54 protein-coding genes and 3 tRNA genes (1 of these 57 only partly in view) are annotated in these 57,153 nt (G+C 60.8%); 21 read left to right on the top strand and 36 right to left on the bottom strand.

The genetic code is table 11. The features are described 5' to 3' along the window. Positions 1–271: the 5' end (the start) of a TRAP transporter substrate-binding protein gene (locus UB90_RS19935; RefSeq protein ID WP_009179192.1), read on the bottom strand. It extends 815 nt beyond the left edge of the window; 271 of the gene's 1,086 nt are visible here — the first part of the coding sequence; its start codon is at positions 269–271; its stop codon lies off the left edge, out of view. A gap of 297 nt (positions 272–568) precedes the next feature. Between UB90_RS19935 and UB90_RS19930 the strand changes: the two genes are divergently transcribed. From UB90_RS19930 to ilvN, 4 genes are all read left to right on the top strand, one after another. After that, entirely contained in the window at positions 569–1,993 is a 1,425-nt protein-coding gene (locus tag UB90_RS19930; RefSeq protein WP_065326574.1) for a cache domain-containing protein, read from the top strand. 62 nt (positions 1,994–2,055) lie between these two features. Further along, on the top strand, positions 2,056–2,700 hold the full coding sequence (locus UB90_RS19925; RefSeq protein ID WP_065326573.1) for a response regulator transcription factor: 645 nt from the start codon (positions 2,056–2,058) through the stop codon (positions 2,698–2,700). A gap of 580 nt (positions 2,701–3,280) precedes the next feature. After that, entirely contained in the window at positions 3,281–5,032 is a 1,752-nt protein-coding gene (locus tag UB90_RS19920) for an acetolactate synthase 3 large subunit (RefSeq protein WP_065323150.1), read from the top strand. 65 nt (positions 5,033–5,097) lie between these two features. After that, the gene (gene ilvN / locus UB90_RS19915) at positions 5,098–5,658 is read left to right on the top strand and encodes an acetolactate synthase small subunit (RefSeq protein WP_005610137.1); all 561 of its coding nucleotides are present in this window, start codon (positions 5,098–5,100) and stop codon (positions 5,656–5,658) included. A 99-nt stretch (positions 5,659–5,757) separates the two neighbouring features. Here ilvN and UB90_RS19910 read toward each other — a convergent pair whose 3' ends face one another. Further along, positions 5,758–6,171 (bottom strand): hypothetical protein, encoded by a 414-nt coding sequence (locus UB90_RS19910; protein WP_005610133.1) that lies wholly within the window; start codon positions 6,169–6,171, stop codon positions 5,758–5,760. Between the two features lie 231 nt (positions 6,172–6,402). Here UB90_RS19910 and UB90_RS19905 point away from each other — a divergent pair, with 231 nt between their 5' ends. Next, on the top strand, positions 6,403–7,164 hold the full coding sequence (locus UB90_RS19905; RefSeq protein WP_005610130.1) for a helix-turn-helix domain-containing protein: 762 nt from the start codon (positions 6,403–6,405) through the stop codon (positions 7,162–7,164). Here the strand turns inward: UB90_RS19905 and UB90_RS19900 are convergent. The 7 genes from UB90_RS19900 to UB90_RS19870 all read right to left on the bottom strand — a co-directional run bounded on the left by UB90_RS19900 (position 7,157) and on the right by UB90_RS19870 (position 16,860). After that, complete coding sequence (locus tag UB90_RS19900; RefSeq protein WP_065326572.1) at positions 7,157–7,963, bottom strand: DUF2189 domain-containing protein; 807 nt, start codon at positions 7,961–7,963, stop codon at positions 7,157–7,159. The genes UB90_RS19905 and UB90_RS19900 overlap by 8 nt on opposite strands. Before the next feature lie 48 nt (positions 7,964–8,011). After that, a complete protein-coding gene (locus UB90_RS19895; RefSeq protein ID WP_065326571.1) occupies positions 8,012–9,391 on the bottom strand; it encodes an amidase in 1,380 nt (459 codons plus the stop codon). 223 nt (positions 9,392–9,614) lie between these two features. Continuing rightward, positions 9,615–10,244, bottom strand: coding sequence for a LysE family translocator (locus UB90_RS19890; RefSeq protein WP_065326570.1), 630 nt, complete (start codon positions 10,242–10,244; stop codon positions 9,615–9,617). 239 nt (positions 10,245–10,483) lie between these two features. Beyond that, positions 10,484–11,608: a peptide chain release factor 2 gene (prfB, locus tag UB90_RS19885; protein ID WP_005610118.1), complete on the bottom strand. Its 1,125-nt coding sequence runs from the start codon at positions 11,606–11,608 to the stop codon at positions 10,484–10,486. Positions 11,609–11,723: 115 nt separating this feature from the next. Beyond that, entirely contained in the window at positions 11,724–14,231 is a 2,508-nt protein-coding gene (locus UB90_RS19880) for a penicillin-binding protein 1A (protein WP_065326569.1), read from the bottom strand. A 245-nt stretch (positions 14,232–14,476) separates the two neighbouring features. Continuing rightward, positions 14,477–15,715 (bottom strand): N-acetylmuramoyl-L-alanine amidase, encoded by a 1,239-nt coding sequence (locus UB90_RS19875; protein ID WP_065326568.1) that lies wholly within the window; start codon positions 15,713–15,715, stop codon positions 14,477–14,479. Beyond that, a complete protein-coding gene (locus UB90_RS19870; protein ID WP_065326634.1) occupies positions 15,715–16,860 on the bottom strand; it encodes a pyridoxal phosphate-dependent aminotransferase in 1,146 nt (381 codons plus the stop codon). Before UB90_RS19870 ends, UB90_RS19875 begins: the two co-directional genes overlap by 1 nt. Between UB90_RS19870 and UB90_RS19865 the strand changes: the two genes are divergently transcribed. Together UB90_RS19865 and UB90_RS19860 are read left to right on the top strand one after the other, a co-directional pair. Beyond that, positions 16,859–18,304: a M48 family metalloprotease gene (locus UB90_RS19865; protein WP_074712624.1), complete on the top strand. Its 1,446-nt coding sequence runs from the start codon at positions 16,859–16,861 to the stop codon at positions 18,302–18,304. The two genes, UB90_RS19870 and UB90_RS19865, sit on opposite strands and share 2 nt — an antisense overlap. Continuing rightward, on the top strand, positions 18,301–19,065 hold the full coding sequence (locus UB90_RS19860) for a DsbA family protein (RefSeq protein WP_065326566.1): 765 nt from the start codon (positions 18,301–18,303) through the stop codon (positions 19,063–19,065). The genes UB90_RS19865 and UB90_RS19860 overlap by 4 nt, the downstream gene beginning before the upstream one ends. Before the next feature lie 63 nt (positions 19,066–19,128). Here UB90_RS19860 and ispG read toward each other — a convergent pair whose 3' ends face one another. The 3 genes from ispG to hemA all read right to left on the bottom strand — a co-directional run bounded on the left by ispG (position 19,129) and on the right by hemA (position 22,953). Further along, entirely contained in the window at positions 19,129–20,262 is a 1,134-nt protein-coding gene (gene ispG, locus UB90_RS19855; RefSeq protein ID WP_005622848.1) for a flavodoxin-dependent (E)-4-hydroxy-3-methylbut-2-enyl-diphosphate synthase, read from the bottom strand. A gap of 121 nt (positions 20,263–20,383) precedes the next feature. Next, complete coding sequence (locus UB90_RS19850) at positions 20,384–21,601, bottom strand: helix-turn-helix domain-containing protein (protein ID WP_065326565.1); 1,218 nt, start codon at positions 21,599–21,601, stop codon at positions 20,384–20,386. A 128-nt stretch (positions 21,602–21,729) separates the two neighbouring features. Then, entirely contained in the window at positions 21,730–22,953 is a 1,224-nt protein-coding gene (gene hemA, locus UB90_RS19845; protein WP_065326633.1) for a 5-aminolevulinate synthase, read from the bottom strand. Between the two features lie 495 nt (positions 22,954–23,448). Between hemA and UB90_RS19840 the strand changes: the two genes are divergently transcribed. Next, entirely contained in the window at positions 23,449–24,840 is a 1,392-nt protein-coding gene (locus tag UB90_RS19840; protein ID WP_065326564.1) for a dipeptidase, read from the top strand. 116 nt (positions 24,841–24,956) lie between these two features. Here UB90_RS19840 and UB90_RS19835 read toward each other — a convergent pair whose 3' ends face one another. From UB90_RS19835 to UB90_RS19815, 5 genes are all read right to left on the bottom strand, one after another. Then, positions 24,957–25,352 carry an acyl-CoA thioesterase gene (locus tag UB90_RS19835; protein ID WP_005622856.1) on the bottom strand — a complete coding sequence of 132 codons (396 nt, stop codon included), beginning with the start codon at positions 25,350–25,352 and terminating at the stop codon, positions 24,957–24,959. Between the two features lie 146 nt (positions 25,353–25,498). Next, a tRNA-Asp gene (locus UB90_RS19830) sits at positions 25,499–25,575 on the bottom strand. An 85-nt stretch (positions 25,576–25,660) separates the two neighbouring features. Continuing rightward, positions 25,661–25,737: transfer RNA gene (locus UB90_RS19825), tRNA-Asp, on the bottom strand. Positions 25,738–25,819: 82 nt separating this feature from the next. Further along, positions 25,820–25,896 (bottom strand) — tRNA-Asp (locus UB90_RS19820). A gap of 155 nt (positions 25,897–26,051) precedes the next feature. Further along, entirely contained in the window at positions 26,052–26,705 is a 654-nt protein-coding gene (locus UB90_RS19815) for a winged helix-turn-helix transcriptional regulator (RefSeq protein WP_065324921.1), read from the bottom strand. 97 nt (positions 26,706–26,802) lie between these two features. On the opposite strand from UB90_RS19815, the gene UB90_RS19810 reads away from it, so the two are divergent. After that, positions 26,803–27,528, top strand: a complete 726-nt coding sequence (locus tag UB90_RS19810) for a DUF1428 domain-containing protein (protein WP_065324922.1) — start codon at positions 26,803–26,805, stop codon at positions 27,526–27,528. Positions 27,529–27,668: 140 nt separating this feature from the next. Here the strand turns inward: UB90_RS19810 and queF are convergent, their stop codons facing one another. The 4 genes from queF to queC are packed head-to-tail and all read right to left on the bottom strand — an operon-like array spanning position 27,669 to position 29,908. Beyond that, the gene (gene queF / locus UB90_RS19805; RefSeq protein ID WP_009179268.1) at positions 27,669–28,133 is read right to left on the bottom strand and encodes a preQ(1) synthase; all 465 of its coding nucleotides are present in this window, start codon (positions 28,131–28,133) and stop codon (positions 27,669–27,671) included. A 16-nt stretch (positions 28,134–28,149) separates the two neighbouring features. Further along, positions 28,150–28,857: a 7-carboxy-7-deazaguanine synthase QueE gene (gene queE / locus UB90_RS19800; RefSeq protein WP_065324923.1), complete on the bottom strand. Its 708-nt coding sequence runs from the start codon at positions 28,855–28,857 to the stop codon at positions 28,150–28,152. Then, positions 28,854–29,207 (bottom strand): 6-carboxytetrahydropterin synthase QueD, encoded by a 354-nt coding sequence (gene queD / locus UB90_RS19795; RefSeq protein ID WP_065324924.1) that lies wholly within the window; start codon positions 29,205–29,207, stop codon positions 28,854–28,856. Before queD ends, queE begins: the two co-directional genes overlap by 4 nt. Beyond that, positions 29,207–29,908, bottom strand: coding sequence for a 7-cyano-7-deazaguanine synthase QueC (gene queC / locus UB90_RS19790; protein WP_065332069.1), 702 nt, complete (start codon positions 29,906–29,908; stop codon positions 29,207–29,209). Before queC ends, queD begins: the two co-directional genes overlap by 1 nt. 278 nt (positions 29,909–30,186) lie before the next feature. On the opposite strand from queC, the gene nirK reads away from it, so the two are divergent. Continuing rightward, the gene (gene nirK, locus UB90_RS19785; RefSeq protein ID WP_065324926.1) at positions 30,187–31,335 is read left to right on the top strand and encodes a copper-containing nitrite reductase; all 1,149 of its coding nucleotides are present in this window, start codon (positions 30,187–30,189) and stop codon (positions 31,333–31,335) included. A gap of 72 nt (positions 31,336–31,407) precedes the next feature. Beyond that, complete coding sequence (locus UB90_RS19780) at positions 31,408–32,274, top strand: formylglycine-generating enzyme family protein (protein WP_065324927.1); 867 nt, start codon at positions 31,408–31,410, stop codon at positions 32,272–32,274. Here the strand turns inward: UB90_RS19780 and hemN are convergent. Beyond that, complete coding sequence (gene hemN, locus UB90_RS19775) at positions 32,262–33,617, bottom strand: oxygen-independent coproporphyrinogen III oxidase (RefSeq protein WP_065324928.1); 1,356 nt, start codon at positions 33,615–33,617, stop codon at positions 32,262–32,264. The two genes, UB90_RS19780 and hemN, sit on opposite strands and share 13 nt — an antisense overlap. Positions 33,618–33,886: 269 nt before the next feature. On the opposite strand from hemN, the gene UB90_RS23335 reads away from it, so the two are divergent. Together UB90_RS23335 and UB90_RS19765 are read left to right on the top strand one after the other, a co-directional pair. After that, positions 33,887–34,096 (top strand): 5-formyltetrahydrofolate cyclo-ligase, encoded by a 210-nt coding sequence (locus tag UB90_RS23335; RefSeq protein WP_081285624.1) that lies wholly within the window; start codon positions 33,887–33,889, stop codon positions 34,094–34,096. Positions 34,097–34,254: 158 nt separating this feature from the next. Continuing rightward, positions 34,255–34,950: a Crp/Fnr family transcriptional regulator gene (locus UB90_RS19765; protein WP_065324930.1), complete on the top strand. Its 696-nt coding sequence runs from the start codon at positions 34,255–34,257 to the stop codon at positions 34,948–34,950. 11 nt (positions 34,951–34,961) lie between these two features. Here UB90_RS19765 and UB90_RS19760 read toward each other — a convergent pair whose 3' ends face one another. Beyond that, positions 34,962–35,216: a DUF1858 domain-containing protein gene (locus UB90_RS19760; protein WP_065324931.1), complete on the bottom strand. Its 255-nt coding sequence runs from the start codon at positions 35,214–35,216 to the stop codon at positions 34,962–34,964. 125 nt (positions 35,217–35,341) lie between these two features. Between UB90_RS19760 and UB90_RS19755 the strand changes: the two genes are divergently transcribed. The 7 genes from UB90_RS19755 (at position 35,342) to UB90_RS19725 (ending at position 40,961) form a co-directional block, all read left to right on the top strand. Beyond that, complete coding sequence (locus UB90_RS19755) at positions 35,342–35,794, top strand: c-type cytochrome (protein ID WP_039983672.1); 453 nt, start codon at positions 35,342–35,344, stop codon at positions 35,792–35,794. A gap of 65 nt (positions 35,795–35,859) precedes the next feature. After that, positions 35,860–37,203: a cbb3-type cytochrome c oxidase subunit I gene (locus tag UB90_RS19750; protein WP_065324947.1), complete on the top strand. Its 1,344-nt coding sequence runs from the start codon at positions 35,860–35,862 to the stop codon at positions 37,201–37,203. A 2-nt stretch (positions 37,204–37,205) separates the two neighbouring features. Beyond that, a complete protein-coding gene (locus tag UB90_RS19745) occupies positions 37,206–38,000 on the top strand; it encodes a CbbQ/NirQ/NorQ/GpvN family protein (RefSeq protein WP_065324932.1) in 795 nt (264 codons plus the stop codon). A 4-nt stretch (positions 38,001–38,004) separates the two neighbouring features. Then, positions 38,005–39,882 carry a nitric oxide reductase activation protein NorD gene (locus tag UB90_RS19740; protein WP_065324933.1) on the top strand — a complete coding sequence of 626 codons (1,878 nt, stop codon included), beginning with the start codon at positions 38,005–38,007 and terminating at the stop codon, positions 39,880–39,882. 1 nt (position 39,883) lies between these two features. Further along, positions 39,884–40,063 (top strand): hypothetical protein, encoded by a 180-nt coding sequence (locus tag UB90_RS19735; protein WP_065324934.1) that lies wholly within the window; start codon positions 39,884–39,886, stop codon positions 40,061–40,063. Next, entirely contained in the window at positions 40,060–40,284 is a 225-nt protein-coding gene (locus UB90_RS19730; protein WP_065324935.1) for an NnrT protein, read from the top strand. Before UB90_RS19735 ends, UB90_RS19730 begins: the two co-directional genes overlap by 4 nt. Continuing rightward, positions 40,281–40,961 carry an NnrU family protein gene (locus UB90_RS19725; RefSeq protein ID WP_065324936.1) on the top strand — a complete coding sequence of 227 codons (681 nt, stop codon included), beginning with the start codon at positions 40,281–40,283 and terminating at the stop codon, positions 40,959–40,961. Before UB90_RS19730 ends, UB90_RS19725 begins: the two co-directional genes overlap by 4 nt. An 88-nt stretch (positions 40,962–41,049) precedes the next feature. Here the strand turns inward: UB90_RS19725 and UB90_RS19720 are convergent, their stop codons facing one another. From UB90_RS19720 to UB90_RS19660, 13 genes are all read right to left on the bottom strand, one after another. After that, a complete protein-coding gene (locus UB90_RS19720; protein ID WP_065324937.1) occupies positions 41,050–42,249 on the bottom strand; it encodes an NnrS family protein in 1,200 nt (399 codons plus the stop codon). A 79-nt stretch (positions 42,250–42,328) separates the two neighbouring features. Beyond that, a complete protein-coding gene (locus tag UB90_RS19715) occupies positions 42,329–42,757 on the bottom strand; it encodes a pseudoazurin (protein ID WP_009178936.1) in 429 nt (142 codons plus the stop codon). Positions 42,758–43,477: 720 nt separating this feature from the next. After that, positions 43,478–44,287 carry a 5-deoxy-glucuronate isomerase gene (iolB, locus tag UB90_RS19710; protein ID WP_065324938.1) on the bottom strand — a complete coding sequence of 270 codons (810 nt, stop codon included), beginning with the start codon at positions 44,285–44,287 and terminating at the stop codon, positions 43,478–43,480. Between the two features lie 15 nt (positions 44,288–44,302). Beyond that, positions 44,303–46,201 (bottom strand): 3D-(3,5/4)-trihydroxycyclohexane-1,2-dione acylhydrolase (decyclizing), encoded by a 1,899-nt coding sequence (iolD, locus tag UB90_RS19705; RefSeq protein WP_065324939.1) that lies wholly within the window; start codon positions 46,199–46,201, stop codon positions 44,303–44,305. Between the two features lie 100 nt (positions 46,202–46,301). Then, positions 46,302–48,212, bottom strand: coding sequence for a bifunctional 5-dehydro-2-deoxygluconokinase/5-dehydro-2-deoxyphosphogluconate aldolase (locus UB90_RS19700; RefSeq protein WP_065324940.1), 1,911 nt, complete (start codon positions 48,210–48,212; stop codon positions 46,302–46,304). 30 nt (positions 48,213–48,242) lie between these two features. Next, positions 48,243–48,527: a putative quinol monooxygenase gene (locus tag UB90_RS19695; protein ID WP_065328083.1), complete on the bottom strand. Its 285-nt coding sequence runs from the start codon at positions 48,525–48,527 to the stop codon at positions 48,243–48,245. After that, positions 48,524–49,465, bottom strand: coding sequence for a sugar phosphate isomerase/epimerase family protein (locus UB90_RS19690; RefSeq protein WP_065324942.1), 942 nt, complete (start codon positions 49,463–49,465; stop codon positions 48,524–48,526). The genes UB90_RS19695 and UB90_RS19690 overlap by 4 nt, the downstream gene beginning before the upstream one ends. Next, on the bottom strand, positions 49,462–50,505 hold the full coding sequence (locus UB90_RS19685; RefSeq protein WP_065324943.1) for a Gfo/Idh/MocA family oxidoreductase: 1,044 nt from the start codon (positions 50,503–50,505) through the stop codon (positions 49,462–49,464). Before UB90_RS19685 ends, UB90_RS19690 begins: the two co-directional genes overlap by 4 nt. Next, entirely contained in the window at positions 50,502–51,404 is a 903-nt protein-coding gene (locus tag UB90_RS19680) for a sugar phosphate isomerase/epimerase family protein (RefSeq protein WP_065324944.1), read from the bottom strand. The genes UB90_RS19685 and UB90_RS19680 overlap by 4 nt, the downstream gene beginning before the upstream one ends. Before the next feature lie 54 nt (positions 51,405–51,458). Further along, complete coding sequence (locus tag UB90_RS19675; protein ID WP_204161358.1) at positions 51,459–52,490, bottom strand: Gfo/Idh/MocA family protein; 1,032 nt, start codon at positions 52,488–52,490, stop codon at positions 51,459–51,461. A 116-nt stretch (positions 52,491–52,606) separates the two neighbouring features. Next, the gene (locus UB90_RS19670) at positions 52,607–53,434 is read right to left on the bottom strand and encodes an ATP-binding cassette domain-containing protein (RefSeq protein ID WP_065324945.1); all 828 of its coding nucleotides are present in this window, start codon (positions 53,432–53,434) and stop codon (positions 52,607–52,609) included. 4 nt (positions 53,435–53,438) lie between these two features. Beyond that, the gene (locus UB90_RS19665) at positions 53,439–54,494 is read right to left on the bottom strand and encodes an ABC transporter permease (protein ID WP_227431642.1); all 1,056 of its coding nucleotides are present in this window, start codon (positions 54,492–54,494) and stop codon (positions 53,439–53,441) included. Between the two features lie 95 nt (positions 54,495–54,589). Further along, positions 54,590–55,558 carry a substrate-binding domain-containing protein gene (locus tag UB90_RS19660; protein WP_065324946.1) on the bottom strand — a complete coding sequence of 323 codons (969 nt, stop codon included), beginning with the start codon at positions 55,556–55,558 and terminating at the stop codon, positions 54,590–54,592. 360 nt (positions 55,559–55,918) lie between these two features. Here UB90_RS19660 and UB90_RS19655 point away from each other — a divergent pair, with 360 nt between their 5' ends. After that, complete coding sequence (locus UB90_RS19655; protein ID WP_227512084.1) at positions 55,919–56,977, top strand: LacI family DNA-binding transcriptional regulator; 1,059 nt, start codon at positions 55,919–55,921, stop codon at positions 56,975–56,977. The last annotated feature ends 176 nt before the right edge of the window (positions 56,978–57,153 follow it).

The following is a 57,153-nucleotide window of genomic DNA, read 5'->3' as shown; positions in this document are numbered from 1 at the left end:
GACCCGCGGTCACGGCGTCAAAAACCTCAAACGCGCCAACGAGTTCGCCTGCGGCCTTAAGGTCAACGGTCAACGCGCCATCAGTCATGGCGGTGATGCTGTCGGCCACGCGCTGCGCGGAGTCGTGCACGCCAGCAAGGCCACGGCCCCAGGTGGTGACCATGGTCAGGGTGCGGTTGCCCTGTGCGTAGGCCGGTGCGGCCAGAGCTGCGGATGCGGCAGCAGCGGAGCCACCGATTGCGGATGTCTTCAGAAAGGATCTGCGATCCATGTTGTTGGTTCCTCCCAAAACGTATCGACCGCCGTGGTGCACGAAATCGCCCTTCCCCCGCGGCCTCTTTGAAGTGAGAACACCCTAACGGGACCGTGAAACATGTGAATACCAAGTACTACGTAGAAACGGCGATTTTTTCACTCGGATCGGTGTCATTCACATCCTGGACGCGCCTGTTCGGGGCGATCACACAGAGCCCACAGGTTTCCGGGCTTTGATTCCTTGCGCCATTGCCGTAACGATTCGAAACACACCCCGCACGCCTGCCCAAAGAGCCAAATTCGGGACCACAAGATGATCCGGCGCCTGTTTCGTCCGAACTACGCACAAAAGCTGTCGCTGCTAGCCACCCTGCCCCTGATCGTGGCGGGCCTGTGCATCGCCGCGCTGGTCGCGCATCAATCCCGCTCCATGGCGGAACGCGAGATCCAGGTTCTGGAGCGGCAATTGATCGAGGCCAAGAAAGCAGAGCTGCGCAATTACGTCACTCAGGCGCGCAACGGGTTCATGCATATCTATGGCCCCGCTGCCCCAAATGACGAGGAGGCCAAAAAGCAGGTCACCCAGATCCTGAGCGCGATGATCTACGGCAAGGATGGGTTCTTCTTTGTCTATGATTACGACGGCACCAATCTGGTGAGTCCACGTCAGACCGAGTTCATCAACCGCAATTGGGCGGGGCTGACCGATGGCAATGGTGTGCCGGTGGTCAACACCTTTATCGAGATCGCCCGTCAAGGGGCGGGCTGGCACAGTTTCATGTGGGAAAAACCCTCTACCGGCGAAGAGGCGCAGATGATCGCTTATGTGGTGGGCCTGCAGGACTGGCAATGGGCGGTGGGCACAGGTGTGTTTATCGACGATGTGATCGCGTCTATCGCCACTTCACGCATGGAAGTCGAAAACCGGGTCCGCCGCACCTTTATATATATAGGTGCGATTACACTGGTGGCGCTGATCTTTGTGTTCGCCTCCGGTATGCTATTGAACATCCGCGAGCGCAGGCTGGCCGATGCCAAGCTCAAGGAGCTCACGCAGCGCGTCTTTGACGCTCAAGAAGAAGAGCGCGGCCGGGTTGCGCGCGAATTGCACGATTCCATCAGCCAATTGCTGGTGGGGGTGCGCTACGCGCTGGAGACCGTCAAACGGCGCATCAGTCGCGGTGAATTTGACGCCGCAGCCAGCCCGCTGGATAAAGGCGTCGACGGGCTTGCCACCGCCATCACCGAGGTGCGCCGTATCAGCCGCGATCTGCGCCCCGGTGTGCTGGATGACCTTGGCCTTGGCCCGGCGCTTAAGGCGCTCACCGATGATTTTGCCGCCCGCACCGGCATTGAGACGGAGTTTACCACCGTGGTGTTTCGCAACCGCCTCGACCAAGAAGCCAAGATCGCGCTATATCGGATCGCCCAAGAAGCGCTCACCAATATCGAACGCCACTCTGGCGCAACCCGTGTTACCATGGACCTGCGCGGACATGAGAATGGCGCCACCATGCGCATCAGCGATAATGGCTCTGGCCTGCCCACCGAACAGGACCGCAGCCACGCCGGGATTGGCCTGCGCAACATGCAGGAACGGATGGAACAGCTTGACGGCACCATCCGCATTCTGTCATCTCGCGCAGGCCGCGACAGCGGTACCGTCATCGAGGCCAGCTTGCCCCTGAGCCACCTGCTGCCACCCGGCGACGAACTCGCCGCCCACCGGCTCCCCTGATCTATGCGGGCGCGGCGCACAACACAGGAAAGCTGGCGATTGACCAAAGCGAGAGACAACAGATGAGCGGCCCAACCCGTGTTTTGATCGTAGACGATCACCCGATGGTCGCCGAGGGCATCCAGTCCATTCTGGAAAGCTACAGCGATATCGAGGTCATAGGCGCAGTCTCCGGCGGTCGAGAGGCGATTGCACAGGCCGAAGCCTGCGCGCCGGACGTCATTCTGATGGATCTCAATATGCCGGATGTCGGCGGCCTCAGTGCGACGGAAATCATCCTTGAACGCCGCCCTGAAACCCGGGTGCTGATCCTGTCGATGCACGATAGCCCGGAATATATCTCCACTGCCCTCAGTCACGGCGCAGTGGGATATGTGCTCAAAGACGTGCAACCCGAGGAAATCAAAACCGCCATTGATGCGGTGATGCGCGGCACGCAATACCTCTGCACCGGGGCGGCAGGATCGCTGTCGCCGCAATCGCATACCAGTCGCGAGGCCCTGACGGGGCGCGAACAGACAATTTTGCTGGAACTCGCACAGGGCAAATCCAACAAGGAAGTCGCCCTCACTCTGGATATCTCGGTGCGCACGGTTGAAACCCACCGCAAGAACATCAAACGCAAGCTCGGGATTTCTTCAACCGCAGGTCTCACCCGCTACGCTCTGGAACATGGCGTACTCCAAGGCACAGGCCGCGGCATCTGAAACAGCACGAGGGCGTCCTCCCGCCCGGCGCCAGATCGGCAAAGCCCGATCCGCTCCCGTTGGGCCGGGCGCCGGGCTGACGCCCGGCGCGGCGCACAGTTGCCAGTCTTCCGCCCAGCCTCCTCTTCTACCCTCAAATATCCCGGAGCGCGAGGCAGCGCCTCGCAAACGGCACCGCGCATCTGCGCGGTGCTCCCCCTGCGCGCCGCAGGCGCTCCTCAAAGCCCTCCAAACCACATGTCGCAGCGCCAGCCATTACAAAATCACGCATCAATATTGCCATAAATATCGCAAACCAGCCCTCAAACGTAAGATAAGTTCACAAACCCGCGAAAAAACCGCCTTTTTGCGGTTGACCCTCCGCCGCCTGCCCCATAATGTCCCCGTCAATGCATGATGGAGACCCTGACGATGGCTCAGCTAGTCGTAATTGTAGGACACACGCGCATGGGCCGGTGACGGTAGACCATAATCGAACCCATGCGCCTCCGATCCTCAAAATCGGGGGCTTTTTTATGCGATACACACTGACGTTAGACTGACGCGAAGAAAGACGATGTCGTGAACTGGAGCAAAGCAGATGACACGTGAAATGACCGGCGCAAAAATGGTTGTTCAAGCCCTCAAAGAACAGGGCGTGGACACGGTATTCGGATATCCCGGAGGCGCTGTCCTACCCATTTACGATGAAATCTTTCAGCAAAATGACATTCGCCACATTCTGGTCCGTCACGAACAGGGCGCGGTGCATGCCGCCGAAGGCTATGCGCGCTCCACCGGCAAACCCGGCGTTGTGCTTGTGACCTCAGGCCCCGGTGCCACCAATGCGGTGACCGGCCTGACGGACGCGCTGTTGGATTCCATCCCGCTGGTGGTTCTCACAGGTCAGGTTCCGACTTTCATGATCGGCTCTGACGCCTTTCAGGAGGCCGACACCGTGGGCATCACCCGCCCCTGCACCAAGCACAACTGGCTGGTGAAGGACACCAACACTCTGGCTTCCACCATCCATGAGGCCTTCCACGTTGCCACCTCTGGACGCCCCGGCCCGGTGCTGATTGACGTGCCAAAGGACGTGCAGTTCGCCACTGGCACCTATCAGCCGCCAAAACCGTCGGCCTCGCATTATCAGCCCGTCGTGAAGGGCGATATGGAAGAGATCACCGAACTGGTTGCCGCAATCGAGACCGCCAAACGCCCGGTGTTTTATACCGGCGGCGGTGTGATCAACTCAGGTCCTGCCGCCAGCCAGTTGCTGCGCGAACTGGTTGAGGCCACGGGCTTTCCGATCACCTCGACATTGATGGGGCTTGGCGCTTATCCGGCGTCCGGCAAACAGTGGCTTGGCATGCTCGGGATGCATGGTCTCTATGAGGCCAATATGGCGATGCATGACTGCGACCTGATGATCAACGTCGGCGCACGCTTTGACGACCGGATCACCGGCCGTATCGATGCCTTCAGCCCCAAATCGGTAAAGGCCCATATCGACATCGACCCCTCCTCGATCAACAAGGTAATCCGCGTCGATATCCCGATTGTCGGCGACGTGGGCCATGTGCTTGAGGATATCCTGAAGGTCTGGAAAAGCCGCGGTCGCAAGACCAACACCGAGGCTCTGGCGAAATGGCAGGGCCAGATCGACGAGTGGCGCGCGGTGAAATGCCTGACCTACGAGATGTCGGAGACCACCATCAAGCCGCAATACGCGCTGGAACGTCTGGAGGCGCTGACCAAGGGGCGGGATCGCTACATCACCACCGAGGTCGGCCAGCACCAGATGTGGGCGGCACAGTTCCTTGGCTTTGAGGATCCAAACCGCTGGATGACCTCCGGTGGGCTGGGCACCATGGGCTATGGAACGCCTGCCTCCATCGGGGCGCAGATCGCGCATCCGGATGCGTTGGTCATCAACGTCGCAGGCGAAGCCTCTTGGCTGATGAACATGCAGGAAATGGGCACCGCGACCCAGTACCGCCTGCCGGTGAAACAGTTCATCCTCAACAATGAACGCCTTGGCATGGTGCGCCAGTGGCAGGAGCTTTTGCATGGTGAGCGCTACTCGCACAGCTGGTCCGAGGCGCTGCCCGATTTTGTAAAGCTCGCCGAAGCCTTTGGGGCCAAGGGTATCATCTGCAAAGATCCCAAGGATCTGGATGATGCGATCATGGAGATGCTTGAATACGACGGGCCGGTGATCTTTGACTGTCTGGTGGAAAAGCACGAAAACTGCTTCCCGATGATCCCCTCGGGCAAAGCCCACAACGAGATGCTGCTGGGCGCAGCCGAGACGCAGGGCGTGATCCAGTCCGGCGGCGCGGTTCTGGTCTGATCATCTGAGATTTGCTTGCAAGGCGCGCAGCGCCTTGCCCCGATATTTCGAGGAAAGGGACTGACATGTCTGCCCTACACATCAAAAAAGGTGCTTCCAAGCACTCCGCCTATAACCTACGCCCGAATTTCTCCGACACGCAGGAGCGGCACACGATCACCGTTCTGGTGGAAAACGAACCCGGCGTACTGGCGCGCGTTATCGGGCTGTTTTCAGGCCGTGGTTACAACATCGACAGCCTCACTGTGGCCGAAGTCGACCACACCGGGCATCTGTCACGTATCACCGTGGTCACCACCGGCACGCCGCAGGTGATCGAACAGATCAAGGCGCAGCTTGGTCGCATCGTGCCGGTGCATGAGGTCACCGACCTCACCGTGGCCGGCCCCTTTGTGGAGCGTGAACTGGCCATCGTCAAAGTGGTCGGCGAAGGCGAAAAGCGCGTCGAGGCGATGCGCCTTGCGGATATTTTCCGCGCCAAAGTCGTGGATACGACGCTCAACAGCTTCATCTTTGAAATCACCGGCACGCCCGACAAGATCGACGCCTTTGCCGATCTGATGCGCCCGCTGGGTCTGACCAAGATCGCCCGCACCGGCGTTGCCGCACTTTTGCGCGGTGAATAACCGCTGCGCATTTCAGCCCGTGTAAAAACAAAAAGCGCACCAAATGGTGCGCTTTTTTTGTGTCCGCTTTATGATCCGGGGTCGCCTGAGACGTAATCGTTAAGCGCGCAGCAATTCCGGGAAAGGCAGAATTTTTGCGCTTTTGCGTTCTCCGGTACTGCGGCGCCCCTCAACACGGGAACTACATCGTTCCGGGATCGACAGGGTGGCCACCTCTGCGCCCTGATGGGCGGTATCAACCGGCTCCTCGCTGCGGTTCTGTTCGCCGCGTTTGCGCGCGCGCAGCACCTCCGCAAGGCTCGGTTCAGCACTTGGTTCAACCACTTGTACGCCGCCGGCCATGCGCACACCACTTTCATACCGGCTTTCGAATTCTACCAGATCGCCCTTTTGCAGCGAGATCGCATCAGCGACCTCCTCCTGCTGCATGTAGTAGGCTAAATCTCTTTGATCTTCACACCAGATGACCGCTTTTGACTTTGCGGTATCGGCCCATACGACAACCCCGATCATTGCGGACCCCATTTTTGCCCGACTCTATTCTGCGTCAAAAGACGGAATTCAAACATCCCAAAGTTTCGAATAGGGAATTGCAATTTGTGTCGGCATTGATACGCTACAGCGTCATAAACTCCGCAATTGAACCTAACTCGCGTCACTTCATGATGCCCTTGCGAACCATCACGCCGCTATCCCGGAACAAACATGTTAAAAAGCTCCCGATCCCCCGCAGAATTAAGGACAGTGTTCGGAGACAATCTGCGCAGTCTCGCTCGGGAGTATCCGTCCATCTCGGAGCTGTCGCGGCGCCTGGGCATCAACCGAACGCAGTTTAACCGCTACCTCTCTGGTGAGAGCTTTCCCCGCCCCGATGTGCTCGACCGGATCTGCAACTTTTTTGAGGTCGATGCGCGGATTTTGCTGGCCCCGGTGGAAACCCTCGACCGTCCGGAAGGCAGCGCGCTGCACAGTGACTACCTCAAGGATTTTATCGACGCGGGCCTGATGCGCGTCACCGAGGATGTATTTCCAACAGGGTTTTATCGCTTCACCCGACGCAGTTTTATCAGCGACGAGAGTTACGTTCTGGGCATCGTGCATGTGAAACGCATTGATGGTGTCACCTATGTGCGCGGATATGAGCCGCGCGCCGGCATGCGCTATCAAGGGCTGTCCACCCATGGCCCCTCGCGCGAGTATCGCGGCTATATGACCTGCCATGAAGATGGGGTGGCCTTTGTGCTGAGCCGTCGCAACACGCTGACCTATTCGTTCAACTATCTTGCGCGGGTCTCAGCGGCGGAAAACAGCCTCTGGACCGGTTATGTGGCACGCACCATCCGCGAAAGCGAAAGCGGCGAGCGGGTGCTGCGGATGATCTATGAATATCTGGGCAATGATGTCAGCACCGCCATCGCGGCGGCGCGCGGCTGCGGCTTTACCACCGCGCCTGAGATCATCCCCTTTCACCGTCGCCTGTTGCAGCTGGGCACACCGTTTAAGTAACGTCCTCCTCGACCCGCAGCAGCCGGTAGAGATGCCAGCTGGAATGCCCAAGCCACGGCAGCACGATCAGCAGGCCGAAGAACCCCGGCAAAAGCGCAACAAAGGTCAGCGTGGCAATCATCACAGCCCATGCCAGCATCGGCAGCGGGTTTGCCTGCACATAGGCAAAGCTGGTGATCATCGCCGTTACAAAATCGATCTCGCGATCGAGCAGCAGCGGCAAGCCCAACACGGTGATCATATAGATCAGCAGCGCAAAGAGCGCGCCGACCACCGTGCCCACCCCCAGCATCATCACCCCCTGCGTGGTCAGGAACACTTCTGACGAGGTGGAGACATTGACCATCGGCATATGGCCAAGAAACAGCGCAAAGATCATATGACCAAGGAAGAACCAGAACAGAAACACCACGATGATAATGGCGCAGATGGATGGCAACTGGCGGCGACTTTGTTCAAAGATCACGCCAAATATCCGCCCCGCATCCAGCCTGCGCCCCTGCTCGATCCGGTGAGAGACCTCGTATAGCCCCACCGCCGCAAAGGGGCCGATCAGTGGAAAGCCGATGGCCGCCAGAACCAGCCAATAGCTGGTTTGCGTCCGAAGCGTCACCCAAGCCATGAACCAGCCCGCAAGCACGTAGAAGCCGGCAAAGATCAGGCCATAGATGGGCTTGGCGCAGAAATCGCGCCAGCCCCCACCGAGCGCCTGCTTCAACGTTGCCCAGCTGACGCGTCGCAACTCTGGCACGCCCAAGGGGCGCGTGATGGGGGCGGTGGTTTCTACGGTTTGCGTCATCTTGCTCCCTTTTGCCTGGCCTGTCCGAGCTGAGTGTGAGGTGTGCGGCTATGTGGCCGAGCGCGCCCGGTGATACCCCTGCCCTAGCCCAAGGATCTGCGCGTCGCTGCCATGGGGGCCGATGATTTGCAGACCAATAGGAAGCTGGTCTGGCCCGCCACGTCCGGCTGGCACCGCAAGCGCAGGCAGCCCGAGGAGGCTTGCGGGCACCACCACCTCCATCCAGCGGTGGTAGGTGTCCATCGCCTGCCCTGCGATCTCTTTCGGGTAGTCCCATTCCACCGGGAAGGGCCAGCATTGCGCGCTTGGCAACAGCACCGCGTCATAGCTGTCAAACATACGCGCAGCCGCACGCATCCAGCCCGCACGCAAATCTGACGCCTCTTGCACCTCTTGGCCCGAAAACCCCAGCCCCCGATCAAGCTCCCAAAGAGCGGCCTCTTTCAACTGATCGCGCCGGTCCTTCAGCGCGCGCAAGCCCGCAGCCACGGCAAAGGAGCGCAGCGTGATCCAGCTTTGCCAGATTTTCTCAGCCGGATAAGGAGGCGCCAGACGATCGACCTGATGGCCCTGCCCCTCCAGCGTTGCAATGGCTGCCTCGCAGGTGTCGAGGATGCCCTCCTCCATCGGATAGGCCCCTCCCCAATCGCCAAGCCAGCCCAGCCGCAGCGATTTAGGTGGGCTGAGCGGAGATACTTTTTCGGCCCCGCGGTGCAGTGGCAGGCGCGGATCGCCGCCAGACATCACATCCATCAGCAGCGCCAGATCATCGGGTGTGCGCGCCATCGGCCCATTGCTGGCCAGCGTGTGCAAAAAGACATCGCCAACCGGTTCAGACGGCACCCAGCCCCAGGTCGGGCGAAAGCCGTAGATCTCATTCCAGCCCGCCGGATTGCGCAGGGACCCCATCATGTCAGAGCCATCCGCCAGCGGCACCATTCCCGCAGCCAGCGCAACCGCAGCCCCGCCAGAAGAGCCCCCCGCAGACCGGCTTGGGTCCACCACATTGCCAGTTGCGCCGTAGACGGGATTATAGGTGTGCGAGCCAAGGCCAAACTCAGGCGTATTGGTCTTGCCGATCACGATCACGCCCGCCGCGCGCAGCCGCGCCACAAAGATATCATCGTCCTGCGCCACCTGCCCCGCAAAGATCGGCGATCCCTGCGCGCAGACCAGACCCTTTGCATTGGACAGATCCTTGATCGCCATCGGCACACCGTGAAGCGCACCGCGCTCATCCATCGGCACCGCATCTGCTGCGCGCGCCTCTGCCATCAGCTCCTCGGCCGGGCGCAGGGCAACAATCGCATTGAGTTCCGGGTTGCGCTCAGCGATCCGCGCAAGCGTGGCTTCCATCAAAGCCTCGGCGGTCAGCGACCCGCGCGCAAGGTCCTGCAAAATCTCGGTGGCTGTCCTGTCGCAAAGCATGATCGCAATTTCCTCTCAGTCTATATGACTGAGAGCCTAGGACGCCGATAACGGTCTGCAAAGCCCCTAAAATTCTGCCGTGCTGCAGAATGTCCGATGCGCAGCCGTTGACAAATAGATGCCTATGAGATGCATCAATAATTTGTACGGAACTTAGAATTGGCAGGACTGGAACGCGCCTTAGCCGCGCGCCTCATTCAGGCGAGGCCTCACAGGTGAAAACCTACGGCGACTGGATGCGCGCTGTCAGGATCTTGATGCTGGCGGCACCAAATCCAACCGCAAATATCCCTTCAAACCCACGGCGCAGTTTGAGGTAAATCCTTGTCATGCTCTGCGATGAGAAAAGCAGCGCATATCCGTGAAACACGAGCGCACTCTGTACCCCAACCGCCGCAATGACAATCATCAGGTCCTGAACGCCGGTTCCAGCCGGAACCCCAAGAGAGAACAAAGACCCAAAGAACAATATTGCCTTTGGGTTGGTCAGATGGAGCGCCAAGCCCTTTGCATAAAGGGAGCGTTTTCCACCCGCAAAGGACTTTGTGGCCAAGTCCTTGCTGGAGAGCGCAGATCGTGCCGCCTTATACGCCAGGTACATCAGATATGCGGCACCGAAGTAGCGCACCATCTCAAAGATCCAGACATGCGCCAGCATAACGGCCCCAAGGCCCATTGCCGCAGCAACCGACCACGTCAGAGATCCGGTGGTGATGCCCGCAGCCAATGCAAGCCCCGAGGCCCGGCCAGAGGCCATAGAGGTCCCCGCAAGGGCAAGCGTCGCAGGACCGGGGCTGGCCACGGCGATCAAAGCCGCAAGGAGAATGAGCGGAAGGTTCACATCTAAAAGCATCGGATCTCCTCACAGCAATTTTGCTCACCGTTTCGCACGCATCCCCGATTGTCAATTTCCGGCTCGGTCCCACCCGTCATCACAGGCGCCCGCAGCGCGCCCGTCAGGGCGCGCTGCCACGCCCAACGCCGGAAGGGCATCTGTGATGCCTGCACCGGGGGCGGGAGCGCATGCGACGCAAGAAAAAACCCCTGACCATCCGGTCAGGGGTTTTCAGATAGGGTTTGGCAAAAAGAGGCTTAATCTTCGCTCTTAGCGTCGGCGCGGCTTTTGCCTGCGACTTTCATCGCCAGTGTCGCGGCCATAAATCCATCCAGATCACCATCCAGCACCCCTTTGGTGTCGGCGGTCTCATGGTTGGTGCGCAGGTCTTTGACCATCTGATAGGGCTGCATCACATAAGAGCGGATCTGGTTGCCCCAGCCCGCGTCGCCCTTGGCTTCGTGCAGGGCATTCACCTCAGCGTTGCGACGATCAAGCTCCAACTGATAAAGGCGCGATTTCAGGGCCTTCATGGCGATGTCGCGGTTCTGGTGCTGCGATTTCTCGGATGAGGTCACCACGATGCCCGTGGGCTCGTGGGTGATCCGCACCGCAGAGTCGGTGGTGTTAACGTGCTGACCGCCCGCACCGGACGACCGGTATGTGTCGATGCGGATGTCGGCTGGGTTGACCTCGATCTCGATATTATCATCAATCACCGGATAGGCGCCCACGGCGGCAAAGGATGTTTCGCGCGTGCCCTTGCCAAAGGGCGAAATCCGCACCAACCGGTGGGTGCCGCTCTCAGACTTCAGCCAGCCATAGGCGTTGTGGCCCTTGATCTGATAGGTGGCGGATTTGATCCCCGCCTCAGCGCCCGCCTGCTCTTCCTGCAGATCAACGCTAAAGCCCCGGCTCTCGGCCCAACGCACATACATCCGCGCCAGCATCGACGCCCAGTCGCAAGCCTCGGTACCGCCCGCGCCTGCCTTGATTTCAAGGAAGGCATCGTTGGGGTCGGTCTCGCCATCCAGAAGCGCTTCCAGCTCTTTCTGGGCGGCTTTTTCCTTCAGCGCCTTCAAGGTTTCCTCGGCGTCCTTGACGACCTCGTCATCCTCTTCCATCTCGCCAAGCTCAATCAACTCGACGCTATCGTCGAGGTCCTGGCGAATGCCCTTATAGGTGTCGATTGCGTCGACCAGAGATTGACGATCCCGCATCAGCTTTTGCGCCGCCGCCGGGTCATCCCAGAGGTTGGGATCTTCCACACGCGCATTGAATTCCTCAAGCCGGAATTCCGCCGTCTCCCAGTTCATCCGCTGGGCAAGCAGGTCGAGCGATTTTTCGATATCGGCCACGATGGTCTGGATCTCGGCGCGCATGAGCATTCCTTGAAATCTTGTTTGAGAGTGGGTGATACCGCACGTCCGGGACCACTACAAGAGTGCGGGCAAGCGAGGATTACTCGCCTGCCCGCATCAAAACGATTGGGGATGGTTAGTAAAGCCCGCCAGAGCTTACGTCGCCAAAGGTGGCCTTGGGCCCCAGCACGGCGGTGCCGCCGCTGGAGGTGGTGACCTGACGCCCGGATTCGGTGACCTCCTCAAAGAGCGGCAGGTTGGAACCCATGCCAAAGCCCCCATCAAAGGCGAGACCAAAGATCGGCTCTTCGCCATCGCGGAAATACTCCGCCACCACGTTGGCACCCCCAGCTTCATTGGGCAGACGGCTGCCGGTGTAGCGGTCGATCTTGATGAAGTGGCCACCGGGAGGCACCTCGAACGGGCCGCCACCGTATTTTTCGGTCGCCTTCTGCATGAACTGCTGGAACACCGGACCGCAAAGCGTGCCACCGTATCCGCGACCGCCCCGCATCGGGCGCGGGTTGTCATAGCCAAAATAGCAACCAGCCACGATGTTCGATGTGAAGCCCACAAACCACGCATCCCGCGCGTCATTGGTGGTCCCGGTTTTGCCTGCTGTGGGCACTGGCAGATTGATAACGCTGGAAGCGGTGCCGCGATCCACCACACCTTTGAGCATGGAGGTCAGCTGATACGCGGTGATCGGGTCCATCACCTGTTCACGGTTGGTCACGATCTTGGGCGCGATGCCCTGTTCCAACTCCGTATAGCTACAATCGACGCAATCGCGATCATCATGGCGATAGATCGTCCGGCCAAAGCGATCCTGAATACGGTCCACCAGTGTTGGCTCAACCCGCTCACCGCCATTTGCAAACATCGCATAGGCTGCAACCATCTTATAAAGAGTGGTCTCTTCCGCGCCGAGGGAGTTGGCGAGGAAGGTGCCCATGTTGTCGTAGACACCAAAGCGCTCAGCATAGCCCGCCACCACCGGCATCCCGACCTCTTGCGCCAAACGAATGGTCATAAGGTTCCGGCTCATCTCGATCCCGGTGCGCAGTGGTGTGGGGCCATAGAACTTGTGGTTGGAGTTCTTGGGCCGCCAGACCCCCTGCGGTGTGTTCACCTCGATGGGGGCGTCGATCACGATGGTTGCGGGGCTGTAGCCACTATCAAGTGCCGCTGCATAAACGAAGGGTTTGAAGCTGGAACCCGGCTGACGCTGCGCCTGTGTGGCGCGGTTGAAGACCGAATGCTGGTAGGAAAAGCCCCCCTGCATCGCCAGAACCCGGCCAGAGTTCACGTCCATCGCGACAAAACCGCCCTGCACTTCGGGAACCTGACGGGCGGACCAGTGTTTGACACTGTCGCCATCGCGGATCGCCATCGCGTGGATCACATCCCCCGGCTTGAAGTTGTCAAAGAAGTTGCCGCGCATCCATTTGATGTCAGAGCGTGGAATGGTTCCGGTGCCTTCGACGCTTTCAACCCCGATGGTCAGCGCATTGTCTTCGACCTTCAGAACCACCGCTGGCAGCCATGCGCCATCCTCGGTGATGATATCGCGAGAGGCATCGGAATTGCTCAGCGCCTCGCGCCAACTGGTTTCCTCGCCCAGAAGCTCCGGGTCGATCTCGGCGATCGGACCCTGCCAGACACCGGTGCTGCGGTCGAACTGTTCCAGCCCCTTGCGCATGGCAAGGGCCGCTTCTGTCTGCATTTCCTCGTCGATGGTGGCGCGGATGGTGAAACCACCGGTAAAGAACTCCCCCTCACCAAAGTCGACAGACAATTGGCGGCGGATTTCATCGGTAAAGTAGTCACGCGGCGGCAGTGCCGTGCGGAAGGCGTCGAAATCACCGTTCTGAACCGAACGCAGCGGCTGGTCGCGCTCCACTTTATAAACGGCTTCAGAGATATAGCCGTTCTCTTTCATCTCGCGCAGCACGTAGTTGCGGCGATTGAGCAGGCGTTCATGTTCGCGCACTGGATGGTAATCCGAGGGCGCTTTGGGCATCGACGCGAGCGTCGCGGCCTCATGCGGTTCCAACTCGCCAAGCGTTTTGTTGAAATAGGTCTGCGCCGCTGCCGTTACACCATAAGAGTTCTGACCGAGGAAAATCTCGTTCAGATACAGCTCCAGGATCTTATCCTTGGACAGCGTCTCCTCCAGCCGTGTGGCGAGGATGATCTCTTTGATTTTACGCTCCGCGCGACGGTCGCCGGACAGAAGGAAGTTCTTCATCACCTGCTGGGTAATGGTGGAGGCACCGCGGACGTTTTGACCACGCGATTTTACCGCCTCGATCCCAGCAGCCAGAATGCCGCGCGCGTCATAGCCAGCATGAGAATAGAAGTTCTTGTCTTCGGCCGAGATAAACGCCTGTTTCACCAGCGCCGGAATTTCATCCGAGGGCGTAAACAGGCGGCGTTCCTTGGCAAACTCGTCAATCAGCTGCCCCTCGCCCGAGAAAATCCGGCTGATGGTTGGCGGCTGGTATTGCGCCAGTGATTCATGGCTTGGCAAATCCCGGCCATAGACCCAGAAAATCGCCCCTATGGACAGGGCCATAACCCCAATGCCAAGGGTGATGGTACTGAATATGGATCCAAAGATGGACAGAATGAATCTGATCACAGTGTGGGCCTCTCTCGCACGATGCGGCCCCTTATAGGGGGCAAGGTGACAAGGGTCAAAACGAGTTATGGCGGCACCAAAGGCACCACCGGTTAGGAGGTAGCGCGCAGCTTAGCAGATGCCAGCGCGCCTGTATCCTCAGATTGGGATATGAGGGCATAAACCGGCAAAAACCAGCGAAATCGGCGATAAACTGCGGGGAAGATGATGGCACGTCGCATCACCTTGACGTGTAGACAACTGGCTTACTGGCGCACCAAGGCCCGGCGGGCGGCGTCTTCTTCGCGCCATGCCAGCAAACCGTTCAGAATGCTTTGCGCCGTTTTTGCCTGCCAGTCGGGATCAGTGAGCAACTCCAGATCGCGTGGGCTGGACATAAACCCAAGCTCAATCAGGATGGACGGGATGTCGGCGGATTTCAGCACCGAAAACCCAGCGGATCGCAGCGGGCGACGGTTGACCGGTCCGCCCTGCTCCATCAGGGCCTCAATCACCGAACGCGCAAGGGCCGTGCTGCGCGGATGGGTCTCTTGGCGGGCCAGATCGAGCATCACGTCCGTGACCTCATCATCTGCATCGGTCAGATCGCTGCCTGAGAGCAAATCGGCGCGGTCGTGGCGCTCTGCGAGCTTGGCAGAGGCCACATCGGAGGCGTCTTTTGACAAAGTGTAGACCACCGTCCCATGGGCCATGCCCTCGGTGACCGCATCTGCATGCAGCGAGATAAACAGATCCGCGCCTTGCTGATGCGCCATGGCAATCCGGCGTTCGAGCGAGACGAAATAATCGCCCTCCCGGGTCAACAGCACCTCAAACGCGCCAGAACGCACCAGACGCTCTCCCAGATCATAGGCAAAGGCCAGCATCAGGTCTTTTTCCGCAATGCCTCCCTCGGCCTCAGCACCGGGATCAAGGCCGCCATGACCAGGATCGATCATCACCACCAAGGGCGCGTCCTCGTCGCGGGGCGCATTTGTGGCGATTTCAGCGGCACTTGGCAGATCAAGACGTGGATCACGCGGCGCACCTGCGGTGGCGGCAAAGGTCTCTGCATCCGTCGGCGCAAGCCGGACCAAAAGGGTTGCGGCACTGGTTTCTGCGTCGATATTCATCGCGGCCGTGCGCAGCTGCATCGGCTCTGTCAGTTTCAGCACCATCCGCGACCAGCCGGGCACATAGCCGCCAAACCGCGCGCTTTCGATTGTCTCGGAGCGGTCAAATGTCTCTAGCTGCAGCCCGGTCCAATCCACTTCCTGAAAGTCCAATACCAGCCGATACGGGTCGCGCAGCGCAAAAATCCGGTATGGCACCCCTTGGCTGAGGCCCAGTTGCAGCTCGACATCTGACCCTTTGTCCACAAGGCTGCTCTGTTCGGGCAGCACCCGCGCCAATGCGGAAAACCCCTGCGCCAGCGCCGCAGCAGGCGACAGGATCGACAGGGTCAGGATCAGGCAAGTCGTGAGGCGTGCCGCAAACAGTCGCATCACGCCCGCGCCTCCATAAAGGTCTTCAGCCGTGCAAGGCCTTCCTCGATATCTGCGGTAGAGCGCGCATAGGAAAACCGCAGCGTGGTGGCACCGCGCACCGGGTCAAAGTCCAATCCCGGCGTCACCGCGACCCCTGCGTTTTCAAGCACTTCTGCGGCAAAGCTGCGGCTGTCATCGGTGAGGTCCGAAACATCCGCATAGACATAAAACGCCCCGTCAGGCGGTGCGATCTTGGTGAACCCCGCCTTTGGCAGCCCCTCAAGCATCAGAGCGCGGTTTTTCGCGTAAACGGCAAGGTTGGCTTGCAGCTCCTCGCCACAATCCATCGCGGCGAGGGCCGCGACCTGACTGGCGTGCGGGGCGCAGATGAACATATTTTGCGCGATCCGCTCAATGGTGCGGATATGATCCTCGGGCGCCACCATCCAGCCTACACGCCAGCCGGTCATCGAGAAATACTTGGAAAAGGAGTTGATGACATAGGCGTCATCCGAGATTTCCAGCGCCGTCACCGCCTTAGCCTCGTATTCGATGCCGTGATAGATCTCGTCAGAGATAAAGCTTGCACCTTCAGAATGCGCGGCCTCCATCAGCGCCGCCAGCGCCGGTTTGTCGAGCATGGTGCCGGTGGGGTTGGCGGGGCTTGCCACCATCAATCCGGCAAGGTTCTGGTTGCGGATATCATCGGCCACCGGTTGCAGGCGATGCTCGGGCGCGGTCTGAATATCGACGGGCTGCATGCCAAGGGCGCTCAGGATCTGGCGATAGGACGGATAGCCCGGCGCGCCAATGCCAACCCGGTCGCCACTGTCAAAGAGCGATGTGAAACTCAGGATGAATGCCCCCGAGGAGCCGGGGGTGATCACCACCCGCTCCGGGTTCAGGTCCACATTATACCACTCGCCGTAAAGCCGTGCGATACGTTGCCGCAGCGCGGGCAGCCCAAGTGCAACGGTATAGCCCATGGCGTCACGCTCCAACGCATCGGCAAGCGCCCGCCGCGCGGCCTCTGGCGCGCCCGTAGAGGGCTGGCCCACTTCCATATGGATGATATGACGGCCCTGCTCTTCCGCTTTGCGGGCAGCTTCCATCACATCCATCACAATGAAGGGATCGACCTTGGACCGGCTTGAGTTTCGCATGTTGATCTCCCATGGTGCGGCCATGAGTTTTGACCGCGTATTCTCTCTGGCGTCAATCCCGTGTGCACGCCTGTTTCGACTTCTTTCCCACGCGGTCAGAGGCCGGTCGGGATATATGCAGACACAGGGTCTGATCTTGGTGGCGGCGCTGACGCTGGCCCCATTCGCCGCACAAGCGCAATCCATCCGGCTGCTGCGCGACGCTGATATCGAAAACGGTCTGACGGAATTGGCGCGTCCCATCCTGACCGCGGCGGGTCTTAGCCCGCGACGGGTGCGGATCCTGGTGGTAGATGACAGCAGTTTCAATGCTTTCGTGATCGATCATCGCGCAATATTTGTGAACTACGGGCTGATCCTAAAGGCGGAAACGCCTGAAATGTTGCAGGCGGTTCTGGCCCATGAAGCCGCCCATATCGCCAATGGCCATATCGGGCGGCGCATTCAGAATATGCGGTCTGCGAGCACCGCTGCGGGCTTGGGCACGGCGCTTGGGATGCTGGCCGCGATTGCGGGTGGTGGTGAGGCTGGCGCAGGCGTGGCTTTTGGGGTGCAATCATCAGCACTGCGCAATTTCTTGTCCCACACCCGCGCCGAAGAATCCTCCGCCGACCGCTCCGCCATCGGGTTTTTGACCGCCGCCGGGATCAATCCCAAGGGTATGGTCGACCTGCACCGCATCTTTGCCGGACAAGAGGCGCTCAGCGCCTCGTCGCAAGATCCTTATATGCGGTCGCACCCGCTGACCCGTGACCGGATGCGCGCGGCCGAGGCCTATGTGGCGAGTGCTGGTAACGGCCCCGCAACCAATCCCGAAGCCGCCTATTGGCTGGCGCGGGTGCAGGGCAAGCTTTCTGCGTTTACCCGTGCACCGAGCTGGACCAAACGGCGCAGCTCTTCCGAGACCTATGCGGATGTGAAGCGGATGCGTCTGGCTGTGGCGCAGCATCGCCAGCACAATTATGGCCGCGCCCAAAAAGAAATGCAGGCGCTTTTGGCCTCTCGCCCCAAGGATGCCTATTATCATGAGCTTTGGGGGCAGATCCTTTATGAAAACCGCCGCTGGGCGGCGGCAGTCGCGGCATTTGGCACTGCGGCAAAGCTGGCCCCAAATGAACCGCTGATCCTTGCGAGCCTTGGACGCGCAGAACTCGCTGCAGGCAATCCGCGCGCGGCACTCAAGACGATGGAAAAGGCGCGCGGTCTCGATTTTCGCAACGCAACCTTGCTGCGTGATATGTCGCTGGCCTACGCCCAGACCAAACAAACCGGTATGGCCGCCCTTGTGACCGCAGAGCGTTACGCCCTGCAAGGGCGGCTGAAAGATGCAGGCCCGCACGCAAAACGCGCAACGGGACTGCTGGCAAAAGGGTCTCCGGCGTGGCGCCGGGCCCAAGATGTTCTGATTGCCTTTGAACAAGACGAGAAAAGGAAACAAAAATGATTGCCCCGACACGCATGGCCCTGATGGCGGCCTGCGCGCTCTCTCTCACCGCTCCGGCGGCGCGGGCGCTTGATCTCGACAATATGACCCCCGGCGAACAGGAGGCCTTTGGCGCGGCTGTACGCAGCTATCTTCTGGAAAACCCGCAGGTGATCCTTGAGGCGGTGGATGTGCTGGAACAACAGCAGCAACAGGCCGAAGCGGCACGCGATGATGCCCTAGTGAAGGCCAACCTGCAGGAATTGCAGGACGATGGCTATTCCTGGGTGGGGGGCAACCCCGAAGGTGATATCACTTTGGTCGAATTCATGGACTACCGCTGTGGCTATTGCCGCAAGGCCGCGCCGGAAGTCGAGGCATTGCTGGCGGCTGACAAGAATATCCGCTTTGTCGTCAAGGAGTTCCCAATCCTTGGAGAAGCCTCCATGGTGTCTTCGCGTTTTGCGGTGGCCACCAAAATGGTTGCTGGTGACGAGGCCTATAAGAACATCCACGACACGTTGATTGCCTTTCAGGGGGAACCAAATGAGGTCGCGCTGCGTCGCATGGCTGAAGGTCTGTCACTGGATGCGGATGCAATCCTTGCCAAGATGGATGACCCGGAGGTGACGGACCAGATCCAGCGCACCCGCACTCTGGCACAGACCTTGTCGATCTCTGGCACGCCGACCTTTGTTCTGGAAGACGAGATGCTGCGGGGCTATCTGCCCGCAGACCAGCTTCAGATTATGATCGACACTATTCGCGAAAATCGCAACTGATCCACCCGCCGGGGGCTCTGCCCCCGGACCCCCGGGATATTTGGGGTTAGAAGATACAGGGCGTCATTCCGCCGCTTTGATCTCCTCAGCCGCTTGCGCATCCAGCGCGGCGGCTTTTTTCTCGACCTCTTCTACGATGTGGTCGATCATCTGGTCATTGGACATTTTGTGGCTGGCCTTGCCCGCCAGATAGACCATGCCGGAGCCGGCCCCGCCGCCGGTGAAGCCCACGTCGGTCATCAATGCCTCGCCCGGGCCGTTCACGACGCAGCCGATGATCGACAGGCTCATCGGGGTTTTGATGTGCTCAAGCCGTTCTTCCAGTGCCTCAACCGTCTTGATGACGTCAAAGCCCTGACGCGCGCAGCTGGGGCAGGAGATGATATTAACGCCCCGGTGGCGCAGCCCGAGGGATTTGAGGATTTCAAAGCCTACTTTGACTTCCTCGACCGGGTCTGCCGAAAGGCTCACACGTAAGGTGTCGCCGATCCCCATCCACAAAAGCTGACCAAGGCCGATTGCGGATTTGATCGTGCCGGACATCAGCCCTCCGGCCTCGGTGATGCCGAGGTGAATCGGCGCGTCGGTGGCATCCGCAAGCATCTGATAGGCGGCAGCCGACATGAAGACGTCAGAGGCTTTTACCGAGATCTTGAACTCGTGAAAATCATGATCCTGCAGGATCTTAATATGGTCGAGACCAGACTCGACCATCGCATCCGGGCAGGGTTCGCCGTATTTTTCCAGCAGGTGTTTTTCCAAGCTGCCCGCGTTCACACCGATGCGGATTGAACAATTGTGGTCGCGGGCGGCTCTGATCACCTCTGCCACACGCTTTTCATCACCGATATTGCCGGGGTTGATGCGCAGGCAGGCCGCCCCCGCCTCCGCAGCCTCAATGCCGCGTTTGTAGTGGAAATGGATGTCGGCGACGATCGGAACCGGGCTTTCGCGCACGATTTCCTTAAGCGCGCGGGCTGAGGCCTCATCCGGGACAGACACGCGCACGATGTCAGCGCCAGCCTCTGCGGCGGCCTGGACCTGCGCGATGGTGCCTTTGATATCGGTGGTCAATGTGTTGGTCATCGTCTGCACCGCAATGGGCGCATCGCCTCCGACGGGCACATTGCCCACATGGATTTGGCGGCTCTTGCGGCGTTCGATGTTCCGCCAGGGGCGGATGTGATTCATGGACATGGCTGCCTCGTCCTGCGTGTCGCGTGCCCCTTAGATAGGCCGACGCCCCGGAGCCTGCAATGGCTGTCCGGGGCGTTGTGCAAATCCATGGGTCATCCCGGCGCGATACACGCGGTATTGATCAGTCGGAGTTGGTGACCGGGCTGGTTTGGGTGGCGCGCAACTGGGCCACCATAGTGGCAAGCGCCTGATTCTGTTCTGCCTCAAGATCCGCGATCTGAAAGCGTCCGCTTAGAGCGTCAGGGGAGAGGTCGACGTTTTTAGTGACCTGCCCGCGCCCACCGACGGGGCCGTAGTGCTGGCCATTGACCGCAAAATAGATCGCGCTGCTCTCGCCGGTGCGTAGCTGTGGCGCATCCTCCGTCAGCGGCACCTCGAAGGTCTGTCCCGGCTCCATGATGGTTTCAAAGATCACAGAGCCATCGGCCGCTTTGACCTGAACCCAAGAGGGGCGCACGGCAATCATTTCGACCGAAGGCGCGCGGTCTTCCAGAACCTGCGGCACCGCGAGGTCGGTGTATTCATTTGCGGGCACCATGGCGTCGGCCAAGACAATGCCCGGCTGCTCAAACCCGGCGAAATTGCCGTGGGCGCGCGGATCGAGGGTGGAGATCGGCGCATCACGGGCCACCAGCACCGGCACATCAAGCGCCTGTGGGCGATAAAGACGGTCCAAAGCCTCGGTCGCGGGATCTTCGGTCAGTTCTGCCGCTGCAAGCGTCGCGCTGGCCAATGGGTCAAGCTCCGCAAGAACTTCTGGCGTTTGCTCGACAGGGGCGAATGTCACCTGCTGCACCTCGTGCAGAATTTTCCAGCCACCAAAGCCCAGACCACCGATTACGGTGGCCAGAACCAAGAGCGATCCGATGGCGCGCGGGTCAATCTGGCTGAGGAAGCTGTCGGTCACCGGTACAAATGGCGTGGCGGAATTGCTGAAGGCATCGCCGCCAAGACCATTGCTGCTGACGGCGGCCATATCACGGGGTTTGCGCACCGATGCCTCGGACGACATGCCATGGGCGACGGAAAATCCGCTTTCGGCGCAAAAGCCCGCAAAGGCCTTTTCCGGGTCCATGTTCAGATAGCGGGCGTAAGAGCGCACATACCCTGCAATAAACCCGGGCGTGTCGAAAACGGTCGGGTCGCAGTTTTCAATCGCGTCGATGTAAGAAGCCTTGATCCGGAGTTCGCGTTGTACATCCAGCAGAGACTTACCCATGGTTGCGCGTTCACCGCGCATCATGTCGCCAAGTCGCAACTCGAAATCGTCGAAACCGCGTGGCGGTTCCGGGGTATCTTCACGACGTCCAAAAGTGCGCTGCGTTAGGCGCCCGATCATGCCTGCTGTCCCATCAAGTCCTGCCGTTTTGCGACATTTACGCTGTACCAACCGATTCCCGATTCGTCAGCGCAGTTTCATTGATGAAAGAATAACACAATTCTGTTTAATGAACACTTAGCTTAGGTTCATCCGGCCAGTTCGGCGCGATTTAGCGCACAATGCGACCAAAGGTTATCCATTGCGCGGATCAGGTGGTCCATTTCGCCGGGCCCATGCACCGGAGACGGCGTGAAGCGCAGACGTTCGGTGCCCCGCGGCACGGTCGGGAAGTTAATCGGCTGCACGTAGATGCCAAAATCAGACAGCAGCATGTCCGACAACTTTTTAGTGTGGACCGGGTTTCCGACAATCACCGGCACGATGTGGCTGCCGTGATCAATAACGGGCAGGCCCATCATCTTGAGGCGTGTTTTCAGGTAACGCGCCTGTTCCTGATGCTTGTCGCGCAGCTCCTGCGCGGTCTTCAGATAGCGCACAGACGCTGCCGCCCCTGCGGCAATTGCAGGCGCCAGCGAGGTGGTAAAGATGAAACCCGGCGCATAAGAGCGAATGGCGTCGCACATTTTCTCGGAGGCGGCGATGTAGCCGCCCATGACGCCATAGGCCTTGGCGAGGGTGCCGTTGATGATGTCGATGCGATGCGCGAGGTTGTCGCGCTCGGTCACGCCCCCACCCCGTGGGCCATACATCCCCACCGCATGCACCTCGTCGATATAGGTCAGCGCGTTGAATTCATCCGCCAGATCGCAGATTTCCTTGATCGGGCCAAAATCGCCATCCATGGAATAGACGCTTTCAAAGGCGATGAGCTTGGGCGCGGCGGGATCATCAGCCTCCAGCAACTCGCGCAGATGGGCGACATCATTGTGGCGGAAGACCCGCTTGGCGCCACCGTTGCGGCGCACGCCCTCGATCATCGAGGCATGGTTCAGCGCGTCAGAATAGATGATGAGCCCCGGCAGCAGCTTGGGCAGCGTCGACAGGGTCGCGTCATTGGCAATATAAGCGGAGGTGAACAGAAGTGCTGCCTCCTTGCCATGCAGATCGGCAAGCTCGGTTTCCAGTTCTTTGTGATAGACAGTGGTGCCGGAGATATTACGCGTCCCGCCCGAGCCTGCACCGGTGGAGTCGATTGCTTCGCGCATCGCCTTCAGCACAACCGGGTGCTGGCCCATGCCAAGGTAGTCATTGCCGCACCAGACGGTGATCTCTTGTTCGCTGCCATCGGGGCGGGTCCAGACCGCATGCGGGAACTGACCGCGACGGCGTTCGATATCAATGAACGTCCGATAGCGGCCTTCTTCGTGAAGGCGTTCAATCGCTGCGTCGAGTTGTGCGGTATAGTCCACCGTCATCTCCATAGCTGTCTGCCGGTGCCACTCCGGCCTGGCTGCGTCTTGATCCCGACCTGCCCCTTGGGGCAACAAACGCCGCGATCCTTGTCGCGGTGTCTAACCGGCACCTTTGTCCTCATCAACGTGATAGAGTGTCACGGCCCCCATCATCCTTGATACAGGTCAAATAAACCTTTCAGAGGTTTTAGAACCATTCTGAACTTCAGGCAAGCTTACGAACCATCAAAGCTGCCATGCATCCTGCGCGCAAAACGCCGCAGGGGGCGGGCTGTGTTGCGGATAGGAAACCTTTGTTCTGCAACGGGTTTTACGTGGCTACCGTGCGTGCAAAAGCCCGGCACCCGCCGGAAACCGCTGGTGATGTTCTGATACAATCGTGCGACTGGCCCTTGTCATATTGCGCTGCTAGGCTCCGTCCCGAGACCCGCCCGGCCCTGTCGATGTGTCATCGCGCCCGGTGCGGGCAGGCACTATTTTCAGGAGCGACCCATGTCCCTTACCCCGGTTCTCGATAAGATCGATTCCGATATTTCCGCCGCCACCGACCGGCTGCTGGAGCTTTTGCGTATTCCCTCCATTTCCACCGACCCCGCCTATAAGGCCGACTGCGACGCCGCCGCAGACTGGTTGGTGAAAGATCTGAATTCCATCGGCATCAAGGCCGAAAAGCGCGAAACACCGGGCCACCCCATGGTGGTGGGCCATGTGGGCGAAGAAAACACCGACGGCCCGCATCTGCTGTTTTACGGCCATTACGACGTGCAACCGGTAGATCCACTCAACCTCTGGAACACGCCCCCCTTTGAGCCCAAGCTCGAAGAAACCGCCAACGGCACGGTGATCCGGGGCCGTGGTGCATCGGATGACAAGGGCCAGCTGATGACCTTTGTGGAGGCCTGCCGCGCCTGGCAGGCGGTGCATGGCACCCTGCCCTGCCGCATCACCTTCTTCTTTGAGGGTGAAGAGGAATCTGGCTCACCCTCGCTGATCCCCTTCCTCAATGCGGCCAAGGAAGAGCTGTCGGCGGATATTGCCCTGATCTGCGACACGTCGATGGTGGCGCGCGGGGTGCCGTCGGTGGCGTCGCAACTGCGCGGCATGATGAAGGATGAGTTCACCCTGATCGGCCCCAAGATCGACCTGCATTCCGGCCATTACGGCGGCCCCGGCCTCAACCCGCTGCGCGAGATGTCCCACATCATCGCTTCTTTCCACGACACCGAATCCGGTGCCGTCGCCGTGGAGGGGTTCTATGAAGGAGTGCATGAGGTGCCCGCCGATATCCTGCGCCAGTGGGAAGGCTGTGGCTTTGACGAAAAAGACTACCTGTCCAATGCGGGCTACACCGAGGCGCATGGCGAGAAGAAATATTCCGTGCTGGAACAGCAATGGGCGCGCCCGACTCTGGAGATCAACGGTCTATGGGGCGGCTATCAAGGCGCGGGCACCAAGACGGTGATTCCGTCCGAGGCGCATTGCAAGATCACCTGCCGTCTGGTGGGAGACATGGACCCGGCCGCATTGCGCAAGAAGATCCGCAAACATGTCGAGGATCGCCTGCCCACGGATTGCACCGTGAAGTGGGATCTCGATCTGGATGGTGCCCCCGCCTATGTGATCGACACCACCCGCCCCGAGTTTGAGGCCGCCCGTGGCGCGCTGACCGAGGAATGGAACCGCGAGGCGGTGTTCTCCGGCATGGGCGGGTCCATCCCGGTGGCGGGCTATTTCAAGTCGATCCTCGGAATGGACGCGATGCTGATCGGCTTTGCCAATGAGGATGACGCGATCCACTCTCCGAATGAGAAATATGACCTAGAGAGCTTCCACAAGGGTATCCGCTCTTGGGCGCGGGTGCTGGACGCGCTGAGCAAGGCATAAAGCGTTCCGGGGGCATTCAGCGCCCCCGTCTAAGCCACAAGGACAGCCCCCGACCTAGGGAGAGGGCTGTCCGACCTAATGATCAGACGATACGATCATTAAAATAAGCGCGGCTCTTATTCCTCTGCGCGCAGCACTGGCCTTGGGCGCGCGTGGTCATCCAGCGCCACGAAGGTAAAGATCGCTTCGGTCACCTGCTGGGTCTCTTCCTGATGACGGGCCCGCCGCCATGCTCGGACACGTATTCGCATCGAGGTCCGCCCGATTTTTAGCATCTCCGCATAAAGCGAGACCTCATCGCCAACCAGAACCGGGCGGTGAAACTGGATCTCTTCGACCGATACGGTCGAGGCCCGTCCTTTTGACACCCGCGCAGCAATGGTGCCTGCGGCAAGGTCCATCTGGCTCATCAACCAGCCACCAAAGATATCGCCCGCCGGGTTAGTGTCGGTCGGCATAGCAATCACGCGGATTGTGGGTTGGGTTTCAGGAGGGCTTTCTGGCAAAGACATGGGCTGGCTCTCATCTGTGAACGGATGGCTGGGGTCATCCCCACTGTGTCGCCAGCGCCCGCACAGGAAAAGGCAAAACCGCAGTGATCGCGCCTTGAGGCATCAAATGCCTGTGTTTTGAGAGCTTCAAAGAGAAAGGGTGAAAGTGGCGCGGTTGACGGGGCTCGAACCCGCGACCCCCGGCGTGACAGGCCGGTACTCTAACCAACTGAGCTACAACCGCGCATTTTCAGTGCTGACCTCTGCCAGCAGGCTCCCTCCGGGACGGTCCTGATGCCTTGTGACAGGCCCCACAGGCGGGGTGAAAGTGGCGCGGTTGACGGGGCTCGAACCCGCGACCCCCGGCGTGACAGGCCGGTACTCTAACCAACTGAGCTACAACCGCACTTTCATTGCTGACCTCAGCCAGCAGGTTCCCTCCGGGACGGTCCTGACCCTCCTAGGAGGCCCCTCAGGCAGGGCAACAGTGGCGCGGTTGACGGGGCTCGAACCCGCGACCCCCGGCGTGACAGGCCGGTACTCTAACCAACTGAGCTACAACCGCTTGCTGTTGCGTCCAGCACCGTGGCTGAACGTTGGGGTGTAATATTCGCAGGTCGCGGGGGGCGTCAAGCGCAGAAATGCCATTTTCCGGGCTTTCCACTGAAAAAAATGGCGGTTTTGAATAAGAGACTGAAAATCTTGGAGAATACCCCGCGATTAAGTCTTTCCGAGCTGAAACAGCGCCAGAAACTCCTGCGCGGCCTCCATGTCACCGCTGACAGTGACCATATTGGCCGCCACAAGGTCCGGCAGCGGCCTTGCACCATAGACCGCAGCCGCTATTGTGTTCCCCGTCCCCGTGATCACAAACGGGGCCTGCGGCGGGATCACAAAGCGGGTTTCAAGAGCCGCGCCGTCCAGACGCATCTCAAACGCCTCATCGGTGAAATCAAAGCCAGCAGTCAGGCAGCAGCCGGTGGCGCGCTCTTGGATCAGGTTCACCCCCATAGAGATCATCAGGGCAGACGGGCTGATGAATCGCGAAGGGTCATGTCCCGGCATCATCAGCGCCCAGCGGCACAGGGATTCCAGCACCGGCAGCAGGCCCCGCCCCTGCCCGCTCAGGGAATAGACCCCAAGCCGGGTGTCATGCAGCACCACGCCGATTTCCGCCAGTTGCGTCAAACGCCCGGTGAGCACGCTCGCGGTGATCCCCGGCAGACCGGCGCGGATCATCTGGAACCGCTTGGGCGTAAACATCAATTCGCGCACCACAAGCAACGCCCAGCGGTCGCCAATCAGGTTCAGCGCATGCGCCGCAAGGCAACCTTCGTCATAGCGCACACGTTTGGGTTTTGCCCGTTTAGTCACTTTTTTATACTTTCAGTTGTTTTTTCATACTATCGCTGACACGCTAGAGCCGCAAGCAGGGATTCGCCTGCCTGTTCATTTTGAGAGGTGATAAAACATGAGCTATTACACAGGTGCGCTGGTCGGGGTTCCGACGGCCAACAAGGACAAATATCGAGAACATGCCAAGGCCGCCTGGCCGCTGTTTCGCTCCTATGGCGCCTTGCGCATGGTTGAGACCTGGGGCAGCGATGTGCCAACTGGAAAAGTCACCGATTTCTATCAGGCCGTAGCTGCGCAGGACGATGAAACGGTGGTGTTTTCCTGGATGGAATGGCCCGACAAGGCGACTGCGGTTGCCTCATGGCAGAAGATGGAAAACGACCCCGCCATGAAAGATCTGCCTGAGATGCCCTTTGATGGCTCTCGCATGATCTTTGGTGGCTTCTCCCCGCTCTTTGCGGCCGGCGACACGCCCGACACCGGCTATTATCAGGGCTTCCTGCTCGCCGTGCCAGAAGCCAACAAATCGCAGTATGAGGCCATGATCGAACCGATCTGGCAGATGTTTCACAGCGGCGGTGCGTCTAGTATTACCGAAGTCTGGGGCACAGACATCCCCAAGGGCCAACGCACCGATTTCTTCCGTGCAACCAAGGCAGAGGACGGCGAGGTTCCGGTCATCGGTTGGACCACATGGCCGGACCGGGAAACCTATCTAAACGCCATCAAAATGATGAATGAGGACAAGGACAATCCCGACATTCCCGAAATGCCTTTTGACGGCATGCGCATGATGTGGGGCGGGTTTGAGCCTCTGCTTGACTATCGCGCCGAGACCTGACGCGCCCTGCTGCCCTGCGCCGCCCTTCTGTAGGGCGGCGTTTGCTATTTCATATCAAACGGCCCGACCACGCAACTTGCACCAACCGCGCACGCCGTTGCTACGGTCTGTCCGCGACACGTAGGGTCAATGTGCGACCCTCAGCCCCGGCCTCGGTAAGGCGGCACGCCTTGATCGGGAATCCATACGCCTTCTGGCAGTGGTCCTGTCTGCCAGAACACATCGATCGGGATGCCCCCGCGCGGATACCAGTAGCCACCAATCCGCAACCATTGGGGGTCGAGGAAATCGGCCAGACGGCGCGCAATAGAGATCGTACAATCCTCGTGAAACGCACCGTGGTTGCGGAATGATGTCAGGAACAGTTTGAGCGACTTCGACTCGACGAGCCAAGGACCTGGAACATAGTCGATCACCAGATGGGCAAAGTCCGGCTGACCGGTCATTGGGCAGAGCGAGGTGAACTCGGGCGCGGTGAAACGCACGTTATAGGCCACATCGGCCTGCGGGTTTGGCACGCGCTCAAGTTCCGCCTCTTCGGGGTTGGCGGGGATGCGGGTCTCGCCGCCGAGTTGCTTGAGGTTGCTGTAGATATCTTCGGACATCAGAGTCTCCATCACGTCAGACACCGCGCTTATTGCCCCAGATCAGGACATGCAGTTGCGGCAGGATACGGGGGGCGAACCAGCCATCGGCCATCGCTTTTTCAGTGAGCCAGCCGAGACGGTTGGCCAGTGTTTGCAGGTCGACCGGGGTCGCGGGATCCACCTCGGGATTGCCGGGCTGAAGATAGAGGGCAAGATCGCTGTGGCGTCTGTGGACCTCGCGCGCCCACTGGTAGTCGGTCTCGTCGAATATCACGATCTTCATGACCTGCTGTCGCGCGCCAGCACCGATGGCGCGGCAGCTGTCGAAGGCATCCCAGTCCACGTTCTCGCCGCTTGATGGCGGCTTGGGCGATAGAACCAGCGTGTCAAGTTCGGCAAACCACGGCCGGGCGATAGAGCCTTGGGTTTCGCAGGCAAACCGGTAGCCAGCTGCCCTGCCCTTGGTGATGAGCGGGCCAAAATCCTGAATGGCGGGATTGCCCCCGGACAGCGACACCGTCAGGGGCTGCCCGCCCGAGAGCTTGTGTACCTTGGCCCAGACAGCATCGGTCTCCATCGGTGCCCAGCTATGGCGATACTGGGTCTCTACAGCATGCAGGGTGTCGCACCAACTGCACCGATAATCGCAACCGCCAGCACGAACAAAGACGGTGGGCTCTCCGATCAACGCGCCCTCGCCCTGAATGGTCGGGCCGAATATCTCGGCAATACGCAGGGTCATGGCCGGTATTCCGCCCATGTTTTTGGCGTTTCGCTGACCAGCACGGCACGGGTTTCGGGCCAGCGCGCGGCGCACCAGTCATGGAAATGTTTCGCCATGTTCTCCGCCGTCGAGGAGCCCTCCAACACATCGTTCAGATGCCGGTGATCGAAGGTGTCATCGATATAGGTCTTGAGCGGCTTCAGATCGTGGTAATCGCGCACAAATCCCTCGGGGTTGAGGGTTTCGGCGGCCAGTTCGACCACCACGATATAGTTGTGCCCATGCAGGCGCGCGCATTGGTGGTCGTCGGGCAAATGGCTCAACTGATGGCTGGCCGAAAAGTGGAATTCCTTACGAATGCGAAACATCAGCTTTCCCCTCGCGTGGCGAGCGCCGTGATCCAATACTCCGGGTCAGCATAGGTGGTGGGGTCATTGACCCCGGCCAGATGAAAGGCCTCACGCCGCTCTACACAGGTGCCGCAGCGCCCGCAGTGGAACGCGCCACCTTTGTAGCAAGACCACGTCTCGGCAAAGGGCGTGCCATGCTGCGCGCCCTGACGGACGATCTCGGCCTTGCTGTGTTCAACAAAGGGCGTGTGCAGCCGGACATCGGCATACCCCTCCAACGCCGCCTGCTGCATGGCGTCGAAAGCGCGCGTAAAACCGGGACGGCAGTCTGGATAGATAAAGTGATCGCCGCCATGCACGGCGGTGGCCACGGCCGCATCGCCCTGCGCCGCAGCGATGCCAAAGCCGATCGACAGCATGATCGCATTCCGGTTTGGCACGACGGTGATTTTCATCGTTTCTTCGGCGTAATGCGCGTCGGGCACGTCGATATCGTCGGTTAAGGCGGAGCCTGTCAGCGCTCCACCGATGCCGCGCATGTCGATCAGGTGGAACGGCACGCCGAGCCGCTTGGCAGCCGCTTCGGCAAAGTCGACCTCCTTGCGGTGACGTTGGCCATAGTCGAAGGAGACCAGCCGGGTGAGCTGATGCTCATTGGCTGTGATATGCGCAAGCGACACGGAATCGAGTCCGCCTGAGCAGATGACAAGTGTTTTCATTTTGGGGCCCTTGTTTTGATGTCCGGGTAGGCTGCGACCGGATGGCGGGGCTTATTGCAGATCTCGCACAGATTGCAAGCGGCGCCGGTTCTGCATCACGATGTTCTGGGCTTAGACACCCGGTGGAGCAAGAGGAGTTGCTGATTAAGTTGCCCGCCACAGAATGAATTGCTAACAGAACGTAACCTCATCAAAGGTTGTCCCGGATCAACGTTCACATCCCGATCTCCATATACCTTCCAAGCAAAACCAAAGATGCATGGAAAGGAGATCAGGACATGCTTACCAGACGCGCCGCGCTTATTGGGGCCGCAGGGATTGCAGCGATACCAGTACTTCATAAGGCCGCTCAAGCAGAGGAGATCATGGACACATCCATGGTACCCCCTGCAGATCTATCAAAGCTCAATCGGGTGAAACGTAAATTGGTGCGCCCTCCGATGGTTCACGCGCACGAGCAGGTGGCCTCGACAGAGCCGCAAATCATCGAATTCGAGATGCAGATCATAGAGAAAGAGATCGAGGTTGATAGCGGAGCCTATCTGCAGGCCATGACCTTCAACGGGTCGGTGCCCGGACCACTGATGGTGGTTCACGAAGGCGATTATGTTGAGCTCACGCTCTACAATTCTCCTGAAAATCTCATGCAGCACAACATTGATTTCCACTCAGCAACCGGTGCCCTTGGCGGTGGTTCTCTGACACTGGTCAATCCCGGTGAAAAGACGACATTGCGGTTCAAGGCAACACGTCCGGGCACCTTCGTCTATCACTGTGCGCCGGGTGGCCCCATGATCCCGTGGCACGTCGTCAGTGGGATGTCGGGCGCGATCATGGTGCTGCCTCGCGATGGTCTGAAGGATCACAATGGCACCCCGGTCCGCTATGATCGCGTGTTCTACATCGGCGAGAATGACTTCTACATCCCGAAGGATGAAAACGGAGAATACAAACGCTTTGAAGATGTCGGAGAGAGCTATCCCGACACGCTTGAGGTTATGAATGGCCTCATCCCGAGTCACGTGGTGTTCAACGGTAAGGTCGGCGCGTTGACTGGTGATAACGCATTGCACGCATCACAGGGCGAGAAGGTTCTGTTCGTACACTCGCAAGCCAATCGCGACTCTCGTCCGCATTTGATCGGCGGACATGGGGATCTGGTCTGGGAAACCGGGAAATTCAACAACCCACCGGAGCGCGACCTTGAAACCTGGTTCATCCGCGGCGGGTCTGCTGGGGCAGCGCTTTACGAGTTTTTGCAGCCGGGCGTTTACGCCTATGTGAACCACAACCTGATCGAGGCGGTAAACCTAGGCGCAACCGCGCATGTCGTGGTGGATGGCGAATGGAACAATGACCTGATGGAGCAGGTCGAAGCACCAACGGCCTATGACGCTGCCTATGAAGGTAAGACCGCACTCCCATAACCCGCAGGTTTTATCAAAGAACAAGGTCGGCCGGCACGATCGGCCGGCTTTGAAGCGCTTGGGAGATCACCAATGAAACCATCACTCAAGAGTGTTGTTGCCACAAGCCTTGTGGTTTTGATTGCACTGGGTGCCGCGGTTGTGACCCGCGCGCCCTCCCCCAGCCTGTCACCAGAGGTGGACCTCATTGAGATTCCAAGCGGGCGCATCAGCTATCGTCCGTTTGGCAATTTTGTCGAGAATGGAAAATCACGCTCACCACGTCCCTACGAGATTGAGGTCGCGGGATTTTCCATCATGAAATACCAGGTCAGTCGCCGCGAATACGCAGCCTGTGTCGCCACTGGCGCTTGCCCCCCGGTGCCAACAATGGGCGGCGATTATCCGCAAACCCACGTAAACTGGAAAGACGCCCGCGCCTACGCAACTTGGTACTCCCGCAAGACCGGCGAGAACTGGCGCCTGCCCAGCGACATGGAATGGCAGCTGGCCGCAGGCGAACGCTATGGGGATGCCGCCCCTGACACCCGAGAGATGGATCCCGGACAACGTATGCTGGCCCAATACGCGGCAGGAACTTTACTGCGTGGAACCGCCAGTCCTGCGTTGCGCCCGGCGGGCGGATTTGGCCTCAACTCGCGTGGTATTGCAGATATATCCGGCAATGTCTGGGAATGGACCGATGGTTGTATGCAAAGTGGCTCATTGCACCCGGACGGCACCGTTCGAGAGAGCGAACCCTATTGTTGGGTTCGCATTGCGGGCGGCATCCACCGCGCGGCAATCGTCGATTTTGTTCGCGACGCCAGCGTCGGCGGCTGTGCCGTGGGGCTGCCACCGGATCATCTGGGATTTCGACTGGTTCGGGAACAGGCTGAGGCTCCCGAATCTTGGTGGCGATCTTTGTGGCAAAGGATGCGCCCCGGTCAGGACGCCTGACTGTAGCGCCCGTTCATCGGTGCATAGGCATCAAAACAGCTGGCGATGATCCGCGTCAGCGCCCGGCCCTCTGGCAGTATTTCAAACCCATCGGGCCGGATCTGAACCATGCCGTCGAAACGATCAATCACGAGGGCGGTTTCTGGTCGCAACGCTTCCACAAGAGCTCCGAATTCTCTGGACAGCTCCGCGAGATCCAGCTGGAAATCACACATGATCATCTCGATGGCGCGGGCGCGCAACAGGTCTGCGTCGCTCAGTATGTGGCCCCGCGCTCCAGCCAGTTCTCCCGCTTTGATACGCTGGACATAGGCCGCAGTGGCGGATGCATTCTGGATATAGCCGGTGGGAAGTCGCGACACCGAAGACGCGCCCAACCCAATTAGGGTGGAGCAGCTATCATCTACATATCCTTGAAAATTCCGCCGCAACCGCCTTGTTTCCATGGCACGTGCCAACCCGTCATCAGGCTTGGAAAAATGATCAATCCCTATGCTGCGGTAGCCAGCCTCCCTGAACCGCGTTGCAGCGTATTCGGCAAGATGAAAACGCTCCACCTCTTTGGGCAAGGCCGTCTCATCGATCAACCGCTGTCGTTTGGACATCCATGGCACATGCGCATACCCAAAAAGCGCAATCCGATCCGGTGCAAGATCCAGCACCTTTGAAACGGTATCATTCAGTCGAGTGATGTCCTGATGTGGCAAACCGTAGACCAGATCGGCATTAAGCGACTGAATGCCAGCCGCGCGCAGATCCTCCACACATTGCTGGGTGACATCAAACGGCTGCAGGCGACCAATCGCGTCTTGCACTTTGGGATCAAAGTCTTGAATCCCGAGCGAGGCCCGGTTCATCCCTTCCTCTGCAAGTGCCGAGATCTTTTGGCGATCCACCATGGTCGGGTCGATTTCCACGGAGAACTCCCAATCCCCGGTCGGCGGGATCACCGCCTTAACCGCTCGAGCCAGCCGTTGGATCAGCTCTGGTGGCAAGATTGTGGGTGTCCCACCGCCCCAATGCATCCGCCCCATGCGCAGGCCCGCAGGCAAGATCTGTTTTAGTAGCGCCAGCTCTTGTTCCAGCGTCGTGATGTAGCTTTCAACCGGGCTGAGCGTCTTTGTCCCCTGCGTGCGGCAGGCGCAAAACCAGCACAAGCGCTCGCAAAACGGGATGTGCAGGTAAACAGATACGGGATCACGGGGATCAAGCGCTCTCAGGGCTTCGGTCTGCTCTATGCTGCCGATCTTAGGCGCAAAAACAGGCGCGGTTGGGTATGAGGTGTAGCGGGGCACCCGTGCCTCAAAAAGGCCATGGGCTCGAAGGCGGTCAATCTGTGTCATGGGGAGACCATGCGCCCAAACGCAGGGCGAGACTTTGCGTGGGCTCAATATCCCGGCTCAATTTTCAAAAAAACACAGTGGACGCAAGGCACACGCGCTCGGGCAATCTCCAGCTATTGGCCAATCAAAGGCGAGCCGGAATTGCGCCCACTGATCAAAGAATTGCACGATGCAGGCACCGAGATTGTTTTGCCGGTGGTAGACGCACACGCGCCACTGGTCTTTCGGCGCTGGATACCTGCAACGCGCATGATGGCGGTGATTGAAACATCCCGGTTCTGCCCACAGACGCGCCCAAACGAACGCCCAACATTCGATTGGCCCCTTGCGCAGGCAGGAGCGCGGATGGCTATCGGCTCGGACAGGGTGGCGGCTACTTTGATCGCGCACTCGCAAACCTAACCCCGGCACCCCATGCAATCGGGATTTGGCTGTTGCAATCCCGTATGGCGACAATCCATCCCAGCCGCATGACATAAGGCGCGACATGATCGTAACCGAGCAGGGGCTGACCCAAGGCTGAGTGATGCAGGAAAGTCGAGCACGCCGGTTTTGGAATTTTCTCAGATGTCCAAACCGTGATTTTCTGATAGGTCGCTGCGCAACAACACATGACTGACGCCAGCATGAGGCCGCTTTGAAACAGCTCGATGAAAGCCTGCTCGCGGGTTTACCCCCGTTCAGTCGCCTGCAGCGCGGAGAAATTCGCGAAATTCTGGATCAGGCCACACCGAAGCGCGTCGAGGCCGGCACCGAAGTCTTTCACGAAGGCCATGACGCAGAGCGGTTCTATCTGCTGCTCGACGGCTACATCCGCGTCGTCAAAGTCACGCCAACCGGCGAGCAAATCATCGCATTGCATATCTCTCCGGGGCAATTGTTCGGCATTGCTCCCGCCCTCAGTCGAGACACCTATCCTGCCACCGCAATCTCTGTGGTCGAATCCATCGCCCTTTCGTGGCCGGTCCGCCTCTGGGCAGATTTCACTGCACGGTATCAGGGGTTTGCGACCGAAAGCTACAAGACCCTCGGTGAGCGGCTCGGCGAAATGCAAAGCCGAATTACCGAACTGGCCACGCAGGCGGTCGAGCAGAGAATTGCAACAGCGCTGCTGCGTCTCGTGAACCAGTCGGGACGCAAAACGGACCAAGGGATCGAGATCGCCTTCCCCATCACACGGCTCAACATCTCGGAGATGACCGGAACCACCTTGCATACCGTGAGCCGCCTGCTCTCGGCATGGGAGCGCGACGGCATTGTTGCCTCACGCCGCAAACATATCGTGATTACAGACCCGCACCGCCTGATGCTGTTGAGTACGCCGGAGAGCTAGACCTCTGATGGTCACGAGCCGGAAGCGCATCGCGCGCCCGGTCGCCGCTGTGGCGGTCGAGCCTTGTCTGGATCACGCAGCATCGCACGGAATGCCTGTTCCCGCAGCCCGTATTCCTCACACGCGTCGATCACAGTGTGAAACGGGGCGATAGGACAGCCCGGGCAGAGCATTTTATAGGCGAGAAACACCGCCACCATCTCCGGCCAATGTGCGAATAAATCTGCAAGCGGCAGATCCGGGTCATCCGGGTCGTGTTTGGCCATCGGTCAGATCCTCCTATTCATACATTCTGCATTCACGAACAGATCCGAACTTTGCGCTTGCGCAACATCTGACACACGTCGGTCACTAAGGGTTGGGTATCCGCAACTGTACTCAGGACCGCGACATGTCAGAGATACTTACCAAATCGCGGGCCAGGAACGTGTTTTACGGAGGCTCCTTGTTCTTCGTTGTCGTGTTCGTGGCCATGACCGTGCATAGCCACCGCTATATCGTCGAGACCTCCACCGCCGGAATGCCGCTCACCGATGAGGTGCGCCTCGGCAAACACGTCTGGGAGCGCGCCTCCTGCATCAACTGCCACACCCTGCATGGCGAGGGCGCATATTTTGCCCCCGAGGTCGGCAATGTGATGACCCGCTGGGGCGTCCTCGATGACCCTGAAGGGGCCTATGAGATCCTTAATGGCTGGATGCAGGCCCAGCCCTCCGGCGTCGAAGGACGCCGCCAGATGCCATTCTTCGATCTCACAGAAGAAGAGACCCGCGCCCTCGCAGAATTCCTGAGATGGGCCGACCAGACCGATACCCAGAACTGGCCCCCCAACGACGCAGGTTGAGGGAGACGCGCAGCAGGCGATCAGATCACCCAGTGTCGGATCGCTGCATGCGCAAGGAGAAAAGCATGAAATATCAATCACAAAAAGTGGCCTACGCCTATTTCTTGGTGGCGATGGCCTTGTTTGCGATCCAGGTCTTGGGCGGGCTACTCGCTGGCTGGATCTACATATCCCCTAACACGCTGAGCGAGCTTTTACCGTTCAACGTCATCCGCATGCTGCACACAAACGCGCTGATCGTCTGGCTGTTGCTCGGTTTTTTTGGGGCCGCCTACTATCTGGTGCCCGAAGAAAGCGAGCGCGAGCTGTTTTCAGCGAAACTGGCCTATATCCAGCTTGCGATCCTAGTGGTCGGCACGCTTGGGGCTGTGGTGTCCTATCTCGTGGGCATCCATGGGGGGCGCGAGTTCCTCGAACAACCGCTTTGGGTGAAATTCGGCATTCTCGTCGCGGCGGTGATCTTTCTGGTGAACATCTCGCTCACGGTTCTGGCCGGACGCAAAACTGCGATCACCAATATCCTGCTGATGGGGCTTTGGCTTTTGTGCCTCTTGTGGGTCTTTGCCTTCATCAACCCCGACAATCTGTCACTTGATAAAATGTACTGGTGGTTCGTGGTTCATCTCTGGGTGGAGGCCACGTGGGAACTGGTGATGGCGGCGATCCTTGGCTACTTGATGCTGAAAATGACTGGCGTGGACCGGGAGGTGGTTGAAAAATGGCTCTATGTCATTGTCGCAACTGCATTGTTTTCGGGCATTCTGGGCACCGGTCACCACTTCTTCTGGATCGGCACACCGGGCTACTGGCAGTGGATTGGCTCAATCTTCTCTGTCTTTGAGGTGGTGCCTTTCTTCGCGATGATGAGCTTCGCCTTTGTGATGGTTTGGAAGGGCCGCAAGAACCATCCCAACAAAGCAGCCCTGCTGTGGTCGCTGGGGGCCTCTACCGTCGCCTTCTTCGGCGCAGGCGTCTGGGGGTTCCTGCACACGCTGCATGGGGTGAATTTCTACACCCACGGCACCCAAATCACTGCAGCACACGGTCACCTCGCTTTTTATGGGGCCTATGTCGCTCTGAACCTTGCCATGTTCACCTATGCGATGCCGCAACTCAGAGGTCGCGCACCCTATAATCAGGTGCTCAACATGGCGTCCTTCTGGCTGATGACCGGTGGCATGTGCTTCATGACCTTTGTGCTGACGTTTGCCGGCACCATCCAGACCCACATGCAGCGCATTGTTGGCGACTACTACATGGATGTGCAGGACCAGCTCGGCCTCTTCTACATGATGCGGTTTGGTGCCGGTGTTGCGGTTGTCCTCGGGGCGCTCCTGTTCATCTACAGCCAATTGGTGGTGCGGCGTGAACTCATCGCGCCCGGCCCAGTCACCGCTCCGGGAGAATGATCATGAACGCTATCAACACTCCAAAAGTCCCGTTCTATCAGGCGGCACATGACGAGGTTTCGGTCTTTGAAATGGCACAGGCCAACCAGTTGCCCGTGCTGCTAAAAGGGCCGACCGGATGCGGCAAAACCCGCTTTGTGGAACATATGGCAGCCCGGCTTGGGCTGCCGCTACACACGGTTGCGTGTCACGACGATCTGTCTGCCGCCGATCTGATCGGGCGCTATCTGCTCAAAGGTGGCGAAACTGTTTGGGTGGATGGGCCACTGACCCGCGCGGTGCGCGAAGGCGGTATTTGCTATCTCGATGAGGTGGTCGAGGCCCGCAAGGATGTGGCCGTGGTGCTGCATCCGCTGACCGATGACCGTCGTCGGTTGGTGATCGACCGCACTGGCGAAGAGCTGGTCGCTCCCAAATGCTTCATGCTGGTGGCAAGCTTCAACCCCGGCTACCAGAACATCCTGAAAAAGCTCAAACCTTCGACACGGCAACGCTTTCTGTCCATTGGCTTTGAATTCCCGGATGCCAAAATTGAAACCGCAGTGGTCGCCGAGGAAAGCGGCCTGGATCATGATCGCGCAGCGGCTCTGGTACGACTGGCGGGGCATATCCGAAACCTCTCGGGTATGGATCTCGAAGAAGGGGTCTCGACCCGGCTGTTGATCTACGCAGCCACGCTGATTGCAAATGGCATGAGCGTGGATCGCGCGCTGGAGGTGGCAATCATCGCCCCCCTCAGTGACGAGGCAGACGTCTGTCAGGCGCTGCGCGACCTCACTGCATCTGTCTACGGGTGACATCATGGTGCACGCGCTTGATCTTCTTGAACCCGAAGAGACCGTGGGCAACCTGTGGCACAATATGGCCACGCGCATCGGGGCTGAACGCCCCGATGCAGAGGTAGCAGTGCGCTACAATGATATGCGCAGCAGCATTGCCACCCTGTTTCGTGCGCTGGGTGGCGACAGCGGCGTGGAGATTCTTGAGGCACCAGCCGTCGCGCTAGAGCACCGAACAGCGCTGCTGCGCCGTCTCGGCACCCCGCGTGAGATCGGCTATGTCGCCAGCTTTGATGGTGAGCGGCTGCGCCTGCCACCGGTGATGGCGGCGTTCCCGACCCCAACTCTCAACCGACAGGCCTATCTGTGGCTCGCGGCCATGGCCGCTCATATTGACCTGCCCAGCGCAGTTGGTGATCCTTATCAGGCAGATCAGGGCGAGATTGCCGCCAACGCACAAGCAGCGGATCGGGCCTTTGCCGCCTGCCCCGGATTGCGCAGCGCCTATGGTGCGCTCTGCGCGCATATCGCGGCCACACGACAGCGCAACAACCTGCCCCGGTTTGAGGCCCGCATCGAACGGATAATACTTGACCAGCTTGGATTGCCCTGCGCTGTTGTCGACCGATGCGATTGCACTGCACCGCGCGGATACCGCCGCTTTCAATCGCTTCCAATCTGGTTGCGCCTGCCCGCAGCACGCACGGGCCGCCCGCCTGCCGCCGACAGTGACCAATTGGACACCGCCAGTGTGGCGATGGCCACCCGCAAGACCGGTCTTCGCGAAGAACGCGAACAGGCCGGTCGCAAGGACAGTTTCATCGTTCACCGGTTCGAGTCGATCCTCTCTTGGGCCGAAAGCCTGAACATCAACCGGATGGTGGATGACGACGATACCGAGAACGCACAAAAAGCGGCGGAGGATCAGGACAACATATCCCTCTCCCAGCAGATGAAACGCGCAGCCTCGCGCCTGCGGATATCGCTCGATCTGTCGCCGCAGGATGCCGAACACGAACGCTTGGCAGCGCGCTATACCTACCCGGAGTGGAACCACCGCCTGGCACGCCACATGCCAGACCATACGCGTGTGCTGGAGGTCGACGCCGAACCCGCCACCGATTTCAGCCCGGACCCGCGTTTGGTGGCACGGGTGCAGCGCCAGTTTGCGCCACTGATGCCGAAACGTGTGATGTTGCCCCGGCAACTGGACGGTGAAGAGTTGGATCTGGACGCGGCTGTGCAATCCCAAATCGACCTGCGCATTGGGCAACAAGGCAGCGACCGTGTATGGCAGACCAACCGCCCCATGGCGCGGGATCTCAGCGTCGCGGTTCTCATTGATTGTTCCCGCTCAACCGAAGCCACCGTGGGCGCACGCCCTGTTATAGAGACCGCCCGCGAGGCACTCGCCGCGCTGGCTGCCGGGATTGCAACCGCTGGAGACCGCCTTGGCATCTGGGGGTTTTCCTCACTGCGCCGGGACCGGGTCTTTCTGACTCGCGCCAAACGCTTTGATGAGCCGATGGATGCGAATATCACCGCCCGGATCGGCAGCTTCACCCCCGGTCACTACACACGGTTGGGTGCAGCGATCCGTCACGCCTCGGCCCAACTGACCCAGGAAGGCAGCGCCCGCCGCCTGCTTCTTGTTTTGACCGATGGCAAGCCCAACGATCTTGATCACTACGAAGGCGTGCATGGCATCGAAGACAGCCGCATGGCAGTGCGCGAGGCCCGCGCGCTCGGGCATGCAGTGCATGCGGTTGTGATCGACGCAGATGGGCAGGACTGGTTTACGCGCATCTTTGGCCGCGCCGGTTTCACCTTGCTGCCAGACCCGGACAGATTGCCCCGCGCCCTGCCCGAGATCTATCAATCCCTCACGATGGAGCACTAAAATGAAACGTCTTTATTGCGCGCTCGCATGTGTTTTGGTCCCGTTTTCCGCGCATGCCGAACGCTTCGAGCGCCCCATTCCACAACCGCAAACCGATGTCGCGGAGTTCTGGTTCTTCATGGCTTCTCTGGTGTTGCTCGCTGCGTTGGTCTGCGTTCATCTGCTGGTGAGCCGGCGATGACCCGGCGCGTCTCGTGGAAATTGGTGGCGGGTCTCTACCCCTTTGCGACGGGGGCCGCTGCCATCAACGTCTTTTTTGCCTCGCTGATCGGCAGTTGGCTTGGTTGGGACGTACTCACCCCACAAATGAGCGTAGTGATCGGTGGAGTACTCGGCCTGCCTGCGGCGTGGATGTTCGCACGCCATATCCGAAGACTGATCATTCAGGCCGAGAACACATGACCGGCTGGATAGAATTTATTGTGGCGATGGCGGCATTTATGCTCGGCCACCTTCTGCCGCGTGTTGGCGGCCTCAGGGGAAATCTGATCAAGTGCTTGGGGCGGCGCGCTTATTTTGCCCTTTACGGGCTGGTGTCGCTGGTCCTGTTGGGCTGGGTGATCTCAGCCGCAGGCCGCACGCCCTACGTTGAGCTGTGGCCTCAGGCACCATGGATGCGCTGGGTGCCATTTGCGGCCACCCCCATCGCGTTTGTGCTGGCCGCCTGCGGGCTGGGTGTTGCGCTGCCCGACAGCCTTGGGGCCAGTCGCAAGCGCAAGTATGATCCCACCCACCCCGGCTTTGCCGCGGTCAGTCGCCACCCTGTGCTTTTGGCCCTCGCGCTTTGGGCCTTGACGCATCTGCTGCCCAATGGCGATCTGTCCTATGTTTTGCTGTTTGGTCTTTTTGCACTGTTTCCATTGATCGCGATACCGGCATTTGACCGCCGAGCCCGCAACCGCGATGGCCAAGACGCCTTTGTCGGCGCGCCGATCCTGTCGGTTCGGCCAGTGTTTGATCGCGCCTGGTGGCGACAGAACGCCCGCCCTGTTCTGATGCGCAGCGCGATTGGGGTATTGTTCTGGTGCGTCGTCTTGCACCTGCATGCCCCGGTTATCGGTGCATGGCCATTTCCGTGATCTCCCCGGCACCAGATTTGCCCATCAGGCACGTAAAAGATGCAGACGCCCCCGCCTGCACCTGCATTCAACGGGTTCACATGTCAGATCACCCATTGCGCAGCGGCGTGGCCCGCTTGCGATCCTGCCGTTGCATCGCCAACCACGGCACGAGTTTCCAGCAAAGCAGCGCAAACGACAGCGTCCAAAACAGCGCCGCCAGATCAAGCCCCGTGACTGCGCCCGGAAGCTCGACATGAGGGAGCAACCGCCCCAACAATGCAGGCACCAAGCCGATAAAGGCGAGGTTCAGCACCGGCCCTGACACCAACGCACGTCCTGTGTGGCCCATTGTCGCCCGCATCATCACAGCAACCGTCATCCCGCCAATTGCGCCAATACCCCAGATGTGCAGGCCAGCGCTCGCGTCGAGAACCCCAATCGCCGCCAGCGCATGTGCCAGCATGCCAATCGACGCAAACAGGAAGGCGATATGCAACATCGCCAATATCGGATTGCGCAGCGTCGACAGACCACGCCACCGCGCCAGACGCGCTGTCTGCAGCAGCGCCGCCAAACACATCAGAACCGCAGCACTCAGGCTCTCTGGCCAAATGACCCAAACCACCAGCGCCGGAATCGTGGCAAGAAGGCTCAGTTGGTCAAACTTTCCGAACGGAGCAGGAAGAGCGCGATATCCCTTCTGGTTCAACCAGTTGCGGGTAAAGCTGGGAATGATGCGCCCACCGATCAACAACACAAGGAAGATCACCAGCGCAAGGCCCAACCGGCGGCTGACGTCTGCTTGCCCCATCAGCGCACTCTCAACAAAAAAGCACAGATTACTCACTCCAAGAAGCGAGACAGGCACCAGAACCATCAGGTTGCGCCAGTTTTTTCCCGAGATGATTTCCCGCGCCACAAGTACCGCCAACACCAGCAGAAACGCACTGTCGACACTGGCAACCGCACCCCATGACAGGGGCACCACCCCCAATACAGCAAGGCGACCCGCCAACCACAGCATTAGCATGGCACATAGCGGCCAGCCCCGGGTCGGCATGCCGCCGGTCCAGTTAGGCACCGCCGTAAACAAGAAACCTGCAATCACTGCGCTGCCATAGCCAAAGATCATCTCATGGCTGTGCCAATCGACGGGCATCAGGACACTTTGCAGCGTCAGCCCGCCCGTCCAGATCAACATCCACAGCGGTATGATCACAACGGCGAACAGGCACGCCGCCATGAAGAAGGGGCGAAATCCGTAGGACAGAAAAGCGGGGCCGGAATAAGAGTGAGGGTGGGACATGGCTTATCTCCTCTAGCGGGACACAAAAGGCGACACCGCGATGGTGCCGCCTTTGCTCGGTGTGATCTGGACTGTCCGATCACTGAACTTGCGCAAACAAATCTTCAAAGCGGCCTTTGGATTTGCCTTTTTGCGTGACACCCTGCGCCTCTTCGAGATTCACCGCCTCCCCAACCTGAATGAGGGCCACCATACCCATGCCATAGTGCGGTGTGCATTTCAGCCCATAGAGCCCCTCGGCATCGACGGTCAGCTCGTAGTCGACGTTGAACTTGCTTTTAAAGCGCTCTACTCCCTCGGGCAGCATCCCTTTGATGCTTTCGACGTTGTGGCCCTTATCTGTTGCAATGAAATGAATGACATCGCCGGGCATGGCTTTGACGTATGCAGGTTCAAAAACCATCGCGCCAGCCTCACCCTTGTTGAGCATTTTGACCTCAAAGGTCTCCGCTTGGGCGATGGCCGCAGTGCACGCGAAGACAACGGCGTAGCTGATTTTCTTGAACATCTGAGTTCCTTTCATGCGTTCTGAAGATCTCGTTTCTGAACGCCTTATCGACCATCGCCGGAACGCATTTGTTGTTCTTCAACAAACTTCAAAGCAGAGAAAAGATATGCCAGCGGGTGAGAGACAGGAATTCTGCCTGTGTTCAAATTGACGAACGCGTCAACGCCAAGCGCACACGAACCGTGCCGCCAGATTCGCAAGGAGGGCGAGGAGGAGAAATGCGCTGCGGCTTACGTCGGTGTCAGCCGAGCGCTGATTGCGACATTTGCAAAGCCTGAGGATATGCCAGCCAGGCGACGGTTCCACGCCGCGCGAGTAATGGAGAGAGCAAACATTCGCCGCAAGTGCAATCACCACCATTCATGGGGTGGAGGGATGCGGGCGCCCTGGCCGTTCGCTTCAACAGCTCAATGTGTGCAGAGATTGCGAGAGGTGCAACCGGAAGTTTAGGAAAGCGGACTATCACCACACCGCACGAACGGTCGCAGTCGCCAAAACGCGGGAACTCATGTCGCGTCTACCCCGCTGCAACCGATAAAACCATGTAGATCACCGTGATCAATCCCAAACTTCTTTATTCATGCGCGTGTCTGAGGGTGCAGAGGCGTTCTTTCAACGGAGTCATCGAAGCCTTCTGTTCAAGCGGTTTCGATGGTGGATCACGGCAAAGACCAGTTTGCCTTCGATGCTGCTGGCATAATGCTGTTCGTGCATATCACTCTATTTGGCATCGCGCTCCATGATCCATTCGACCTCTGGCGCGGGAACGAAGCGCCAGTTGCGGCGGGGGCCGGCCATGACGTTGAGATAGTACATCTCGAACCCGTGCGGCGCGCCGCAGGGGTGGTGGCCGCGTGGCACGCAGACCACGTCGCCGTCATGCACCGCCATGGTCTCGTCCAGCTGCAGATCATCGGTATAGACCCGCTGCACCCCGAAGCCATTCGCCGGGTTGAGACGGTGGTAATAGGTCTCTTCGAGATAGGTGATGCGCGGAAAATCATCCTCGTCATGGCGGTGGCTGGGGTAGGACGACCAGTTGCCCGCCGGGGTGAAGACCTCGGTCACAAGCAGCGCATCGCAGTAGTCCTCGTGCTCCATGGCGATGTTGTTGATGAAGCGTGTGTTGCTGCCGGTGCCGCGCTGGGTCAGCGCGATCCCGTCCGGCCCGATGCGCCGCGCCGCGTGGCCGCCCTTGCCTGGGGCGCTGCAGACCGCGATGGTGCAATCCGTGGTCGCCTCGGCGCTCCAGTCGGTGCCGTTCGGCAGGTAGAGGCAATGCGGCGGCGTCTTCTCGAAGACCGAGCTGCGATCGCCCAGCTCGCCCCAGTCGCGCCCGGCACCGGATAGACGGGCCTTGCCCTCGACCATCACGAGGATGACTTCACGCTCCCCCGTGGCCTCGGCGACGGTCTCCCCGGCCCGCAGGCGGTGAAGGCTGAACCCGACATACCGCCAGCCCGCGCTTTCAGGCGTGATGCGGTGAACTTCGCTATGGGTGCCGAAGGGGCGATGCAGAAGTTGGCTCATGTCCTGTCCTTTCCGTCAGTTGACCAGCCGCACATTGGCGATCTGGCCGAGATATTCCTCGAAGCGGTCCCTCTGCTTCTGGCGCTCTGACACCTGCGGCACGGCAACGTCCCAGAAGAAGCCGTGATCACCGGCGAAGGTCTCGAGCCCGGTGCCGGGGAAGTCCTTCGCCACGGTCTCGATGACGATCACCGTGGGGATGTTGCGGCTGCGCGCGGCGGCGACCTCGGCCTCGAGTTCGTCGGTGCCCGCTACCTTCACCGCATGGGCGCCCATCGAGGCCGCGTGCATGGCATAGTCGATCTCGGGCTGCACCTCGACGTTGCAATCGACGTACATGTTGTTGAACGGCTCGCCGCCGCAGCCCATGGTCTGCAGCCGGTTGATGCAGCCGTAGCCCCGGTTGTCCGTCAACACCACGGTGAAGGGAATGCGCCGCATCACCGCCGTCGCAAGCTCGGAGTTCGCCAGCATGTAGCTGCCGTCACCGACAAAGCAGATCACCTCCCGCTCCGGCGCGCCGAGCTTCAGCCCCATGGCACCGGCCACCTCGTAGCCCATGCAGGAATAGCCGTATTCCATGTGGTAGCCGCCCTGGCTTGGCTTCCACAGCAGCTTGAGCGCGCCGGGCATGGTGCCCGCAGCGCACATGGCGATGGCGTCCGGATCGGTGGCCCGCTGGACCGCGCCGATGACCTGCCCGTCCGTGGGCTTGGCGGCCTGGTCCTCGGGGCGGGCGCAGTAGGTGTCGACCGCGCGCAGCCAGTCCTCGCGTGCGGCCGCGTCCGGGGCCTCTGCCCTGTAGTCGCCCAGCGCCTCGCCCAGCGCCTCCAGCGTCACCTTGGCGTCGCCCACGAGGCTTTCCGCCCGGTGCTTGGCGGCGTCATAGCCGTGGATGTTGATCGACACGAGCCGTGCGCCCTCCCCGAAGAGGGTGCGCGAGCCGGTGGTGAAGTCCTGGAACCGCGTGCCCACACCGATCACGAGATCGGCGTTCTGCGATGCGGTGTTCGCCGCCGCCGAGCCATCCACCCCCGAGGCACCGAAGTTCATCGGATGCGCCTGCGGCAGGCCGGATTTGCCCGCCTGCGTTTCGGCCACCGGGATGCGGTGCCGCGTGGCAAAGTCGGCAAGGGCGTCCTCGGCCTGCGAATAGATCGTGCCGCCCCCGGAGATGATCACCGGGCGCTTCGCCTTGCGCACCATGTCCGCCACGCGGGCAAGCTCATCGAGATCGGGGCGCGGACGGCGGATGTGCCAGACGCGCGGCTCGAAGAACTTCTCCGGATAATCATAGGCTTCGCATTGCACATCCTGGCAGAAGGCCAGCACCGCCGGGCCGCAGTTGGCCGGATCGATCATCATGCGCAGCGCGCGCGGCAGGGCATAGAGGATATGCTCGGGCCGCGAGATCCGGTCGTAATACCGCGCCACCGGGCGAAAACAGTCGTTGGCCGACACCGTTCCGTCATCGAAATCCTCGACCTGCTGAAGCACCGGGTCCGGGCGCCGCGTGGCAAAGACATCGCCCGCAACCACAAGCAGCGGCAGACGGTTCACATGCGCAAGCGCCGCCGCCGTAACCACGTTGGTCGACCCCGGTCCGATGGACGAGGTGACCGCCATCGCCCGCGTGCGCTTTTTGGCCTTGGCATAGGCAATGGCCGCATGGGCCATCGTCTGTTCGTTCTGCCCGCGCCACGTGGGGAAGACGTCGCGATAGGCATGCAGCGCCTCGCCCATCCCCGCCACGTTGCCGTGGCCGAAGATCGCCCACATCCCGTCGATGTAACGGTCCAGCTTTTGCTCGCCTACCGCTTCGCTGCCTGAGGCGGCGGGTGTCATCTGCACCGACAACCACTTCACCATGGCCTGCGCCGCCGTCAGCCTGATCGTGCCGCCACTCTTGCCCATAATGGCTCTCCCTTTCAGAGGCTCACGCCCCGTCTTTTCATCAACAATATTCCCGGGGCTCCGAAGACGCGGGGGCAGCGCCCCCTCCCCCGTCTCAGGTTCAGGCCGCGTTGCGCCGGGCCTCTGCCCGCGCCTCATCCCACAGATCGCAAAGCCGCCGGAACCGCTCGGCCATCTGCGCCACCGCGTCCTCGTCCGACAGCGCGCCCTTCATCCAGGCCCGTGCCGCGTCGCCAAAGATCGTGCGGCCCACCGCAAAGCCCTTCACCAGCGAAAAGCGCGAGGCGACCTCGAAACTTGCGGAAAGCTCGGCCTCCGGCGCGTCAAGGCCAAGCACAACGATGCCGCACGTGTGCGGATCGTTCTCCTCGATGGCGTTCACCGCCTGCGTCCAAGCCTTTACGGTTTTGAGCGGCTCCAGCTTCCACCAGTCAGGGTAAACCCCGGCCTCGTAGAACTGGCGGATGAGCGTCGCGGTGGTGCTGTCGTCGACGGGGCCGACCTTCGACGGGATCACCTCGAGCAGGAATTCGAGCCCATTGCGCCGCGCCGCCGTCCAGAGCGCCTTGACCTTCGCCTCCTGGTGGGCCCGCGTTTCGGCATCGTCATCGGGGTGGCAGAAGACCAGCAGTTTGACCACGTTCTCCCGTGCCCATTCGCGGAACTGGCCCATGTCCTCGCCCAGCTCCGGCTCGAAGCGGATGGGGCGCGAGCCCGGCAGCTCGGTCGGCCGCCCGATCCACAGACCGGAGCCGGAGGCCGCATGCAGCGCCGCCCGCCCGATGCGGTTGTCGCAGAGAATGCCGTAGCCCCCCTGTCCGTCCTGCACCTGCATCGCCGCCTGAAGGCACAGCTCCTTGAACGCGCCGCCCTTCTCGAGGGTGTATCCCTCCATCTCCTCGAGCTGCATCCGGTGATCGAAGGCAAAGGTCCGCACCGTCGACCAGTCACCATGCCGGTTGGTCGCCCAATGCACCTGCTCGAGCTCGGCATCATTGCGCAGATCGGTGCGCTTGACGCCTCTTTCGAAGAAGAACTGCAGCTCTTCCCAGGACGGATATGCCGGGGTGCAGCCGTGGCGCGACACCGCGAAGGCCCCGCAGGCATTGGCGTATTTGAGCGTCACCGGCCAGCTTTCGCCGTCAAGCCAGCCCTTGAGCAGCCCGCTCATGAAGCCGTCGCCCGCGCCCAGCACGTTGAACACCTCGATGGGAAAGCCCGGCCCCGAGACGCCAGCATCAAGGCTGTCCGGGATGTCGCCCTCGAAGGCCACGGCGCCCATGGGTCCGCGCTTGCAGACCAGCGTGGCCTTCGACACCGCCCGCACCGCGCGCAAGGCCGCAACCGTATCGGTGGAGCCGCCCGCGATGTGGAATTCCTCTTCGGTGCCGACGATCAGATCGAAGTAATGCAGGCTTTCCTGCAGCTTCGCCGTGACCTTGGCGCTTTCCACAAAGCGGCTCTCGCCGTCGCCATGGCCCGCCACGCCCCAGAGGTTCGGGCGGTAGTCGATATCCAGCGCGGTCTTCAGCCCGTGCGCGCGGGCGATCTCAAGCGCCCTCAACACCGCCGCCTCGGTGCGCGGATGGCTCAGATGCGTGCCCGTCGCCACCACCGACCGGCTGCGCTTCAGAAGCGCCTCTTCGATGTCATCCTCGCACAGCGCCATGTCGGCACAGTTCTCGCGGTAGAAGATCAGCGGGAACTGCTCTTCGTCGCGGATGCCCAGCAGCACCAGCGCCGTGAGCCGCTCTGGGTCCGTCACCACACCGTCGACACAGACACCGTGGCGCAGCAGTTCCTCGCGGATGAAGCGCCCCATGTGCTCGTTGCCGACCCGCGTGATCAACCCCGAGCGCAGACCCAGCCGTGCCGTGCCGCAGGCCATGTTGGTCGGAGACCCGCCGATATACTTGTCGAAGGACCCCATGTCCTCGAGCCGCCCGCCAACCTGCGAGCCATAGAGATCCACCCCGGCCCGGCCAATGGTGATTACGTCCAGATCTGCCATGTTCTTCCCCCCTCGCAGGCGTCTTGCGGGTCAGGAGACGTTGATCGTCTCGAATGTGAAATTGCGATGGAACGGCTCGTGGAAGACAATGAAGTCCTTCGTGTGCTGCTGTTCCATGTGGAAGCCATGCGCCGCCTCGTCCGCCCAGGTCTCGACAAAGACGAGACGGTCCGGATCATCGGTGCAGGTGTAGAAATCGTAGGCGATGCAGCCGGGCTCGGCCCGCGTGGCGGCCTGCGCGGCGGGCGCGCGGTCTAGGATCCTCGAACGCGTGCCGGGTTGGCAGTCGATGGTTATGATGAACTTGTAACTCACCGGATGATCGTCGCCTGAAGCGCGTCGATGGAGGACCGGATTCCCGCCTCGGTGGACATGGTGAAATCTTCCATCTCCAGCGACACCCAGCCGTCGTAGCCCATCATGCCGACCACCGAAAAGAACTCCTTCCACCATTGAAGGTCATGCCCCGCGCCGACAGCGACGTAGTTCCACGCGCGGTTCGCGACGTCGGTGACATCCTTCATCTCCAGCAGGCCGTTCACGTCGCACAGGCCGCGCTCGATGCGGGTGTCCTTGCCGTGAACATGGTGGATCGCCGGGCCGAGCGCGCGGGCAACGGCAATCGGGCAAGCCCCCTTCCAGAAGAGATGCGAAGGGTCGAGGTTCATGCCGACCATCTCCCCCACCTCATTGCGGAGGCGGAACAGGGTCTCGGGGTTCCACACCAGCATGGCCGAGAAATTCTCGAGCGCGATCTTCTCGACCCCTGCCTCACCGGCCAGCTTCACAAGGTCGTGCCAAAGCGGAAACGCGCGGTCTTCCCACTGGTAACGGTCGCGCTCCGGCATCTCGGCGGGCCAGCTCTTGGTGTAGGTCAGCCAGTTCGGCACCATGTCGCCCGGGGCTGCCTCGGGCAGGCCGGACATGGTGACGATCTTTTTCACCCCGATCTCGCCCGCGAGGCGGATGGTGTCCTGCATTTCCTTGAGGTGCCGCTTGCCCATCTCGCCCGGATCGAGCGGGTTGGCCGAGCAGTTGAGCGCGGCGATCGACAGGCCCCGCGCCTCGATCTCGCCAAGGCGGCGGGACAGCTCGGCGCGGTCGGCCAGAAGCGTCTCGGCGCGGAAATGCGGCGCGGGAGACCAGCCGCCGCCGGTCATCTCGACCCCCTCGACGCCCAGTTCAACGCATTTGTCTAGCATCTGGTCAAAGGGCAGATCGCCCATCACATCGGTACAGATGGAAAGTTTCATGCGATTTCCTTCCGCATGGCCTGGCTCAGGCTGATTTCGCCGGTGTAGAGCGCCGGTTTCTCGATCATGGCGATCTTCTCATGAGCGCCGCTCTCGACAGCGCGCAGCGCGGCATCGGCCACGAGGGTCGAGGCATAGCCGTCCCACGCGGACGGCCCGGTCGCGGTGCCCTGCCCTGCCGCCACGATCCATTCGCGGAACTCCTGGTCGTAGGCTTCGATGAAGCGCTCGCGCCAGTCCTCGGGGATCGCCTGCCGAATGCCGAACTGGTCGGACACCACGGTCGCGGGCCGGTTCGGCAGCGCAGCGACGCCCATCTCGCAGGAGACCTCGCCGCGGATGTCGTAGCCGTAGGCGATGTTGACCGAGATCTCGACGATCACGATGGCCCCCGACGCGCAGTGCAGCAGCACGATATGCGGGTCGCGCAGCTCGCCGCCGATGGTGGAATGACGCGGCAGACGAACCTCGACGCCGGTCACCTCGTCCGACAGCAGCCAGCGGGAGATATCCGCATCATGCACCAGCGTGTCGTTGAGCGGCATATCCGAGGTATAAAGCCCCTCGGGCACCGAAGCGTTGCGATGCACCGACTTGTACATCAGCGGCGCGCCAAGGGTGCCGGTGTCGATCACCGCCTTGAGGCGACGGTAGTCGGCGTCAAAGCGGCGCATGAACCCCACCTGCACGAGGCGGCGGCCAAAGGCGGTTTCCGCCTCGATCACGCGCAGGGCCGATTCTTCGCTGGTGACCATGGGTTTTTCGCAAAACACCGGCTTGCCCGCGTCGATGCAGGCCAGAAGCTGTTCCTCGTGCGCAGGCCCCCATGAGCAAATCACCACGGCGTCCACCGTGTCGGACGCAATCAGCGCCTTAGGATCGTCGAACACGGCCGCCCCCTCCGGCGCGGCTGCCTCAGCGCGGTCGCGCGAGATATCGGCCACTGCCGTGACCGCCACGCCGCTCAGCACCTGGGTGAGGCGGCGGATATGATCCTGACCGATCATGCCGGTCCCGATGATTCCGACCTTGAGGCTCATTTGCCCACTCCGTATTTCTCGACGTAACGCTTGGTTTCGGACAGCATGAAGCGCGCGCTGTCCTCGGCGCGGTCTTCCCAGCCGAAGACGCAGTTCGACAGCACGCCGTCGAACTTGAGGTCGGCGAGGGTCTTGAAGAAGAGATCCCAGTCGATCTCGCCCTCGCCGTAATCGAGGTGCTGATGCACCCGGACCTTCGATTCCGGCGGGTTGACGATGTAGCGCAGCTCGGACGACTTATTGTGATCGTAGGTGTCCGCAAGCCGCACATGTTCCAGCAGCCCGGCGGTGACGCGCAGGTTCGCCTCCATGTCGGGGCCGTAGAAGAAGGTGTGCGGCGCGATGAAGGACGCGCGGACCATCGGCGAGTTGATGGTCTTGATGATGTCGATGGCGGGGTGGATTTCCTCGATCCAGTCCTCGGGGTGCGCTTCGAGCGACAGCTTGATGCCCTCGCGCTCGAGGATGGGCACCAGCACGTCCATCGCCTTGAAGAACTGGCCTTCGCAGATCTCGGGGCGGTGGATGCCGCTCTGGTCGTTCAGCGACCGGTTAGGCGATCCGCCCCGGCCGAATTCCGACACGAACATCGGGCATTCCAGCTCCACCGCGAACTCGATGGCGCGCTTCCAGTTGTCGATCGCCATGTCCCATTCATCGGCATAGGGGGACGCCCAGCGGTACATTGGCTGGATCGTGGCAAGGCCGACGTTGTGATCCTTGAGCGCCTTTTTGAAGGACTGGATGCGCTCGGGGTAGAGCTTGGGCCGCGTCCACCACGAGAAGAAATCGGGGCGCGGCGACATCTCGACGTAATCATAGCCCAGCTCGGCGACCTTGCGGATCGTATCCTCGAGCGACAGGTGTCGGATCATATGGGGGTCGAGGGTGTACTTCATGATGTCCTCCCAAGGGGTCGTTGTCGGGCCGCGCCTCCTCCGGCGCGAGGTGTTTCAAAGGGCGACCGAGGCGCCGGTCTCGGCGCTGCGGCGGGCGGCATCCAGCACGGCGATGGTGCGGGACGCCTCGATGGCGGTGACCGGCGGCGGGGTGCCGTCGGCGACCGCCTTGGCGAAAGCGGCGTAGTAATCGTGGTAGCGGCCTTGCTGCGCGGGCACGCGCTCGTCGCCGTTGCCCACCCGCAGGACGGGCCAGTTCGCCTCGGGCTCGTAGCCCCAGTTTTCCGGATCGTCCGCCGGGCGCTCCCCGGCGAAAAGCTGCTGCGCCTGCACGTCGGTGGCACGGCTGGTGAAGCTGCCGTTCGAGCCGTAGGCCCGCAGTTCGCGCAGATGCAGATGGTTGCACTTGGAGGCGTTGATATGGCTGTGCTCGCCGCTCTCGTGGCGCAGGGTGATGGTGAAGCTGGCGTCCGTCCGGCCTTCGGGCAGCTCGAGGTGATCCATCTGGCAATCGACCGACGCCACCGGCCCCAGCAGGTAGATCATCTGGTCCACGAGATGGCTGCCAAGATCGCGCAGCAACCCGCCGGTCGGCCCAGCCTCGAGTGTCGCGGGGTCGTCGAAATCCATCCGTGAGTGGACGCGCCAGACCTCGCCCAGCGCGCCGTCCTTCAGCACCGATGCCAGCGTCTGCAGGTCGCTGTCGAAGCGGCGGTTCTGGTAGACGCCAAGCACGATGCCCGCCTCTTTCGCAGCACGATCCAGATCCAGCGCCGCGCCCTCTGAGGGGGCAAAGGGCTTGTCGGCGATCACATGCAGACCGGCCTCGATGGCCTCCAGCACAAGCGCGCGCCGGGTGTGCGGTGGGGTGGTGATGGTGACCGCGTCGCAGGCGCCTGCCTCGATCATGGCGGCAAGGCTGGGGAAGACCGGCACATCGGGCCAGTCGGCCTTTGCCTGCGCGACGGTGGTCTCGGCGCGGGCGACGATGCCGGAGAGGGTGCAGCCTGCCGCAGCGTCGACGAAGGGGGTGTGGAAGTGGCGCCCGCCGGTTCCGTAGCCGACGCATCCGATCCGCAATGTCATGGTTCGTGCTCCGCTTCGGGCATGAGGGGGGAATGCGGTGGCCCGTCCCGGAGGAGACATGGGCCGCGCCACCGCGACTGGACGGTGCAGGGCGCACCGCCGACGGGGGAGAACGGTCAGGCCGTGGGAGGCGGCGCGTGCCCGTCGTGGGTGTCCATGTAGCCGTCGATGGAGGCCTCGAGATCGGCCATGGACTCGCCGCCGGCCATGAGGTCGGCGATCTCTTCGCGAGACTTCTCGTCCCTTCGGAAATCGGCGGCAATCGCGCCGCGGATGAGAACCGCGAAATGGTCCCCCACCGCCATGGCGTGCATCACCTGGTGGGTGATGAAGATCACTGCGAGCCCTCGGCGCCGTGCCTCGCCGACGATGCGCAGGACGTGCGCCGCCTGCTTGACGCCAAGCGCCGCCGTGGGCTCGTCGAGGATCAGCACGCGGGCCCCGAAATGCACCGCCCGGGCGATTGCGAGCGATTGGCGTTCCCCGCCCGACAGGCCGCCACAAAGACGGTCGCCGTCGGTGATGCGGGTGATGCCGAAGTTCTGCACCGCCTCGACCGCGATGGCGTTGGCCTTGTGTCGGTCGAAAACCTTGAACGGACCCCAGCCCTTGGTGGGTTCCTGGCCGATGAAGAAGTTCCGGCCCACGGACATCAGCGGGTAGGTGCCACCGAACTGGTGAACGGTGGCGATACCCGCCGCCTGCGCCTCTTTCGGGCCCGAGAAGGTGACCGGCTTGCCGTCCATCAGCATCTCGCCGCGGGTGGGTTTGTGAACGCCCGAGAGGGTCTTGATCAGCGTCGACTTGCCGGCGCCGTTGTCCCCGAGCAGGCAGAGCACTTCGCCGGCGCGGACCTTGAGGGTGATCTCGTGCAGCACGTCGATGGGGCCAAAGCTCTTGTCGACGGCTTTCATTTCAAGAACGGGTGCGGTGGTATCGGTCATTGGATCACTTCCCCTTTTTCGAGGCGGACATCGAGGTTGCCATGTTGCGGAAGGTGTCGTTCATCAGGACCGCGATGAGCAGCATGACACCGATGATGAGGGACGACAGGTTCCGGTCGAAGGGCGTATAGCCGATGCCCTGCTGCACGATGGCCAGCGTTGCGGTGCCGAAGAACACACCGGCCACGGTGCCGAAACCGCCGGTCAGAAGTACGCCGCCGACGACTACGGCGATGATGCAGTTGAAGATCAGCGCGAAGTTGGTGGTGGTGGTGGCAGAGTTCGACAGGATCGCCTCGCAGGTGCCGGACAGGGCGGCGGCCATTGCGGCCAGCATGAAGAGCGCGATCTTCAGCTTATCGATGGGGATACCGGCGTTGCGGGCGCTTTCCTTGTCACCGCCAAGGGCAAAGATCCAGTTCCCCCAGGGCGACAGGTGCAGGACGTAGTAGAGTACCGCCGCCATGCCGAGCCACCAGAACACCGAGCTCTGGAACCCCCAAGCGTGGTAGTCGCCGAACATCGCCTTGGCCCACGCTGGAGAGGTCAGCGCCTGGCTGGTGGTGTCCGTGAGCCACAGTGACAGGAAGAGCGTGAGGCCCGAAACCGCGAAGAGCGTGGCCAGCGTGACAATGAGCGACGGCACGTTGGTGCGGGTAACCAGCATCCCGTTGACCCAGCCGACGAAGGCCGCGAGGCCGAAGGTGATGAGCAAACCGATGCCAACCGGCAGGCCGTAGTAGCCGACAGCGATCGCCATAGACATCTTGGCCGCGGGCACCATGGCCCCGATTGAGATGTCGAGCTCTCCGGCGATCATCAGGAAGCCGATGGGGATGGCGATGATGCCGACCGTCGAGGCCATGTTGACCCAAGAGGACGTGCCGTAGGGCGACAGGAAGTTCCGGTCGAAGCCGAAATAGGCGAAGAAGGCGAAGACCAGCACCATGCCCATGAACGCCCCGGTTTCGGGCCGCCGGAACAGGGCACCGACAGAGAACGGCGTCGAGGTTGCGGGCCGTGATGGCCCCGAAGTCTGCGATGTGGTTTCCATGGTCATATCTGTCTCTCTCGGCAAGATGCGGTGCCAGGCTTCGTTTTGAAGCGGCCCGTTTCGGGCGGGCATCCCGGGCCCTAAGCGGCCCGGGAGAAAGGTCAGCGGGCGCCCGCAGAGACCCCGGCCAGTGCGGTTTCGATGTTCGAGGCATCGACGATGGCGGGGCCGGTCAGCACCGGATCGGTGGCCAGCTCGGTGCCGAAGTCGATATGCGCGGCCAGCATCGAGGTGGCGAGAAAGCCCTGCAGATAGGGCAGCTGGTCGATGGCCATTTTCTGGGTGCCCGCCTGGATGCGGTTCAGGGCCGCTTCGCTGAGATCGAAAGCACCGACCATCACCCGGTCCCCTGCCCCGATCTGCTGCACCGCATTGGTGGAGGCATCGGCGGAGGACGCCGACAGCGAGATCACCGCGTCGAAGCTCTGGTCGGCGACCAGCTCGGACTTGATCGCCTCTGCAAGGCCGGTGATGTCGCCATCGAGGTTCGCCGGGGTGCGCAGGATCACGACCTCGGCGCCTGCCTCGGTGCCGCCCTTCTCGACGCCGCCGCAGCGGGCTTCGTGGTTAACCGCCCCGGGCGTGTGGATGTGGCAAAGAATCTTCTGCGCTCCCTGCTCGGCCATATAGCGCCCGCCTGCCTCACCGGCGACGAACTCGTCCGAGCCGAAGTAATTGATGCCGAAAATGTCTTCCTTCACGTCGAGACCCGAATTGTACATCATGATCTTGATACCCTGCTCGGCCGCCTTCTGCAGCGCGGGAACCTGCGCCTCGGGCACCCAGACCGGGATCGCGATGCCGTCGACGCCCTGCGCCACGGCCTGGTTGATCAGGTTCACCAGGTCCGGGCCGAAGTTGTCGTAGTTCGGGGTGCGCAGGTAGTTGACCGAACCGCCATTCGCCTCGACCACGAGGGTCGCATCGTCAACGCCCTTCTTGATGAGGTTGAAGAAACCGTCCTCGATGGACCCGGCGATCACCGCGATGTCCGCCGCGGATGCGGGAACGGCGGTCAGCGCGAGGGCAGCTGCGGCAACGGTGGCCTTGAGGGTCTTGGTCAGGTTCATCCGGGTTTCCTCCCTTGGATCGTGGGTGCCGCCCCAGGGGCGGCGGTCTGGCATCTGTCGGCCCGCATCTCCTGTCCGCATCGACGGACGCCCTGTGCGGGGCGTGCTTCCACCGCACCGGCACGGGGTGCCGGGGGCGTTTGGTCCCGTGTGCTGCGCGGCCCTGCCACGCGACACCCGGTCATCGGGTCTGTCTGCTTGCTCCGGCCTGCCTCCCAGCGGGACCGGATTCTGCCTCGGCACTCCTCTGTGCCCGGCACCTACTGAATGCATCATTGACATTGAATGGATCAATATCCGTAATCTGTCTCAAAGCGTTTCGTTTCAAATCATCCCATAATCGAGATTAAATGAGACAAAATGAAACACTGGATCACGACCGGAGAAGCCATGTCCCGACCCACCATCAAGGACCTTGCGCAGGAGGCAGGGGTGTCCGTTTCCACGGTGAACCGCGTCATCAACAATGCCCAGGCGGTGCGGGGCTCAACGCGCGAAATCGTTCTGGGAGCCGCTGAAAGGATTGGATTTTATGGCCTCGGCAGTATCGAGCATTCGGTCCTGCAAAGCCGTGAGACCATCCGCCTCGGGGTCATTCTGCACCAGGGGCACCGGGTGTTCTACCGCGAGCTGGGCGCCGCTTTGCGCCGTGCGGCAGAACAATACACCGGGGCCAACGTCACCCTCGAACTCGAGTACATGGACGACCTGTCACCGGACCATATCGCGTACAGGATTACCGAGGTCGGGCAGCAGTGCGATTCGCTCGGCGTGGTGGCGGCAGAGCATCCGGTGATCTCCGACGCGATCACTGCGCTGCTGGACAGCGGCACCCCGGTGTCGGCGCTGATCGGGCCTTTGTCGGCACAGGGCAACGTCGGCTACATCGGCCACGACAACTGGAAGAAGGGGCGCACCGCCGCCTGGGCCTTCCATCATACCTGCCGCATTCCCGGCAAGATTGGTGTGCTGCTGGGCAACCATCGCTACCGTAATCAGGAGATCAACGAGAGCGGCTTTCGGTCCTACCTACGCGAACAGGATGCCGGTTTCACAGTGCTCGAGCCGCTCCAGACCTTCGAATCCGCCGCCGTCGCCCGCGAGATGACCGAGAAGCTCCTGAGCGAACATCCCGACCTGTGCGGTCTCTTCGTGTCGGGCGGAGGCATCACCGGCGCCCTGGCCGCGCTGAAGGACCGGCCGCGCCGCAAGGACTTTGTCTGCGTCGCCTACGAGATCTTCGACGCGACGCGGGCCGGGCTCATCGACGGGACGATCACGATGACCCTCTCCTACCCGATCAGGTCCTTCGCGCGCGAGATCATCGCGACCATGGTGAAGGCTCACAAGGCCGGTCCCGACGCTGGCGCACAACGCGTCAACATCCCAATCGCAATCCACACCTCTGAGAATGTGTGAGACCCGCCAAATCGCCGCCCTTCGACGGTTGAAAGCGCCTCGCCCTGTCAAGGCTGCATGCGGCATATTTGAGCGAAGGATGGCCACGCAACACAAAATCCCGAAAGGGCTTGGAACCGGTCATCCCCCCCCAGCCGGCGCGAATGACGGCTTCGGGCTAGGTCATGTTGACAAAT

This window comes from Tritonibacter mobilis, from assembly GCF_001681715.1.
GTDB lineage: Bacteria > Pseudomonadota > Alphaproteobacteria > Rhodobacterales > Rhodobacteraceae > Epibacterium > Epibacterium mobile.
Note: the sequence above shows the minus strand (reverse complement) of the source record. Positions and strands in the feature narration are given on the sequence as shown.

Bases quoted from the DNA above. Each gene is read 5' to 3' on its own strand.
- UB90_RS19930 (WP_065326574.1), top strand. From the start codon at position 569: ATGATCCGGCGCCTGTTTCGTCCGAACTACGCACAAAAGCTGTCGCTG.
- UB90_RS19925 (WP_065326573.1), top strand. From the start codon at position 2,056: ATGAGCGGCCCAACCCGTGTTTTGATCGTAGACGATCACCCGATGGTC.
- UB90_RS19920 (WP_065323150.1), top strand. From the start codon at position 3,281: ATGACACGTGAAATGACCGGCGCAAAAATGGTTGTTCAAGCCCTCAAA.
- ilvN (WP_005610137.1), top strand. From the start codon at position 5,098: ATGTCTGCCCTACACATCAAAAAAGGTGCTTCCAAGCACTCCGCCTAT.
- UB90_RS19910 (WP_005610133.1), bottom strand. From the start codon at position 6,171: ATGATCGGGGTTGTCGTATGGGCCGATACCGCAAAGTCAAAAGCGGTC.
- UB90_RS19900 (WP_065326572.1), bottom strand. From the start codon at position 7,963: ATGACGCAAACCGTAGAAACCACCGCCCCCATCACGCGCCCCTTGGGC.
- UB90_RS19895 (WP_065326571.1), bottom strand. From the start codon at position 9,391: ATGCTTTGCGACAGGACAGCCACCGAGATTTTGCAGGACCTTGCGCGC.
- UB90_RS19890 (WP_065326570.1), bottom strand. From the start codon at position 10,244: ATGCTTTTAGATGTGAACCTTCCGCTCATTCTCCTTGCGGCTTTGATC.
- prfB (WP_005610118.1), bottom strand. From the start codon at position 11,608: ATGCGCGCCGAGATCCAGACCATCGTGGCCGATATCGAAAAATCGCTC.
- UB90_RS19875 (WP_065326568.1), bottom strand. From the start codon at position 15,715: ATGCGACTGTTTGCGGCACGCCTCACGACTTGCCTGATCCTGACCCTG.
- UB90_RS19865 (WP_074712624.1), top strand. From the start codon at position 16,859: ATGTTGATCTCCCATGGTGCGGCCATGAGTTTTGACCGCGTATTCTCT.
- UB90_RS19870 (WP_065326634.1), bottom strand. From the start codon at position 16,860: ATGCGAAACTCAAGCCGGTCCAAGGTCGATCCCTTCATTGTGATGGAT.
- UB90_RS19860 (WP_065326566.1), top strand. From the start codon at position 18,301: ATGATTGCCCCGACACGCATGGCCCTGATGGCGGCCTGCGCGCTCTCT.
- ispG (WP_005622848.1), bottom strand. From the start codon at position 20,262: ATGTCCATGAATCACATCCGCCCCTGGCGGAACATCGAACGCCGCAAG.
- UB90_RS19850 (WP_065326565.1), bottom strand. From the start codon at position 21,601: ATGATCGGGCGCCTAACGCAGCGCACTTTTGGACGTCGTGAAGATACC.
- UB90_RS19840 (WP_065326564.1), top strand. From the start codon at position 23,449: ATGTCCCTTACCCCGGTTCTCGATAAGATCGATTCCGATATTTCCGCC.
- UB90_RS19835 (WP_005622856.1), bottom strand. From the start codon at position 25,352: ATGTCTTTGCCAGAAAGCCCTCCTGAAACCCAACCCACAATCCGCGTG.
- UB90_RS19810 (WP_065324922.1), top strand. From the start codon at position 26,803: ATGAGCTATTACACAGGTGCGCTGGTCGGGGTTCCGACGGCCAACAAG.
- queF (WP_009179268.1), bottom strand. From the start codon at position 28,133: ATGTCCGAAGATATCTACAGCAACCTCAAGCAACTCGGCGGCGAGACC.
- queE (WP_065324923.1), bottom strand. From the start codon at position 28,857: ATGACCCTGCGTATTGCCGAGATATTCGGCCCGACCATTCAGGGCGAG.
- queD (WP_065324924.1), bottom strand. From the start codon at position 29,207: ATGTTTCGCATTCGTAAGGAATTCCACTTTTCGGCCAGCCATCAGTTG.
- queC (WP_065332069.1), bottom strand. From the start codon at position 29,908: ATGAAAACACTTGTCATCTGCTCAGGCGGACTCGATTCCGTGTCGCTT.
- nirK (WP_065324926.1), top strand. From the start codon at position 30,187: ATGCTTACCAGACGCGCCGCGCTTATTGGGGCCGCAGGGATTGCAGCG.
- UB90_RS19780 (WP_065324927.1), top strand. From the start codon at position 31,408: ATGAAACCATCACTCAAGAGTGTTGTTGCCACAAGCCTTGTGGTTTTG.
- hemN (WP_065324928.1), bottom strand. From the start codon at position 33,617: ATGACACAGATTGACCGCCTTCGAGCCCATGGCCTTTTTGAGGCACGG.
- UB90_RS19760 (WP_065324931.1), bottom strand. From the start codon at position 35,216: ATGGCCAAACACGACCCGGATGACCCGGATCTGCCGCTTGCAGATTTA.
- UB90_RS19755 (WP_039983672.1), top strand. From the start codon at position 35,342: ATGTCAGAGATACTTACCAAATCGCGGGCCAGGAACGTGTTTTACGGA.
- UB90_RS19750 (WP_065324947.1), top strand. From the start codon at position 35,860: ATGAAATATCAATCACAAAAAGTGGCCTACGCCTATTTCTTGGTGGCG.
- UB90_RS19745 (WP_065324932.1), top strand. From the start codon at position 37,206: ATGAACGCTATCAACACTCCAAAAGTCCCGTTCTATCAGGCGGCACAT.
- UB90_RS19740 (WP_065324933.1), top strand. From the start codon at position 38,005: ATGGTGCACGCGCTTGATCTTCTTGAACCCGAAGAGACCGTGGGCAAC.
- UB90_RS19735 (WP_065324934.1), top strand. From the start codon at position 39,884: ATGAAACGTCTTTATTGCGCGCTCGCATGTGTTTTGGTCCCGTTTTCC.
- UB90_RS19730 (WP_065324935.1), top strand. From the start codon at position 40,060: ATGACCCGGCGCGTCTCGTGGAAATTGGTGGCGGGTCTCTACCCCTTT.
- UB90_RS19725 (WP_065324936.1), top strand. From the start codon at position 40,281: ATGACCGGCTGGATAGAATTTATTGTGGCGATGGCGGCATTTATGCTC.
- UB90_RS19720 (WP_065324937.1), bottom strand. From the start codon at position 42,249: ATGTCCCACCCTCACTCTTATTCCGGCCCCGCTTTTCTGTCCTACGGA.
- UB90_RS19715 (WP_009178936.1), bottom strand. From the start codon at position 42,757: ATGTTCAAGAAAATCAGCTACGCCGTTGTCTTCGCGTGCACTGCGGCC.
- iolB (WP_065324938.1), bottom strand. From the start codon at position 44,287: ATGAGCCAACTTCTGCATCGCCCCTTCGGCACCCATAGCGAAGTTCAC.
- iolD (WP_065324939.1), bottom strand. From the start codon at position 46,201: ATGGGCAAGAGTGGCGGCACGATCAGGCTGACGGCGGCGCAGGCCATG.
- UB90_RS19700 (WP_065324940.1), bottom strand. From the start codon at position 48,212: ATGGCAGATCTGGACGTAATCACCATTGGCCGGGCCGGGGTGGATCTC.
- UB90_RS19690 (WP_065324942.1), bottom strand. From the start codon at position 49,465: ATGAAACTTTCCATCTGTACCGATGTGATGGGCGATCTGCCCTTTGAC.
- UB90_RS19685 (WP_065324943.1), bottom strand. From the start codon at position 50,505: ATGAGCCTCAAGGTCGGAATCATCGGGACCGGCATGATCGGTCAGGAT.
- UB90_RS19680 (WP_065324944.1), bottom strand. From the start codon at position 51,404: ATGAAGTACACCCTCGACCCCCATATGATCCGACACCTGTCGCTCGAG.
- UB90_RS19675 (WP_204161358.1), bottom strand. From the start codon at position 52,490: ATGACATTGCGGATCGGATGCGTCGGCTACGGAACCGGCGGGCGCCAC.
- UB90_RS19670 (WP_065324945.1), bottom strand. From the start codon at position 53,434: ATGACCGATACCACCGCACCCGTTCTTGAAATGAAAGCCGTCGACAAG.
- UB90_RS19665 (WP_227431642.1), bottom strand. From the start codon at position 54,494: ATGACCATGGAAACCACATCGCAGACTTCGGGGCCATCACGGCCCGCA.
- UB90_RS19660 (WP_065324946.1), bottom strand. From the start codon at position 55,558: ATGAACCTGACCAAGACCCTCAAGGCCACCGTTGCCGCAGCTGCCCTC.
- UB90_RS19655 (WP_227512084.1), top strand. From the start codon at position 55,919: ATGAAACACTGGATCACGACCGGAGAAGCCATGTCCCGACCCACCATC.